The sequence below is a fragment of the Weissella confusa genome (assembly GCA_041871065.1).
GTDB classification, from domain to species: Bacteria; Bacillota; Bacilli; order Lactobacillales; family Lactobacillaceae; genus Weissella; species Weissella confusa_A.
The window spans coordinates 92,501-150,171 of the sequence record CP168942.1 but is presented as its reverse complement, the minus strand read 5'-3'; the positions used below and the strand labels follow the sequence as shown (position 1 = coordinate 150,171).

At 47.7% G+C, this 57,671-nt stretch carries 35 protein-coding genes, 2 tRNA genes, 1 rRNA gene, 2 pseudogenes, 1 riboswitch and 1 other annotated feature (2 of these 42 running past the window's edge); of the genes and pseudogenes, 5 read left to right on the top strand and 35 right to left on the bottom strand.

Going from position 1 to position 57,671, the window contains the following annotated elements:
* The 5 genes from ACAW68_00575 to ACAW68_00555 form a co-directional block, all read right to left on the bottom strand.
* Nucleotides 1-11,467 carry the 5' portion of a KxYKxGKxW signal peptide domain-containing protein gene (locus ACAW68_00575; protein XGA16108.1) on the bottom strand. 701 nt of this gene lie to the left of the window's left edge, so 11,467 of the gene's 12,168 nt are visible here — the first part of the coding sequence; the start codon lies at nt 11,465-11,467; its stop codon lies off the left edge, out of view.
* A gap of 269 nt (nt 11,468-11,736) precedes the next feature.
* Entirely contained in the window at nt 11,737-13,251 is a 1,515-nt protein-coding gene (locus tag ACAW68_00570) for a glycosyltransferase (GenBank protein XGA16107.1), read from the bottom strand.
* Nucleotides 13,252-13,262: 11 nt separating this feature from the next.
* The gene (locus ACAW68_00565) at nt 13,263-14,864 is read right to left on the bottom strand and encodes a glycosyltransferase family 4 protein (protein XGA16106.1); all 1,602 of its coding nucleotides are present in this window, start codon (nt 14,862-14,864) and stop codon (nt 13,263-13,265) included.
* A gap of 143 nt (nt 14,865-15,007) precedes the next feature.
* Entirely contained in the window at nt 15,008-15,877 is an 870-nt protein-coding gene (locus ACAW68_00560) for an NAD(P)-dependent oxidoreductase (protein XGA16105.1), read from the bottom strand.
* A 94-nt stretch (nt 15,878-15,971) separates the two neighbouring features.
* Nucleotides 15,972-17,471, bottom strand: coding sequence for a helix-turn-helix domain-containing protein (locus ACAW68_00555; protein ID XGA16104.1), 1,500 nt, complete (start codon nt 17,469-17,471; stop codon nt 15,972-15,974).
* 193 nt (nt 17,472-17,664) lie between these two features.
* Between ACAW68_00555 and ACAW68_00550 the strand changes: the two are divergent.
* A pseudogene (locus ACAW68_00550) lies at nt 17,665-19,280 on the top strand (L-lactate permease).
* A 242-nt stretch (nt 19,281-19,522) separates the two neighbouring features.
* On the opposite strand, the gene ACAW68_00545 reads toward ACAW68_00550, so the two are convergent.
* From ACAW68_00545 to ACAW68_00535, 3 genes are all read right to left on the bottom strand, one after another.
* A complete protein-coding gene (locus ACAW68_00545; GenBank protein ID XGA16103.1) occupies nt 19,523-20,476 on the bottom strand; it encodes an aldo/keto reductase family oxidoreductase in 954 nt (317 codons plus the stop codon).
* 85 nt (nt 20,477-20,561) lie between these two features.
* Nucleotides 20,562-21,134 (bottom strand): xanthine phosphoribosyltransferase, encoded by a 573-nt coding sequence (locus ACAW68_00540; protein ID XGA16102.1) that lies wholly within the window; start codon nt 21,132-21,134, stop codon nt 20,562-20,564.
* On the bottom strand, nt 21,134-22,453 hold the full coding sequence (locus ACAW68_00535; GenBank protein XGA16101.1) for a nucleobase:cation symporter-2 family protein: 1,320 nt from the start codon (nt 22,451-22,453) through the stop codon (nt 21,134-21,136). The genes ACAW68_00540 and ACAW68_00535 overlap by 1 nt, the downstream gene beginning before the upstream one ends.
* A 114-nt stretch (nt 22,454-22,567) precedes the next feature.
* A riboswitch (purine riboswitch) is annotated at nt 22,568-22,666 on the bottom strand.
* Nucleotides 22,667-22,824: 158 nt separating this feature from the next.
* Between ACAW68_00535 and ACAW68_00530 the strand changes: the two genes are divergently transcribed.
* Entirely contained in the window at nt 22,825-23,223 is a 399-nt protein-coding gene (locus ACAW68_00530; GenBank protein ID XGA16100.1) for a hypothetical protein, read from the top strand.
* 43 nt (nt 23,224-23,266) lie between these two features.
* On the opposite strand, the gene ACAW68_00525 is transcribed toward ACAW68_00530, so the two are convergent.
* From ACAW68_00525 to ACAW68_00505, 5 genes are all read right to left on the bottom strand, one after another.
* Entirely contained in the window at nt 23,267-24,607 is a 1,341-nt protein-coding gene (locus tag ACAW68_00525) for an NAD(P)/FAD-dependent oxidoreductase (GenBank protein ID XGA16099.1), read from the bottom strand.
* Nucleotides 24,608-24,672: 65 nt separating this feature from the next.
* Nucleotides 24,673-25,173 carry a GAF domain-containing protein gene (locus ACAW68_00520; protein XGA16098.1) on the bottom strand — a complete coding sequence of 167 codons (501 nt, stop codon included), beginning with the start codon at nt 25,171-25,173 and terminating at the stop codon, nt 24,673-24,675.
* A 95-nt stretch (nt 25,174-25,268) separates the two neighbouring features.
* Nucleotides 25,269-25,508 (bottom strand) — a binding site (T-box leader).
* Between the two features lie 74 nt (nt 25,509-25,582).
* Nucleotides 25,583-25,921, bottom strand: coding sequence for a thioredoxin family protein (locus tag ACAW68_00515; GenBank protein XGA16097.1), 339 nt, complete (start codon nt 25,919-25,921; stop codon nt 25,583-25,585).
* 74 nt (nt 25,922-25,995) lie between these two features.
* Complete coding sequence (locus ACAW68_00510) at nt 25,996-26,745, bottom strand: glycosyltransferase family 2 protein (protein ID XGA16096.1); 750 nt, start codon at nt 26,743-26,745, stop codon at nt 25,996-25,998.
* A gap of 112 nt (nt 26,746-26,857) precedes the next feature.
* Complete coding sequence (locus ACAW68_00505; GenBank protein XGA16095.1) at nt 26,858-27,802, bottom strand: NADP-dependent oxidoreductase; 945 nt, start codon at nt 27,800-27,802, stop codon at nt 26,858-26,860.
* 181 nt (nt 27,803-27,983) lie between these two features.
* Between ACAW68_00505 and ACAW68_00500 the strand changes: the two genes are divergently transcribed.
* Nucleotides 27,984-29,186, top strand: coding sequence for a VanZ family protein (locus ACAW68_00500; GenBank protein ID XGA16094.1), 1,203 nt, complete (start codon nt 27,984-27,986; stop codon nt 29,184-29,186).
* A 60-nt stretch (nt 29,187-29,246) separates the two neighbouring features.
* Here ACAW68_00500 and tyrS read toward each other — a convergent pair whose 3' ends face one another.
* The 15 genes and pseudogenes from tyrS to gnd all read right to left on the bottom strand — a co-directional run bounded on the left by tyrS (nt 29,247) and on the right by gnd (nt 53,613).
* Nucleotides 29,247-30,506 carry a tyrosine--tRNA ligase gene (gene tyrS / locus ACAW68_00495; protein XGA16093.1) on the bottom strand — a complete coding sequence of 420 codons (1,260 nt, stop codon included), beginning with the start codon at nt 30,504-30,506 and terminating at the stop codon, nt 29,247-29,249.
* A gap of 289 nt (nt 30,507-30,795) precedes the next feature.
* Nucleotides 30,796-31,710, bottom strand: coding sequence for a TSUP family transporter (locus ACAW68_00490; protein ID XGA16092.1), 915 nt, complete (start codon nt 31,708-31,710; stop codon nt 30,796-30,798).
* An 88-nt stretch (nt 31,711-31,798) separates the two neighbouring features.
* On the bottom strand, nt 31,799-32,500 hold the full coding sequence (locus ACAW68_00485; protein ID XGA16091.1) for a PucR family transcriptional regulator: 702 nt from the start codon (nt 32,498-32,500) through the stop codon (nt 31,799-31,801).
* Nucleotides 32,501-32,610: 110 nt separating this feature from the next.
* Complete coding sequence (arcC, locus tag ACAW68_00480) at nt 32,611-33,552, bottom strand: carbamate kinase (protein XGA16090.1); 942 nt, start codon at nt 33,550-33,552, stop codon at nt 32,611-32,613.
* A gap of 19 nt (nt 33,553-33,571) precedes the next feature.
* Nucleotides 33,572-35,005: a basic amino acid/polyamine antiporter gene (locus ACAW68_00475; protein ID XGA16089.1), complete on the bottom strand. Its 1,434-nt coding sequence runs from the start codon at nt 35,003-35,005 to the stop codon at nt 33,572-33,574.
* Nucleotides 35,006-35,007: 2 nt separating this feature from the next.
* Nucleotides 35,008-36,054 (bottom strand): annotated as a pseudogene (gene argF, locus ACAW68_00470) (ornithine carbamoyltransferase).
* 31 nt (nt 36,055-36,085) lie between these two features.
* Nucleotides 36,086-37,324, bottom strand: coding sequence for an arginine deiminase (arcA, locus tag ACAW68_00465; GenBank protein XGA16088.1), 1,239 nt, complete (start codon nt 37,322-37,324; stop codon nt 36,086-36,088).
* Between the two features lie 196 nt (nt 37,325-37,520).
* The gene (locus ACAW68_00460) at nt 37,521-38,156 is read right to left on the bottom strand and encodes an NAD(P)H-binding protein (GenBank protein XGA16087.1); all 636 of its coding nucleotides are present in this window, start codon (nt 38,154-38,156) and stop codon (nt 37,521-37,523) included.
* Between the two features lie 53 nt (nt 38,157-38,209).
* Entirely contained in the window at nt 38,210-38,578 is a 369-nt protein-coding gene (locus tag ACAW68_00455; protein ID XGA16086.1) for a hypothetical protein, read from the bottom strand.
* Nucleotides 38,579-38,696: 118 nt separating this feature from the next.
* Nucleotides 38,697-42,671, bottom strand: coding sequence for an LPXTG cell wall anchor domain-containing protein (locus ACAW68_00450; GenBank protein XGA16085.1), 3,975 nt, complete (start codon nt 42,669-42,671; stop codon nt 38,697-38,699).
* A gap of 3 nt (nt 42,672-42,674) precedes the next feature.
* Nucleotides 42,675-45,578 carry a hypothetical protein gene (locus tag ACAW68_00445; protein XGA16084.1) on the bottom strand — a complete coding sequence of 968 codons (2,904 nt, stop codon included), beginning with the start codon at nt 45,576-45,578 and terminating at the stop codon, nt 42,675-42,677.
* Nucleotides 45,579-48,890: a beta strand repeat-containing protein gene (locus ACAW68_00440; protein XGA16083.1), complete on the bottom strand. Its 3,312-nt coding sequence runs from the start codon at nt 48,888-48,890 to the stop codon at nt 45,579-45,581.
* Nucleotides 48,887-51,130: a KxYKxGKxW signal peptide domain-containing protein gene (locus ACAW68_00435; protein XGA16082.1), complete on the bottom strand. Its 2,244-nt coding sequence runs from the start codon at nt 51,128-51,130 to the stop codon at nt 48,887-48,889. The genes ACAW68_00440 and ACAW68_00435 overlap by 4 nt, the downstream gene beginning before the upstream one ends.
* Nucleotides 51,131-51,682: 552 nt before the next feature.
* Complete coding sequence (locus ACAW68_00430; protein ID XGA16081.1) at nt 51,683-52,390, bottom strand: FGGY family carbohydrate kinase; 708 nt, start codon at nt 52,388-52,390, stop codon at nt 51,683-51,685.
* 314 nt (nt 52,391-52,704) lie between these two features.
* A complete protein-coding gene (gene gnd / locus ACAW68_00425; GenBank protein XGA16080.1) occupies nt 52,705-53,613 on the bottom strand; it encodes a phosphogluconate dehydrogenase (NAD(+)-dependent, decarboxylating) in 909 nt (302 codons plus the stop codon).
* 180 nt (nt 53,614-53,793) lie between these two features.
* On the opposite strand from gnd, the gene ACAW68_00420 reads away from it, so the two are divergent.
* The gene (locus tag ACAW68_00420; GenBank protein XGA16079.1) at nt 53,794-54,636 is read left to right on the top strand and encodes a MurR/RpiR family transcriptional regulator; all 843 of its coding nucleotides are present in this window, start codon (nt 53,794-53,796) and stop codon (nt 54,634-54,636) included.
* Between the two features lie 39 nt (nt 54,637-54,675).
* Here ACAW68_00420 and ACAW68_00415 read toward each other — a convergent pair whose 3' ends face one another.
* From ACAW68_00415 to ACAW68_00405, 3 genes are all read right to left on the bottom strand, one after another.
* Complete coding sequence (locus ACAW68_00415; protein ID XGA16078.1) at nt 54,676-55,335, bottom strand: hypothetical protein; 660 nt, start codon at nt 55,333-55,335, stop codon at nt 54,676-54,678.
* A gap of 6 nt (nt 55,336-55,341) precedes the next feature.
* Nucleotides 55,342-56,166, bottom strand: coding sequence for an aldo/keto reductase (locus ACAW68_00410; GenBank protein XGA16077.1), 825 nt, complete (start codon nt 56,164-56,166; stop codon nt 55,342-55,344).
* 161 nt (nt 56,167-56,327) lie between these two features.
* Complete coding sequence (locus ACAW68_00405) at nt 56,328-56,579, bottom strand: GlsB/YeaQ/YmgE family stress response membrane protein (protein XGA16076.1); 252 nt, start codon at nt 56,577-56,579, stop codon at nt 56,328-56,330.
* Nucleotides 56,580-56,730: 151 nt separating this feature from the next.
* On the opposite strand from ACAW68_00405, the gene ACAW68_00400 reads away from it, so the two are divergent.
* Nucleotides 56,731-57,081, top strand: a complete 351-nt coding sequence (locus tag ACAW68_00400; protein ID XGA16075.1) for an iron-sulfur cluster biosynthesis family protein — start codon at nt 56,731-56,733, stop codon at nt 57,079-57,081.
* A gap of 36 nt (nt 57,082-57,117) precedes the next feature.
* Here the strand turns inward: ACAW68_00400 and ACAW68_00395 are convergent, their stop codons facing one another.
* The 4 genes from ACAW68_00395 to rrf all read right to left on the bottom strand — a co-directional run.
* Nucleotides 57,118-57,423: a hypothetical protein gene (locus ACAW68_00395; GenBank protein ID XGA16074.1), complete on the bottom strand. Its 306-nt coding sequence runs from the start codon at nt 57,421-57,423 to the stop codon at nt 57,118-57,120.
* Nucleotides 57,424-57,492: 69 nt separating this feature from the next.
* A tRNA-Thr gene (locus tag ACAW68_00390) sits at nt 57,493-57,565 on the bottom strand.
* 4 nt (nt 57,566-57,569) lie between these two features.
* Nucleotides 57,570-57,642: transfer RNA gene (locus ACAW68_00385), tRNA-Asn, on the bottom strand.
* Between the two features lie 9 nt (nt 57,643-57,651).
* Nucleotides 57,652-57,671 (bottom strand): 5S ribosomal RNA (gene rrf, locus ACAW68_00380) (it continues 97 nt past the right edge of the window).

Below are 57,671 nucleotides of genomic sequence, written 5' to 3'. Positions count from 1 at the left end.
CAACGCCAGCATCACTAGCAGCATTACTTGCGGCTGCGGCAGCTGACTTCGCGTTGTTATCCGCCGTCTCGGCGCCAATTGCTTGATCCGTTGCAGCAGCGGCCGTACTTGCCGTTGTTGCGGCGCTCGAGGCTGCTGATTCTGCTGCGGTTGCAATTTCTGCTTGTGATGACGCGATAGCTTCAGCACTTGAAGCTAAGCTAGCCATCGAACTAGCAACAGCTGATGCACTCGAGGCTGTCGACAAGGCACTGGCAGCTGCTTCTGATTGCTCAGCAGCTTCGTTTGCAGCACTCGTTGCCTTGTCCAAATCACCGGCCTGAGCTGCTTCGCTCGCGACGCTGGCGGCTGAACTTGCCAAACTAGCAGCGTTACTTGCAGCTGTTGCAGCTGATGAAGCAGCCGTTGCAACTGAATCTGCTGTTGCGGCAGCACTTGAAGCAATCGAGGCAGCCACACTGGCAGCTTCATTTGCGTTCGATGCTGTTGTCGCAGCCGAATTCACATCATCAATCGCCTTATTCAAAGCGGCGTTTTGCGCATATGCTGAAGAATCTAGCAACGCATTCGCAGCTGAAGAGTCTGCTTGCGCATTTGAATTAGCTGTCGAAGCTGTTACTGCGGCACTTGAAGCATTGTCAGCCGACGCATTCGCATCAGCCGTTTGCTTACCAGCATCACTGGCAGCCTGACCGGCATTTTCAGCATCAGCATTCGCTGAGTTTGCATCCTCAGTTGCACGGTTAGCCTCGTCTTGGGCTTGGGCTGCCGTTTGAGCATCCGCCAACGCTGACTTAGCCTTTTCAGCTGCCAAACTAGCCGTCGTAGCAGCCGATGAGGCAGTTGTTGCAGCACTTGAAGCCGTTTCGTTAGCTGTTGTTGCAACAGCCATCTCAGATGCCGCCGCTGATGACGCTACCGAAGCAGCTTGGGCGGCTGTTGATGCCGCCGTTGAGGCTGCTTCAGCATTTGATTGATCACCAGCTTGAGCATATGAGCTTGCGGCGCTTGCCTGATCAGCGGCAATCTTTGCTTGCGATGCTGCTGTTGAAGCGTACTCACTTGCTGCCGTTGCGGCACTATTAGCATCTAGAACCGCTTGACTAGCTGTTGCATTGGCTGCTATTGCCGTTGACTCTACATCACTAGCTACCGCCGCAGCTGACTGAGCCGTGCTATTTGCCGTTGAAACGGCAGTGTTATCTGGATAACTTGACGCAATGTCTGCCGCTGCTGAAGCGGCTGATTGGGCGACAGAATTGTAATTAGTTGCTGACTCAGTTGCTGTATTCGTCGCATCGGCATTTGAGGTAGCATCTGACGCGGCAACGGTCGCATTGTCCGCATCGCTACCAGCTTGCTTAGCCTGGTCGTTAGCGGTTGTTGCATCACTTCCTGCCGTTCCGGCAGCATCCGCTGCTGCAGTTGCTTGGTCACCGGCTTGGGCGTATGAACTTGCATCAGCTGTCGCATCGCTCGCTTGTGCCGCTGCTGTAGCCGCTTCACTTTGAGCTGATTGGGCAGCAATCAAAGCATCACTAGCAGCATTCGCAGCTGAACTTGCCACCTTGGCGGCTGATTGGGCTTCAGACAATGCTTGTGCTGCTGCGGCCGAGTTCGTTGCGGCAGCTGATGAATTACCAACTTGCGCTGCTTCACTGGCGGCCTTAGCATACGCATCGGCTGCAGCTGCGGCCGAACTTGCGACTGAAGCAGCTGAACTTGCGATTGCATTTTGGACTGTCGCAGTTGCCAACTGTTCATCCGCGACACTTGCGGCTGATTGCGCCGTACTGTTAGCAACCGACGCTGTCATCGCTGCTGATTCAGCAGCAACAGCAGCTGATTGCACAGCACTATTATTTGCGTAAGCAGACTCTGTGGCCTTAGCGCTTGCTGAAGACGCTACTTGATCAGCCGTTGACTTTTGAGTCGCAGCTGAACTTGCCGCGTCATTAGCTTGTGAGGTCACATTCGCGACATCACTCGCTGTTTGTGACACATTATTTGCCGTGTCGCCAGCTGATGAGGCCGTCGTACCAGCCGTCTTCGCATCCGACGCTGCACTGTCGGCATCATCTTGGGCTTGGGCGGCTGTTTGCGCATCTGCTAACGCTGACTGAGCCACGGCAGCTGCCGAACTAACAACACCGGCGGCTGAACTTGCCACAGTGGCAGCGCTATTAGCCAACGAAGCAGCGCTTTCAGCTGCTAGCAATTCAGATGCAGCTTGTGACGCTGCAGTTGATGCGGCAGCCGATGCTGAACTTGCTGCTGATGAGGCCAATGATGCATTAGCCAAATCACCCGCTTGGGCATATGAACTGGCTGCACTAGCTTGATCAGTTGCAATTTGCGCTTGCTTATTAGCTTCGCTAGCAGCCGATGTTGCGTTCGACGCAGCATCATTAGCTGCACTGGCTGCTGATTGGGCAACGGCATTAGCTGATGACACAACTTGTGCAGCTGAGTCAGCGATGCTTGCTGCACTTGATGCTGTGCTATTTGCCGTCGCAATCGCACTATTAGCTGGATACTTCGTTGCGATGCTTTGTGCTTCGTCAGCGGCTGATTGCGCAATTGCATTATCAGCAGCGGCGTTCTCAACACTGACATTCGCTGTATCCGCTGCTGTATTGGCACCAGTTGCTGCTGACGTTGCATTCGTTGCATCGTCCGTTGCTTCTGAAGCCGATGAACCAGCGGTTACCGCATCGCTACCGGCCGTTCCGGCGGCATCGGCTGCTGCAGTGGCATCACTACCAGCCGAAGCATGAGAAGTTGCATCAGATTGCGCACTCGATGCTGCGGCTGCAGCTGAACTTGCCAACGAATTGGCTGAGCTTGCTGTATCCGCTGCTGTTTGTGCGTCTGCTTGGGCACTTGCCGCTGTTGAGGCTGCTGAACTTGCCAACGCAGCATATGATGAAGCAGCTGAACTTGCCGCTTGGGCTGCGCTTAGATCACACGCTTGGGCAGCTTCACTCGCTTGAGAAGCTGCCTTGCTTGCTGCTTCGGCTGCCGATGAGGCAACCGTCGCGGCTGAATTAGCGGTGTCCGTTGCTTCACTTGCCGCATTTTGGGCATTTGAGGCGACTGTGGCCGCTGATTGCGCAATACTGTTCGCTTCGCTCGCTTGAGAAGCAGCTGTTGATGCCGCACTGGCGTTAGATTGCACGGCACTGTTGTTTGCATAGGCTGAATCGGCAGCCATAGAAGCTGCCTCGCTTGCAGCAGTTGATGCAGTTTCAGTTGCAATCGCGGCTGAACTTGCCGTTGATTGTGCTGCATTATTTGATGCAGCCGTCTCCGAACTTGTCGATGCTGTTTCAGAGGCAACATCACCGGCCGTAGCGGCTGAACTTTGTGCATCAGTTGCACTGTTCAAAGCACTGTCGGCGGCATCCTGGGCTTGAGCAGCCGTCTTCGCTTCAGCTAGTGCCTGTTGTGCTTCAGACAATGCTTCACTAGCTACGGCGTCCGCACTTGCAGCGGCGCTGGCAGCTTCACTAGCCTTTATCATTTCTGCATTAGCCGTCGAAGCTGCACTGGCTGCTGCTTCACTAGCGGCACTAGCGGCTGCTGCAGCTGAACTTGCGGCCGAACTAGCATTAGTTGCCGCACTCAAATCACCTGCTTGCGCATATGAGGCAGCTAATGATGATTGTTCAGCAGCTGTTGACGCAGCTGCATCCGCAATGTCCGCTTGCTCATCAGTCTCTGATGCCGCTGCAATCGCTGCATCTTGTGCTGTTTTAGCATCCGATGCGGCTTGAATTGCATCAGCCTTGGCTGAATTTGCCTTATCGGCTGCCGACTGAGCCGTCGATGCAGCCGTTGAAACCGCCACATTATCCTTGTATGCACTCGAAGCCAAAATATCAGCTGCTGATTGGGCAGTTGTATCAGCATTCGACGCTGTTGACGTGGCTTGTTCAGCTGAAGATTGCGCATTATCAGCATAGCTAGCAGCTGAATCAGCATCATCTACGGCTTGATCAGCGCTGGCGGCAGCACTATCTGCCGAAACAGATGCTGCAATGCCATCTGTCGCTGCTCCCGCTGCATTATCCGCAGCGCTGACAGCCGTTGCCGTTTCAGACAAGGCCGTACTTGCTGCCGTGGCGGCGCTATCAGCGGCAGCTGCGGCACTGGCAGCATCAGATGCAGCCGTAGCAGCACTATTTGCCGTTGTAAGGGCGTCGTTCGCTGCCGCAGCGGCACTAGTAGCCGCCGTAATTGCACTTTGTACTGCGCTGTTGTGCGCATAGGCTGAGTCGTTTGCCAAGTCGCTAGCCTGTGAGGCATACGATGAGGCAATTGCGGCTGTTGAAGCCGTCACTTGTGCCGTTGATCCAGCTGCACTAGCGGCGTTTTGAGCATCTGTTACTGATGAACCAGCTGTGTTAGCTGCTTCTCCAGCAGATGCCGCATTTTCAGAAGCCAATGTCGCTGCGTCGTTCGCATTGTTTGCTAAATCAGTTGCGGCTGCGGCATCAGTTGCCTGTGATTGAGCAACCACTGCCTGATCAGCGGCTGATTGCGCTGTCGCTTCGGCATTATTAGCCAAATCAGTTGCTGATTGCGCGGCTGATGCAGCTGCGGCGCCTTCTGATGCGGCTGTTGATGCAGCTGCCGATTGATTTGCAGCGACTGTTGCAGCTGAACTTGCGGCTGATGCAGCTGAACTTGCCGTCACGGCATCACCCGCATTATCTGCCGAACTCGCAACTGACGCTAATGAAGCAGCTTCTGATGCGGCCGTTGAAGCAGCCGTTACTGCAGAAGCCACCTTATCTGACGCTTCACTAGCAATTGATTGTTGCGTGGCAGCTTCTGATGCAGCTGACTGGGCAACTGCATTCGCGCTATCCGCCGTTTGTTGCGCAGCACTAGCCACTGATGCAGCTGACTTCACGGCGTCGTTGTCAGCATAAGAATCAGTCGCAGCAATACTTTGCGCAACACTATTTGCTGAACTTGCCGTTGACGCTGCCGAATTAGTGATATCAGCAGTTGACGTTGTATTCGTCACCGCATCATTTGCCGTACTCGTCGCATCCCCCGCCATACTTGTCGCGGTTCCCATATCAGCAACCGTGTCATTTGCGGCACTAGCTGCTGAACTTGCGTTAGTCGCATCTGCTACTGCCGACGCAACTGTTTGTGCATTTGCCAAAGCTGTTGCCGCAGCCGTTGAAGCTGCTGTTGCTTCTGACATTGCTTCAGAGGCCATTGTCGCTGCACTATCTGCCGTTGACTGATAACCATCCGCAGCGGTACTTGCCACTACTGCGGCGCTCGACATATCAGTCGCTGTTTGCGCAGCCGTTGACGCAGCGTCGGCCGCTGAACTAGCGGTCACTAAATCACCGGCTTGCGCTGCAGAACTTGCAACTGACGCCAATGATGCTGCTGTTGATGTGGCATAAGCAGCCGTCTTAGCCATCGAAGTTGCATTCGATGTTGCTTGTGATGCCAAACTATCAGCGTATTCAGCATACGAATTTGCATCGGCTGCTTTTTGTCCTGCCGCCGTAGCATCAGTCGCAGCAGTAGCCGCATCTGATGCTGCTGAAGCCATCGCCGAGTTACCGGCATAGGCAGAGTCAGCTGCCAATGATTTAGCTGCACTGGCTGCTGCTGATGCGTTTGAGGCTGTCGTTGTTGCTGTTTGTGCTGTCTGACTTGTGGCAGTACTTTGTGCGGCAATCGCACTTGAAGTTGCATTCACTTGATCAGCGGTTGAATCAGTTGTCGTTGCAGCTGAACTTGCTTGATCAGCTGAGCTTTGCGCCAAAGCTGCTTGTTCAGAAGCTTCTGCAGCTGTTTCAGCAGTGGTCAATGCATCGTTAGCTGTTTGCAAGGCACTTTCGGCAGTGAACTTCGCTGAATCAGCTACTGCAGCAGCTGAGCTCGCTGCACTGGCAGCGGCCGTAACATCTGTCATTGCGGTCGCAACATCTGTTTGTGCCGATTCAGCAATTGCTTGTTGTGCAATCGCTTCTGATGCGGCCGAACTAGCAATATCATAACGACCTTCTTGGGCAGCTGAACTAGCGACTGCATAAGCTGACTGCGCAGCATCATTAGCTGCTTCAGCAATCGCCGTTGCGCTATCAACAACCTTTTGTGCATCAGCCAAAGATGCTTGGGCAGCACTAGCTGCTGAAGCGGCTGATTGGGCCGTTGACGTTGCAGTAGATGCAACCGTCGCGGCTGATACAGCAACATCGTTAGCTGATTGAATCGTTGCATTGCTTGCGTAAGCCGAATTAGTAATTAGTGATCCGATTGCATCTGCAACTGAACTTGCTGCCGTTGCGTTTGACGTGGCATCCGCAGCTGAACTAGTTGCGTTCGTTACATCCACCGTAGCGTCAGACATTGCAGCCGTCGTTTCAGCTTGACTATCCGTCGCAGTCGTCGCAGCTTCATCTGCTGCTGACGCGGCTGAACTTGCCTTCGCTGCTTCATCAGCAGCCGAGGCAGCCGTCATCACTTGATCGGCTGCTGACGCCAAATCATCACGAGCCGCGTCTGCATCAGCTGCATAGCTCGATGCTTGCGCAGCTTGACTTTGAGCGACCGCGACCGCACCAGACGCAACTGTTGCGGCACTCTCCGCAGCTTCACGGGCGCTATTTACCAAGGCAGCTTGTGAAACCGCTGCATCAGACATCGCCATTGCTTCACTGTAATTACCAGCTGACAACAGTGAGTCTGCAGCCGTAAACATTGAAGATGCTAACACGGCTTCGGAAGCCGCTACTGACGCTGCTGAAGACGCAACAACCGCAGCTGATGATGCACGGTTGTATTGTGCCGTCGCATTTGAGGCAGCCACACTAGCACTAGCGTTCGCAACACTAACTGCCGTGGCAGCACTTGAGGCGTCAGCAAAGGCTGATGTCATCGCTGAGTTAGATGCGTAACTTGAGGCCGTTGCTACACTAGCCAATGAAGCAAGACTGTCAGTTGCGTTGCTATTCATATTAGATGTCACTAACGCATCAGAAGTGGCTGCCGTGGCAGCTGAACTTGCGTCAACGACGGCCTGACTTGCATTCACGTTAGCCGTTGAAGCAGCTGCTGAATCAATATCAACCGCGATTCCCGTGTCACCAGTCTTACCATCAACCCCGGCGGCAGCTGAAGCGGCTGTTTCAGCTGATTGCGCAACAGATGCGGCATTTGAAGCAACGACCGCCAAACTAGCGGCGTTAGATGACGCCACTTCCGCGTGCGCCATAGCTGAATTGGCGACATCCGCAGCGCTTGAAGCCGTAGATGCAGCTTCACTCGCAGCACTAGCCAACGTTTGCGCGTCAGCGGCGGCTGATGTCGCTTGCGTAATATCCCCAGCAGCCATGTATGAATCAGCAGTCGAAGCGGCTACTGATGCGGCTGTTGCGGCTGAACTTGCCTGCGTTGCAGCATTACTTGCCGCAATTGCAGCTGAACTAGCTTCACTCGCAGCAACATTTGCGGCACTTGAGGCCTTAGCTGCCACACTGGCAGCATTTGCAGCTGTAGCAGCTGCACTATCAGCATCCAAAGCAGCCTTGGCGACTGCTGAGTTACCAGCCTCAGATCCAACCTTGGCATAATCCAACGCGGCTGATGCATTGCTTGCAGCACTATTTGCAGCGTCCGTTGCACTAGTCGTGTTCGTTTGGGCATCACTAGCCATTGAAGCTGCTGATTGGGCATCACTAGCGGCCAAATCAGCATTTGCGCTAGCGGCTGATGCTGAATCCATCGCCACGCTCGCGGCACTTGAGGCGGCGTTAACGACATCAATCGCTGACATCAACGCAGTCAATGAATCAGCTTCTGCATTCGCACTAGAAAGTTGCGTCGTTGCGACTGTTGCCAATGAGCTAGCGGTTGACGCAGCCGTCGATCCAGCAGAAGCTGCTGAACTAGCTTGAATAGCGGCTGCACTTGCTGCCGCTGATGCTGATGAAGCCATTGAAGCTAGTGTTGAAATTTGGCTCATCAACGATTGTTGTGAGCTCAATGCTGCTGAAGAAGTTAATGACGCGTTAGCTGAAATACCAGCTGCTACCGTCGCCAAACTTGAGGCTGCCAATGCGGCAGAACTTGCCACACCAGCTGCACTCGCGACGACTGAGGCAGCACTTGAAGCCGTTGCGTTCTGTGCAGAGGCAACGCTTGCTTGCAAACCGGCTGCCGCGTTAGCTGAGGTTACCAAACTCATCGCCGTTGATGCGGCCTCAGCTGCGCTTGAAACGGCTGCATTTGATGCATATGAGCTGCCAGCGGCCTTCGAAGTCACGTCAGCGGCTGAACTCGTTGCTAGCAGTGCTGAATCAGCTGTACTGTCTGCAGTGATTGCGCTGGTGTTGGCCGTTGAAGCAACCTTAGCAGCATTAGAAGCCGTAATTGAATCGGTCGACATGTTCGTCGCTGCTGTTTGTGCGGCACTGTTTGACGCGGCTGCGGTCGACATCGTGATGCTAGTTGCAACAGAGAACGCACTGCTAGTAGCTGTACTTGCCATTGAAATGAATACGTCAGCGCCATCTGTCGCATCAGACACATAACTGTCAATATTAGTCAGGTAACTATTGTTCAAATCCTTCACAAGACTAGAAACAAGCACACTCTGTTTATTGAAGGCTGAGTTGTAAGCCAAGCTAGCTGAATTCATAAGTACTGTGTATGAATCAACCGCACTTGCATTGCCGTTCGTGTTAGCTGAAGCAGCCAATGCAGCATAACTACTATATGCATTTGCCGCGCTTTCCATCGAATCAACGCCAGCATCAACCATAGATAGCAACGCTGCACTTGAAGCAACGTTAGCTGCCGCCGTGGAAGACGTCATCACAAATCCCTTGGTTGCGCCAGAGGCCCAATTGCTTGCCGTTGATGCGCTCTTATTAGCTAGAATCATTGATTGGTCACTCGAGTAAGCACTTTGAGCAGCCAACGATGAGACCACCTTTGAATATGAAGCTACAACCGATTCACCCGATTGTGCATATGAAACCGCGGCTGATAATGAACTTTGCAACTGTGCAATTGAACTAAGCGCAGTTGCCAATGACGTTCCAGGATCTGCTACTGAAAGTGCAGGTGAGTATTCGACATTAGGTGCATAATTTTGTGACTGGAAAGTACCATTAACCGCCGTGCGATTCATGATATAACCTGACACTGACGCTACAGAATATGAATAGCTAGCACCGTTTACACCACTAATAGTTACCGCTGAAGAAGACGTTGTAATACCTTGCGAATCTAGGTACAAAATTTGAATCGTCAATGATCGTTCAGCAATTGTGTTATACAAGCTCGTCGTTGCTGATTGGGCGCTCAATGTCTGCAATTGCGCAGCTGAAACCGCTGCAATCGCTGAACTTGTCACGACCATCAAACTCTTAGCTGCACTGGCATAACTTTGGGCAAATGACACTTGTTGACTGTATGATGCGGAAGCCAAACTAAATGATGCAATCGCATCAGCCGCTGATGACACTTGTCCTGCTGCGGCCATGCTTGAAGCGGCAGCTAAATAAGATGACGCTGAGGCTGACGTAATTGCCACCGCAGATTCAACTGAAGACGTTTGGGTATACATGTTTGAAGCCGCTGAGGCAGCCGACTTGGCAATCGATGTATTCGTTGATGCCACAACATTTGCACTACTTGCAATAGCTGCAATCGAACCGATGCTTGATGCAACAGAAGCGACTGATGAGTTGCTTCTGTACTTTGATGCAAGTGAGCTGGCTGATGACGCCGTTTGACTAGCTGATGAGGCTTCAACGCTTGCTGAAGAAGACTTCGCTGCACTCGTTGCTGACGAAATCATTGAACTTGCTGATGATGCATCTGATGACGCTGAACTAGCAACACTTGAAACCGCACTAACCGACTTTGGCAAAACCGTTACCGTCGCCATTGAATTTGTGGCATTACCAGCCGCATCAGTTGCTGTAATTTGAACTTGATAAGTCCCAGCCGAAGCCGTGTTAATACTTCCGCTGGTCAAACTTGTCGTCACCGCCTTTGGTGAGTTGTCTCCCAAAGACGTCACAAGGCGGGTCACCATGTCCGAACTATTAATCGTCTCGTTTTGTTGGTAAGTAACCGTATTAGTCAATGACATCTTTGGTGCTTCAATATCCTTATATTGAATTTGAATATTGTTGTTTGCCGTCGCTGATGTCACCAACAAATTAGTCGTCGATGCGACTGGTCCACCACTATTTGTATTAGCCGCATATGAAACGGCCACGGCTGAATAACCGGAAATGCTTGGTGCGGCAAAGGTTGTCTTAGCGTTCGTGGCTACGGGCGTCGTTGCGCCTGTGATTCCGACAGCTGTCCAGTTATCCGCTGTAAAACTCGTTGCTGATAGCAATGCTGATCCGGCCCCATCGACATACGTCACATTAACCGGCGTGCGGGCCGCAGTAGCTGATACACCCGCCAAAGAACCTGTAACCGTTGCCGGCGTTGATGTTCCACCATTGTTTCCAACCAACTCCATGACAACGTTACTTGGTAGCGCAATCGTTTGGGTAACCGTCTTTGCTCCCTGACCACCGTTCATCGTAATCGTCATACTTCCAGTCACAAAGGCACCCGAAACTGAAACTGGTGTCCAACTAACAGCATATGAAATAGTGGCTGAATAAGAAGTTGCTGAATTAAAGTTCGTCATACCAGAGAACAACGATTGAACTGAACTGGCATTCGTATTTGCGATAAATGAACCAGCTGAATTCGTTTGACGGATACCAACCTGGTTAATTTGACCAGTTCCATTATTTGCAATGACGAAGGCCGTACTTGGATCAACACCGCTGTCGTACCACAAATCGACACCGACCGTTGTGGCATTGGCAATACCATTAATACCGACATTGCCTCCATTCGCGCCATACGAATTACCTGCTGCGTAGGTAGGTGCAAACATCAACCCAATAAAGTTTCCGGCTGCATAGTTGGTCGTTGAAAATGCCCCACTCATCGCAAAAGCACTTGTAGCAGCAATGGTGGTGTTATATTGCACGGCACCACTAGAACCATTCATAATTCGGTAACCCGAACCGCTTGCGGCTGCCGTCCCGCCGGCAATGCGCATATTTGCATTTGCTGACGCTCCAGTCAACGTGCCGTACGTGGCTGCGCTCGTCACTGATGCAACCCCGGAATCGGTCACTGTTACCGCAGTCGTCGTATTAACTGCAGCGCTTGCGGCCGAGGCAGCATACGCCACCCCGCCATCAAACACTTCCTCCGCGGTTTGGTACACATCCGACATTAACGTCGTGACCTCTTCGGGCGCCATCGCCGTGGCACCACCAACGGCCAAGGCAGTCATACCGGCGATAACCCAGCGCTTTTTAGACTTATACATCTTTTTGTGTGTCTGCGGTTGTACACGCGCTTCGTCGGCCAACTTTTGTTGATAATCTTCTCGACTCATATCTTCATCCCCTCTATATAATCGATTTCATGATGAAAATTCACTTTTCCACCCTGCATCGCCAGTTTCTCAAAAAGATATGGTCGTTATGCCATCATTCGCCCCAAGATTTTATGAATAACTCGCGATTAAACACGTTAATCAACATTCCGATTAATCGTACTTTGTTCAATTTTAGTTGATAGTTATGAATAAAGCGCTTACAAAGTTTCAGGAATGACAGCAATAAAAAAAGATTCAAACCCGCAGGTCTGAATCTTTCATCGTCATTATTGTAATGCGGCTTGCCAAAGTGGCATCATCTCATCAGCTGAGAAGGTTTGCGCCTTGCGGTAAGCACCTTCAGAAAGGGCTGCCCACAAACCAGTATCTGACAAAATTGCCGTTAAGCGATCCGCCATATCACCATGCGCACCAGCTGGTACGACATAACCGTTCATGCCGTCATCAACCAGTTCCTTCGTACCGTACGTAATATCATAAGACACCACCGGTACACCGTAACTCATTGCCTCAACCAAGTTCATACCGAAGCCTTCAGCAACTGACGTTTGGACAATTGCTTGTGCCTCAGTGTAGGCCTTGGCTAAGTTTTCACCAGTCACATAGTCACCGAAGATAACATTTTGCTCAACATCCAATTGCTTGGCCAATGCCTTCAATTCGTTCAAAATGTCGACGTTCGATGGATAACCGTGGAATGCCAACGTTGCGTCTGGAATTGACTTGACCACGCGAGCCAATGCACGAATCGCTTGATCAGGACGCTTCTCAGGTGAGAGACGGCCGACATAAGCAATGCGGTGTGAAATACGCTCTGGCAACTTCACGTGCTCGGCAGCCAAGTGGGCATCATCTACAAAGGTATCTGGCGCAACACGGAACGTCACACCTGGGTAACGCTTTTGCAAATCTTGTTGTTGTTCAACAGTTGGGACCAAGATAGCATCAAAATCCTTTACGCGACGTTCCAAAACGTTCAAGTAGGCATCGTAAAGCTTACCGCGCACTGGGTTCTTGATGTCAGGTGTGTGAATGTCGTGCAAAACAGCAAACTTCTTTGCCGCAAATTGCACATCCGCTACCACGTGATCCAAACTGCGACGGTCTGAGACCAAGACAGAACCCGGGTTTTCATTCGTTAGCTCATTCAAGAAGAACAAGAACATTTGGTCTTCCGTATTGAAGCGCCAATCACGACCCTTGTAGTTCAACAACTTGTACATCGTTGGCAAAATGTTGCCATTCACGTTCATGTGCATCACTTCAATCACTGGCACACCATCTTGGTTCAAGAACTTTTGAACCGCCAGGGCCCCATTTGGATGGAAGTAATCAACAGATGACTTAAAGCCACGCCAATCATAGTTTTCTCGCGCCGTCGTGTTACCAAAGCGGTCGTAGTAGAGAATATCATTCACCAAACCAACCGTTGCTGGCATGACATTAACGCGGGCCAATTCACGACCAGCATGATTAATTGTTGAGTAATTTGGGCCGTGCCCCTCAATGTGATACTCATCCAATGGAATTTGGTCCAACAAACGCAAAGGTTGTTCCTTGCGTTCAACGGCCGTCGTCCCTTGGAAGAAATCATACATGTTAAGCACTTCATCTTGGTTCAAACCAATTGACGCCGCATCACGCGCCAAAAAGCGATTGTAATTACGCGTCACATATAGTGCCGGTTGTCCTTGGGCATTAAACAACTTCACTCGCTTTACTTGTGAGTGCTCAGTCCCTGAATTAAATGTAAAAACATTTTCACTAATAAAATAATTCATTGTTCACACTCCTACTTTGCATCATGGGCATGTGCTGGCATGGCTGCCAACTTAGCCGGCCAAACGCGCTCAGCATCATCCAACAAACCACGCCATGCTTGCCAGACATTTTCTTCTGAATAACGTTCTGACGAATCATATGCACCGGTTGAATATTGTTGCGCCAACTCAGGGTCGCGCAACACCTTCAACATTGCCTCGGCCATCGCTTGATAGTCTTCGTATGGGACAACGTTTCCGTTAACACCATCTTCAACGATTTCGTTTGGTCCGTAATTCACATCATATGAAAAGGCAATCAAACCGTGTGAAATAGCTTCCATGATCGCCAAGTTAAATCCTTCCATGCGTGACGTCAAACCGTACATCATGGCATTGTTTTCAACAGCATCGATATCCGTCGTGTAACCCTTCATCGTTACAACGCCATCCAAGTTGTACTCGCGAATTGCTTCTTCAACCGCAGTACGGGCCTTGTAGTTATCAGTTGGATCAGCATAACCGTACAAGTCCAACGTGACTTGTGGGAATTCCTTGTGCACGATACCAACGGCACGTACCAAGTCATCCAAGTGCTTTTCCCAGGCGATACGGGCAAAGGCGATGACCTTACCGAATTCACGTTGTGCAACTGGCACGCGTGGTGCGTTCAACAATTCATCAGGTACAACCCCGACCGGAATCGTGAAGAGCTTCGTCTTAGGTTGGAAACGCTCATTCACATCATGCGTTTGCTTGTGCGTCGCTGAAACAACGGCATCATATTCATTCAATGCATTCATCGCAAACTCATAGTGGTTGTTCAAAATTGAATGCATTGGGTCTTGCGCATCCCCAGCGTGAGAATTGTGCAAGTGCATGGCGATATAAGCCGGCTTACGCAAGCGCAAAAGTCCCCAATCACCCAAGTGTGAACGGTCCAAGACAAACACGTTTGGCTTCTCATCTCGCCAGAAGTCATCATTCAAACGGTCAAAGAAGTGCTTCGTCAATCCTTCAATTGTATCGAATTGCAAAACATGGCCATCATGTTCAATCAAACGCCAACCAGACTTAACAAACTCACCAGCCATCGTGTTCTTGTTGAACGTCTCGATAACCGTGCGTCCTTCAGGCGTCACCCAAGTTTCTGTCCCAATCTTGTTGTCCGGTGTGTACCATTGCAACAATGAGGCGAAACCACGTGAGTCATAGTGATCAACACGGAACAAGTTGTTGTAGCCGTCGAATAGTTCAGTTGAACGTACACGACGATCGGCGGTCGCGTCATAATTAACGCGCGCCACCAATTGACCGTTTTGTGCATTCACCAAGTAACGGTTATTCTCTGGTTCATCAACCAACACCGTTCCTGGCACACCAAAATCAAGGTCTTCAGCGTGCAACGTCTTAGGCGTTACAGCCATCGCCTCTTGGAAATAATCAAACATGTTGATGAGTTGTTCGTCAGGAATCCCAGCTGCATTCGCATTAATGTGAGCGACTGGATCCCAATCGCGCAAAACGACACGTGAATCTTCATGATGATTATTAAATAATTCAAAACGCTTTAATTGCGCGTGCTCAATACCAGACTTCTGGTTTGGCATCGTCGCATTAACGAAGAAATTCATAGTACTGCCCTCTCATGAGCTTTTTATTAGTAATTAAATATTATTATCCCTATTGTAACAGTTATCATATTAAACAAACCGTATTATCTTGTTGCGTATTTTGTATGAAAAAAAGGCGACCTTTCAGTCGCCTTTCTTCGTTTCTATGCATATTGTGCCCAAAGCTTTACCAACGCTTGGGTTCCCTCGTCTCCAAGGTTCTTTTGTTCAACCAACTTTGTATACAAAGCTTCGGCCAAATCAGTGGCTGGCAAAGACAAATTCATCTTAGCTGCTTCATCCAACGCGATACGCAAATCCTTCAACAAGTGCTTTGCGTAGAAACCAGGTTCAAAGTCACCCGCCAAAACACGTGGACCATAATTATCCAATGACCAGTTTTGGGCGCCACCAGCGGCCAACGTTTCCATCACCTTGGCAACATCCAAATCAGCAGCCTTGGCGTAAACCATCATTTCTGACATTCCCAACATCGTGGCAGCAATCATAATTTGGTTCGCCATCTTGGTGTGTTGTCCACGGCCAGCCACACCAAAGCGGTTAGCAGCCTTTGAAATGACATCAAAAATTGGTTGCAAACTGTCATAAGCCGCTTGATCACCACCAGCCATAATCGTCAACGTACCATTCTTGGCACCAACATCACCACCAGAAACTGGGGCGTCCAAGACCTTAACGCCATACTTCTCACCATCAACGGCCAATTGCTCAGCCAAAGTTGGTGTTGACGTTGTCATATCAACGAAAATTTGTCCTGCATGTGCGCCGGCAAATAGCCCATTGTCACCATAATATTGTTCTTCAACATCCTTTGGGTAACCAACCATCGTGATGACCAAGTCGGCTGCTTCTGCAATCGCCTTTGGACCATCAGCCCATGTTGCGCCGTTATCCAACACGGATTGGGCGTGGGCCTTCGTACGGTTGTACACAACCACGTCGTAATTTGCTTTCAACAAGTTGTTGATGATGCCTCGGCCCATCACACCCGTTCCGATAAATCCAATCTTCATCTCGCGTTACCTCACTTCTATTCGTACTGTCTATTGTACACTGCCAGCAAAAAAGACCAAGAACTTATGCCCTTGGTCTAATTAATAACTATTTTTATTCTGCTTGTTCATTACGCCAAGCCGAGAACTTTTTCATCTTTACGCGATTAATTTCATCACGGAGTTGTTTAACTTCATTTGGTGTTCCCATACCGTGCCAGATAAATACCGTGCAATCCAAATCAATCGGTTGCGGTGTATCCGTCAGTAAAATATCCGTGTGCTCCGTCAATAGATGGTTAATCTGCACCTTGTAGCCCGGGAACATCTGCAACGACTGTGCCACAACCTTTTCAAGGCTTTGGTGCGCCCCGAAATCAATCGTCAAATTAACAATTGGCAAGCGATCGTAAAAGTCCGCTGACATCATAATAACTGCCATCAAATCAGGCAGTAAGAAGTTCTTGTAGTCCACATCATTATCGCCCGTCGCCACCGCAAAGCGTTCCAACACATCTTCAGAAAACTCATATGCCATTGGGAACTCAGGCGCCAACTGCTCACGATCCATCATGTAATCGAAGTCGTCATCCCCTGTGTATGGGTAAACCAAGTAGCGCAACAACATGGGTTGCATCGAACGTGTCACCGCGCGAATTGATTCTTGGCGACCACGATTCTTAAACAAGCACAAGTAGGCTTCGTGGAGTGCCTTTTCAAACAGACGCCAGTGCGCAATTGATTCCTCGCTCGCGTCTTCAAATTCCGTTTCGTGTGGGAAAATCGATAGCGTGTGCAACACCAAAATGATAAATCGCGCTTCTGCCTGCACTTGTTCTTCCGTGATATCTGGCAACTTACGCAACTCGCCACTCAAAGCCAAAATGAGTCGTTGGCTACTTGAAGAAAGTTGATCCGTTGGCTTCAAAAAACGATCTGCCAAAGCTGCATCCACATAGTGTTGCCCCTTCAGGCGTAACCACCAAATCGCATGTAAATGTCGCAAACTAACTAATTGCGTCTCGCGTAAGTAGGGACATTCCGGCTCAATCAACTGCTTAATTGATTCATGCGCTTGTTCACGCACTTCTTCTGGGAACGGCGATTCACGGCGACCATTGTAATAAGACAATAGTTGCAACTTAAATAGACGAATGTGCGCTTCGTTCCCGACTAATTGATAGTCCTTAGAAATTTCGATTCCTTCACGCGCCAGTTCTTCGATAACGGCCGCGCGTTCTTTGTACATCTTTGGTACTGAGACATCAACCTTAAAAGCAAAGTCTTCCCAAGATGTAATTCGTTCATGGAACAAATCATTAATCATCTGACCACGAATTGATATTTGCAGGTAGTGTAAGCCCAAAGCTTCCCAATCCAATAATTGAATCGGTAACTTGAAAATAACATCTGAGCCATCTTCAATCACAATGCTATCGGGCACACCCGTGAGAATCTCAATATCAACCACTAATTGCTCAACCGTCGTCGTCACCAAATAACGCGACAAATCCAAATCTGTCATGATTTGTGTAATTGGCGCTTCCCCGATTTCCTTAAGGTAGCGAAACATCTTCAACTTATTACGGTCTTGCTTTTCATGCATCCATTTCATTTTTTCTCACCACAACCCACATTAACCAAACGTTCTCTCAATGAGAAGATACTAACATTTATACTAAATTTCTGCATTATTTAAATCCTGACAAGTCATTAAATATCGTATAAAAACCGGACAGCTATCCAATTCGGTTGTGATTTACTGTACAATTAGGAGGACTGAAAAAATGAGTTTTCTTGGGGGTTACATGCTACTTATTGCACTTCTGGCAGTTGTTCTGCCATTAATTTTGTTGGCGGTTTTCAATATGCCAGCTATGAAAGGAATGGCTATTAGCGCCGCGGTCGTTTCATTGGCCGGCTGGTTCTTCTGGCACATTCCAACTAACGTCATGTTGGCGTCAATTCTGCAAGGGATTCACAAAACATAATTCTATGGATTTTGTTTGGGGCGTTGATGGTCTTGCACGTCTTGCGTCACACCGGTGCTATTACACGTATTAATGCTGGTTTCGAATCATTATCAGCTGACATGCGTATCCTGGCTGTTTTGATTGCCTACCTATTCGGTGGTTTGATTGAGGGTGTTTCTGGGTTTGGGACACCAGCCATGGTGACAGCACCATTGTTGATTGCCTTAGGGTTCACACCAATGGCCGCCGTTACGTTGGCCTTGGTTGCTGACTCAACTTCAGCTGCTTACGGCGCTGTGGGAACGCCGCTAACCGTTGGGTTGAGTAACGTGGCACCGTCAAACGCCACTGATTTTATGAATGAAATTGCTCGTTCAATGACCACGATTGATTTGTTCGGTGGTACATTCATGCCACTTATGTTGGTTATTCTATTGGTTACATTCTTCAATCGTGGCAAGAAATCAGCCCGCGACTGGTTGGAGATGACGCCATGGGCTTTGTTCATCGGTATCGCATACAATGGTTTTGCTTGGGTGTACGCGCACCTAATTGGTTATGAGTTCGTGTCAATTTTGACGCCACTAACATTGCTAATCATTGCCGTCATCACACTTAAGACACGTTTCTTGTTGCCAAAGACATCGTTCACGAACCCTTGGAAGGGTGCGAACTTTGCTGGCGATGGTGTCCAAAACGACGAAGAAGTTAATCAACACGCGTCAGGAAACATGTCGTTGTTGACGGCCTGGTCACCTTACCTCATCGTGGTGGCGCTCTTGTTGCTATCACGAACAATTGGCTGGTTGAAGGATTTCATGAACCACGCCATTGATTTGGGTTGGGTAAACATTCTTGGTATCAAGGGTATCAGCTCAGATTGGCCAGTTTTGTATTCACCAGGATTTATCCTAACATTGGCTGCTTTGATTGCCTTGATCGTCCAAGCACGTACAATCAAGCCATTCGTGCCAGCCGCAAAGACTGTGTCTGCCTCAATGGTCAGCACGGGAATCACATTGATGGTGACATTGATTATGGTGCAAGTCTCCTCTAACTCAGGGATGAACACCATCGACATGCCATCAATGCCAACTTACATTGCCAAGACCGTGTCTGAACACATGGCTGGCGTTTGGGTGTTCGTTGCCCCATTCTTGGGTGAACTTGGTGCTTTCATTACTGGAAGTGCCACGGTTTCAACATTGACGTTCTCACCTATCCAAGCCGACGTTGCGGCAACTGCTCACTTGTCAGCGCCAATCATCTTGGCCTTGCAAGTTATCGGGGCCGCTGCTGGTAACATGATTTGTGTTCACAACATCGTCGCTGCTAGTGCCGTTGTTGGTTTGGCTGGTAAGGAAGGCGCAATCTTGCGTAAGACAGCCATTCCGGCCGTCGTTTACGGTCTATTGATCGGAATCGCTGGTGCTGTGATGCTAGTATTCTAATTATCATTCAAAGTCCGCTGAATTTGCAGCGGGCTTTTTTATATTGCCAAAATAAAAAGCAACGCCGAATCTGTTGATTCATCGTTGCTCTATGCTCTTATTAAACGCCTGGCGCAACTTCAGGCATCTCTCCGATAAGCAAACAAATTTTGGCACGCTTACAGCGCACCAAGAATTTATTCACTTATCTCCGGATACCTGATTTTTGGCTTTCAGCCAAAAACCGTTGCTCTATGCTCTTTTTATGGCAAATCGTTTCCAGCTGCAAAGTAGATGTCGTACCACTCTTGGTTCGTCAACGTTACCTTGTCGCCGTCCATCATTTCGTCCAAACGGTTCACGTTCATTGAACCCAAAACAACTTGCATCTTAGCTGGGTGGTGCAAGATGAAGGCCACAGCAATCGTGTTCTTCGTTACACCATACTTGTCAGCCAATTCTTGCAACTTTGCGTTCAATACTGGGAACTTATCGTTGTCGATAAATGGTCCCTCAAAGAAGCCGTATTGGAATGGTGACCATGCTTGAATTGTCATGTTCTTCAAGCGTGAGTAGGCCAAGATGCCACCGTCGTGGTCAAATGAACGCTCATCTGACATGTTCACGTGAATGTCAGCATCGATCATTCCCGTGTGCATGATACCGAATTGCAATTGGTTGGCAACCAACTTTTGCTTCAATGAAGCTTGGACCAACTCAACTTGCCATGGGTTCATGTTTGATGTTCCAAAGTGCTTAACCTTACCAGATGCTTGCAACTCATCAAAAGCTTCAGCAACTTGTTCAGGGTCCATCAACGTGTCTGGACGGTGCAACAAGAAAACATCCAAGTAATCCGTTTGAAGACGCTTCAATTCTTCGTCAACAGCTGAGATCAAGTGTGACTTTGAGAAGTCATAACGAGGTCCCTTCCAGCCGTCACCTGAAATTTGGCCGTCTTCAAGGATGATGCCACCCTTTGATTGCAAGAAGATGTCCTCACGGTTTACACCGGCATCCTTCAAAGCTTGTCCCAAAACAACTGAACTCTTACCTGCGGCGTAAATGTCAGCTGTGTCGAAGAAGTTCACATCCTTTTCCAAAGCCTTCTCAACCAAAGCTTGTGCTTCAGCAGCAGACTTATCAGCAATACGCATTACCCCCAAGGCAACGTCAGGAACGATTAGTCCTGAGCCACCCAAATCAATTTTTGCCATTGATACTCACCTCCATGTGTATGCCCTCAGTCTACTCTTCTTCTTTAAAAAAGACCATGAACATCTGGTGAATATTCGTTATGAATTAATCCGCGAACACCACTTCGCCATTGTCAAAGGCAGCAATGCGAGCCAATGATTCAACACGAACGTCACGCTCGTCCAACAAGGCACGGCCCTTTTGGAACGTCTTTTCAATCACGATGCCGACACCGACAACTTCGGCACCAGCTGCCTTAGCAATTTGCATCATGCCTTCAACCGCTTGACCGTTTGCCAAGAAATCATCAATCAACAACAAACGTTCACCTGGTTGAATGAAGCGCTTGTCAACAATAACGTGGTTTGTTTCTTGCTTGGTAAATGAGTACACATCCGCCGTGTAGTGGTCCTCAGATAGCGTGAGTGACTTCTTCTTACGTGCAAACACCATTGGGACGTTCAATGCTAATGCTGTAAAGACAGCCGGCGCAATCCCTGATGACTCAACTGTCAGCACCTTATCTACCTTGGCATCCGCGAACAAACGGGCGAATTCATCCCCCATCGCCTTCATCAAAGCCGGATCAACTTGGTGATTTAAGAAGTTATCAACCTTCAAAACTTCTGTTCCAATGACACGTCCGTCTTGCTTAATTCGTTCCTCTAGCAACTTCATTATTCATCCCCTGTTTCTTTTTCACGTCCTGGCAAAACAATGTTTAAGAACACTGCTAATACTGACGTTACAACCACTGCATTTTCGATAACCAATCGAACCAACTCTGGTAAGTGTTGGAAAATTTGTGGGTAAACCGTCACCCCAATACCAGCCCCAATCGAGATTGCGGCAATCATCAAATTACGTTCCTTGGCAAAATCCACCTTGCGCAAGATCGTCGTTCCTTGTACACCAATCGTGCCGAACAAAATCACCATTGCACCACCCAACACTGATGTTGGGATGATTGTTGCTAAAGCACCAAACTTTGGCAACAAGCCAATCAACAACAGAATGCCGGCAGCATAGTAAATCGGCGCCTTTGATTTCACACCAGACAAACGCACCACCCCAACGTTTTGTGAAAATGTTGAGTATGGAAAGGTGTTAAACAAACCTGACAAAATAACGGCCAACCCTTCAGCACGATATCCCTTTGCCATATCATTATTCGTTAACTTGCGACCAGTTAGGTCAGCCAAGGCGAAGTACACACCAGTTGACTCAATCATCGACGTTAACGCAATTATAATCATTGTGACGATAGCCGATGAGTGGAAAGTTGGCGTTCCCAAGAAAAATGGCGTTGGTAAGTGGAACCAAGATGCTTCCGCAACCGGTGCCAATGAAACCATACCGAGTAATCCAGCAAAAATTGTGCCTAGGATAATACCGAGCAGAATCGAAATAGCTTTCGTAAAGCCCTTCGCTAACAAGCTAACCAGAACAATGACAGCCATGGTGAACACACCAACCGATAAATTCGCGGCGCTTCCAAATGATTTTGCTGCAACATCACCACCACCAAGGTTTTGAATGCCGACTGGAATCAACGTAAATCCAATGACCGTAATTAATGATCCCGTCACAACTGGCGGGAAATACTCACGCAGGCGCGCAAACAAACCCGCAATCAAGAACACAAAGATACCTGCTGAAATCGTCGCACCGTACATGGCACCAACACCCAACGTGCCACCGATATTAATCAATGGTGTCACCGATTGAATTGCAGACCCTAGCACGACTGGCATGGCGATTCCCGTCAATCGTGTGCTCTTAAGTTGCAGTAATGTTCCGATTCCCGTCATAAAAATGTCCGCTGAAATCAGATACGCCATTTGTTGTGGCGAAAAATGTAAAGCCGTTCCAATCAACAGTGGCACCAAAATACCACCTGAATACATCGCTAAGACGTGTTGTAATCCCAAAACTGCCTCCTGCAATTTGGATGTCTTAGTGTGCGTTGTAACCCCAACTTCTGTGACGGCTTCCATGATAAACAAATCCCTCCATCTCTTCTGTGTAACCACTACCCCAATTAGGTGATTCGATAGAACTAAAAAGCACCCATTCACACGCAAAAAAGCATGCAGAATGGGTGCAATTAGATATCTCAAAACACTATCGGTAGTCCGTCTCTTGGGAAACGGGTAGGAACTCGCCGGCCATTCTCCAGCAATTATACCGATAGTGATTACGTTCTCATTTGTTTCATCAAATATACCAAAAGTGTACGAATTTGCAAGCGTTTTTCAGAAAATCGCTATTCAAAGTTCGTGTTTACATGTCATTTCTGGCATGAATCCCCAACTTTTTGCGGGTATAGTTAATCATATTAAGTATTAACAATTTAGGAGAAAGTTGTATGCGTCCTATTGAACCCCACAAACGAACAAACCGGTTACCTGCTGTAGTTATCTTTTGCCTCGTCTTAATGATGGGCGCAATTATCACAGCAGCTTATTTTCTCGGGCATTCAAACGGTTATCAACGTGGGGTGTTGCACGGCGCTGAGGAGGCTTTGACGGTGCAATCATCTGGGACAAAAAAGTCAGATAGTAGCGCCATGTTGGAGAAAGCCTTAAAGACCGCTGCAACGGCTGCCAAGGTGAATCCAGACTCAGTTTCCGCAACGAATGAGGTTTATAACCCAACTGATCGAACAGTTGAAGTGACATTTGAAGACGGCGAATTAACGCACACGGTTGTGGTTAGCCGTGATTGCAAGACCGTGCTGTCACACACCAGCGCACCAGTACAGTAAATAAAGAAAACGGCCAGGAAACAAATTCCTGGCCGTTATTTTGTTAGAAGAAGTATTCCAAATCTGATGCTGGCGTTGGGTACGCGTACAAACGATCACGGATCGCTTGGTAGCCATCCTTGTTGTTAATTGCTTCAGTGAAGTAATTAATCAACTCATCAGCATGCGCACTCAAAACCGTTGCGCCTACCAACTTCTTGTCGGCATCTAAGACAACCTTGGCACGGGCCGCTGGCTCACCAGTACGGTAATACGTGAACCAGTTCGTCATGTCGATATCGCGGACTGAATAGCCGTTTTCTTCAGCATATTGCGTTGGCACACCAACCGCTGCCAACTTAGGCGTACCGTAAACCACAACCGGCACCGCTGGGTATTCGATTGGTTGGTCATGACCTAGGATAACTGACGCTGCATAACGCGCCTCGTAGTAACCAACCGTCGTGATACGTGGCTTGCTTGTGTTGGCCACGTCACCCGCTGCATAAATGTGTGGGTTTGACGTACGCAAGAATTCATCAACGTTAATACCGTGGATGTCATCTTCAACACCGGCGTTCTCCAATTGTAGCGTGTCGTTGTTTCCAACACGGCCAACCGCGCGGACAACCACACCGGCTGGAATCGTGCTACCAAAACTCAACGTTGCTGAGTAGCCGTCATCCGTCTTCGCCACTTCCGTAACTTCTGTGTTGAAGTAAATACGAATGCCACGGTCATCCAATTGATCGAATAGCGTATCAACAAATGCTTCGTCAAATTCTGACAACAACTCACTACCACGGACAACCAAGTGAACTTGTGCCCCTGCACCAGCTGCGATTGAGGCGAACTCAACGGCAATGTAGCCACCACCAATAATCACAATGTCTTCAGGCATCTCAGCCAAGCTCAAGAATTGCTCAGAGTTGATTGTGTATTCAGCCCCAGGAATTTCCAATTCAGCTGGTCGTTGACCAACCGTCAAAATCCAGTCAGTTGCTTGCACTTCAACATCTTCATCACCGTGCACAATCACTGTATCTTCATTGATAAAGTGAGCTGCCCCGTAAATGTGACCAATGCCGTTAGCGTCCAATGAGTGAACCGTCTTGTCAGGAATTGCTTCCGTGAAGCGCATCTTACGGCCCATCAAGTCTTCCCAGTTAATATCAACCTTACCGTCAACACCATCCCCACGTAGGAAGTCCACGTGTTCCTTGGCTTCAACAGCGGCCAACAAAATCTTCTTAGGATCGCAACCATAATTTGGGCATGTTCCACCCCATAGGTACTTTTCAATCAAAACGACTGACTTACCTGCAGCCTTCACATCTTCCGCAGCGGCCAAACCGGCTGGTCCAGCACCAATAATTGCCACGTCATAGTGTAATGTCTCTGCCATGTCTTACTCCTCGTTAACTTTAATTTTGTAACTCTATTCTATCAGGATTGTCTAGTGACTTCTGATTAGATGTATTGCAACAAAGTCTTAACGAAGTGCTCAAGCTCAGCCTTTTCCTTGGCACCGAAACGGTTGAAGGCCGTTGAGTCGATATCCAAGACACCCAAGCGCTTACCATCGGCCGTCGTCAATGGTACCACGATTTCAGCGTTTGATGCTGGGTCGCACGCGATGTGACCGTCAAAGACGTGCACGTCAGCAACCGTAATCGTTTCTTGCTTTGTGAATGACTCACCAACTACACCTGAACCAGGCTTGATGCGGACAACCGCTGGCTTACCCAAGAAAGGTCCAAGAATCAACTCATCAACCTTCTCGTCGTACAAGTAGAAACCAGCCCAGTTAACTTGCTTCAAGTTTTCAAACAAGATGGCTGAGGCGTTAGCCAAGTTGGCTAGCGGGAACTTTTCTGATTCTTCCCCCTTGATCCATTCAATCAACAACTTTGAAATCAATGGTGTCTTCAACAATGTGTCTGCTTCTGCGCGTGTAATCTCAATTGCCATAATCTATATACCTCGTTTATTAAATACTCTCTCTATTTTCGTCATGAATGCGGTGACTAAAAAGAAAAAGCCGCCCCTAGCCAGAATAATCTCTAGCTAGGGACGACTTTATCGTGTTACCACCCTAATTTATGTACTTGTCACCAAATACACCTCTACAGTTCGCCGCACTAAAGCGGATAAACCAGGGAAGATAACGGTTCCTACCGTGACATCAGCTTGCACCGACGTCATTTCTCCGAGCTCATCTTCATGCCTTGAACGAAACGATTTCACATCAACCAATCGCTTTCTGGGTTCATTCGTAACACTACTCTTCTCATCACCGAATTCATGTCTTAACTTTATGTGCTTTATCATACACACTAAAAATTAGAATGTCAACAACTAATATGAGAGTTCTTTCATATTAGCCAACATATTCATTAATCCAATTTTGAACGTCCTTCGGATTCAAACGTTCACCATTTCCAATGTGTGCGACTTGTTGACCATCTTCAAACAAGACAAATGCTGGAATACCCATCAGGCCTTGTTCTTGGGCGACAGCTAAATTCGCGTCACGATCAGCATCCACCCAATTTGCTCCGCGGTCGATTACCGTATCTTTGAATTGTTGCACAAACGGCTTAATCGCTTTGCAGTCACCACACCAGTCCGCTTGCAAAAACATTAATTGCTTCCCTGGTTGCTTAATAACTGCCTCAATCGTCGCATCATCATTTGCGGTTGGTTCATAAAATTGCATGTTTCTTTCCCCCATTCTTTAAGGAGAAGCATAACAAAAACGCTGACCAATGAAAAGTGGCCAGCGTTTTCTCATTAAATGATGTCATCACCGATGCGGGCGATTTGTTGATCGATTTCACGCTCACGTTCACGCAAGGCGTGTGATGCGGTGTGAATGATACTCGTTGAACGAGACACCTTGTTATAAAGGACATCTGTCGCAAACAACGAGTACTCTGACATCGCCCTTGACGCAACCACTTGGGCAATCCACAAGTGGTCTTCAGCCAATTCAAGCGTTTCATCGAAACGGACCTTACTATCCAACAAATCTGCTGAACGGTAAATCTTGTTCCAGACCATACCTGAAATAACGTGACCACGGTGCGTCACACCTTCAAACATGCCAGCGCGATCAATTTTGCGGAAGGTCACTTCATGTGCCTTCTTTGGGGCACCACTAGCTCCCCAACTAAAACCAACACTCGCAATGCTAATGTCAGGATTTTCTTCCAAAGCACCGACCAGCGTTTCAACAAATGATGGCGCCAATTGGTCATCCCCATCCACGAAGATAAAATACTTACCGAGAATTTGGTCTAGCGCCTGATTGCGAACAGCCGCAACACCTTTACGCTTGTTATTCTTAATAACACGCATACGGTCATCACGAGCTGCCCAGTGGTTAATTTCTGACATCGTGTCATCTGTTGACGCATCATCCAAAATCACAATGTCCATGTTCTTATACGTTTGCTTATTTACGGTTTTTAGGCTGTGGCCAATGTATCCCTCAAGATTGTGACTCAACACAGCAACCGTCACGAGTGGTTCCTTATACATTGTATTTTCCTCTTTTGTTTAATTTCAAGACCACTATAAACTAAAATCCGCACGACCGGTGGAAAAAGGTCGTGCGGATTTTCTGATGTGCGTTTAATTGTGGTTGGTCAAATTAGAAAGTCAAAACAACCTTACCGTGAACGGCTTGTGACTCAACAATCTTGTGACCTTCCTTCAAGTTCTCCAAGTTGAATGGCTTTACTTCAGCAACAGCAACCTTGTAGTCACCGTTTCCCAAGTGCTCCATCAACTTCGTCAAAACTTCAGTCGTTGATTGCATCACGTAGTAGTCACCCTTGATGTTCTTGGCATCACGGGCAGCCTTAACGTCGTCGCCCAAAGGAACAGTAGACACGATGCGTCCACCTTCCTTCAAAACTTGCATTGAACCCAAAGCGTTGTTACCACCGATGATTTCAACAACAGTATCAACTGATGACTCTGGAATCACGTCAGTAAACTTTTGCGTCGTGAAGTCGATCGTCTCGATGTCGGCGTTCAACTCGTGTAGGTAGGCAATGTCAGTAGGCAATGATGTCGTGTAGATCTTTGATGCGCCACGGTACAAAGCAGTTTGCAAAGCAGCGTAACCAACAGCACCGGCACCACCGTGGATCAAGATTAACTCACCTTCTTGCAAGTTCAATGCATCAACAACGGCTTGGTAACCAGTTTGACCACCCAAGGCCAAAGCGGCTGCATCTTCAAATGAAACTGAATCTGGCAAGTGACCAGCAGTGTCAGCATCAACAACAGCATACTCTGCGTATCCGTGCTCGTGTGGTACAGCAACAACGCGCTCACCAACCTTGAACTCAGTTACGTCAGCGGCAACTGCTTCAACAACACCGGCAATCGTTGATCCACCGATCATGTTTTCCTTTGCAGGCACACCAAAGGCACCGGCACGGAACTTAACGTCGTATGGGTCCATTGCGATAGCAGCTTGCTTGATCAAGATGCTACCCTTCGTCAAAACTGGTACTTCTACTTCAGCTTCGTGGAAGACATCAACGTCTCCAAATTCGTCAAATACAACGGCCTTCATCGTAGTCATATCCTAAGTCCTTCTTTCGCTTCAAAAAATCTCAAATAAAAATCTATCAATATCTAATCAATATTTATGCAACTAATTCTACACTTACGAAAAGTAAATGCAACAGAAAATGCCAACTTTGTGAAATTTAGTGGTCTAGACTGTATACTCTTAGTATGACAGAAAAGCGGAGGAAAGTGTTGTGGGAGGCTTTGGCGTACCTATCAAAGACGCAATTATTGCGTTTCCAATCATACTAATTGTTTTATTCGTACCATTTTTGTTTTTACAATATCGTCGCTTCGGATCCGTGACCTTTTGGCATACGGTGATGACGTTTAGTTTCGTTTTTTACTTTAAGACCGCCTACTTCATGGTTATTTTGCCGTTGCCAACGGAAGCAACCTTGGAGCATTTGCAGGCGATTCACGCACAGACTATGAACTTAGATCCACTCCAAGTCGTCCGTACCTTCTTTAACGACAACCCCTACTTCCACGGTGGCGGGTTGAAGGCCGGCTTGTTGGATCCATCATTTACGCAGGCAGCCTTTAACGTGTTGCTAACCGTACCATTCGGTATGTATTTGCACTTTTACTTTAATCGCGGTTTCTTCACAACGTTAATTCTAACGATGATGCTAACAGCGTTTTACGAAACGACGCAATATACCGCGTTGTATCACATCTACTGGCGCCCATACCGCTTGTTCGACGTTGACGACCTCATTTTGAACACCATGGGTGGCGTGATCGGTTGGATTTTCGCCCCACTACTTGGGTTGATTTTCCCATCCCGTGACCGCATGGATGAACGTGCACGCAGCCTTGGCCACCGTGTCACGCTGGTACGTCGTCTACTATCATTCGGCGTGGATTTCGTTATCGCATCAATTATCGGCTTCATTCTTAATCAAGTCGTGTCAAACCAAACAGCAACTGACCTTGTATCATACCTCATCGTTTGGGGGATTGTGCCATTCTTGATTGGTGCAACGCCTGGTCAACTGATTGTCCGCACCCGTTATGATGTGGCTAAGTCACAACGTTGGCGCATTTTCATTCGAAATGGTTTGATGGTCGGCTTTACAATTTGCTTCTTCCCATTCTGGTTGCAACTCATTGGTTCAACTGGAACGGTATCAGCTGAATTGTTGAACCGAACATACACGTTCATTCTCTTGTTTGCGGCCCCAGCCGTTGTGTTGGTCCTAGATTGGTTAATCACAATCTTCCGTCCGCAACACAAGCTACTATATGAAAAGATCAGTGGCGTTGGTTCAGAAGCGATCGTCAAGCAAACGACAATGGCCGACGCGCCAATTATGCAAGAACAACCAAAAACACCCGCTACACCTGAGGTTGCGCCTAAGCAACCAACCACGCGCAGCGAGCGTCATCAATAGTCAAAAGGGCACTGCAAAAATATGCAGTGCCCTTTACTTATTTATATAGTAGTTAGTTCATTAACGAACAACCGCAACGGCCCACTTCTTCTTACCGCGCTTTACGATGACGTACTTACCATCGTACTTTGCAGCTGGGTTGATAACCGCTTCTTCGTCAGTGATTTGCTCACCGTTGATACGGATAGCACCGTCCTTAACAGACTTACGTGCGGCCGTCTTTGACTTTTCCAAGCCAGCGGCAACAACCAAATCCAACAAGCCGATTTCAGCGTTGTCGATTTCGAACGTTGGCACGTTTCCAGCCAAGATTGCGACTTCATCGGTCGTCAATTCTGACACGTCAGCGTTACCGAACAAGACCTTCGTCATCGTCTCAGCCGTCTTAACAGCATCAGCACCGTGAACGAACGTTGTGACTTCTTGAGCCAAACGACGTTGTGCGTTACGAGCAGCTGCGTTCTCTTGCAAGTCAGCAACCAATCCAGCGATTTCGTCTTGTGACAAGAACGTGAAGTACTTCAACATCTTCTCAACGTCTGAATCAGCCGTGTTCAACCAGAATTGGTAGAATTCGAATGGCGTCGTCTTTTCAGGGTCAAGCCAAACAGCTCCACCTTCAGTCTTACCAAACTTTGTACCGTCGGCCTTCAACAACAAAGGCACCGTCAAACCAAAGGCTGGTGCTTCACCACCTTCAAGCTTGTGGATCAAATCGATACCACCAGTAATGTTACCCCATTGGTCCGATCCACCAACTTGCAAACGCACGTTTTCGCGCTTCCACAACTCGTGGAAGTCGATTGATTGCAAGATTTGGTACGTGAACTCAGTAAATGAGATTCCTGCTTCCAAACGTGATGCAACCACGTCCTTAGCCAACATCGTGTTGATTGAGAACAACTTACCGTACTCACGCAACATGTCTAGCAATGACAACTTTCCCAACCAGTCAAAGTTGTTAACAATCGTGAAACCATCTTCACCAAACAACTTAACCATTTGGGCACGAATCTTTTCAACGTTAGCGGCTACGTCTTCTTGTGACAACAACTTACGCTCTGACTTCTTACCTGATGGGTCACCGATTGAACCAGTGGCACCACCCACAACGATAACTGGCTTTTGACCAGCCAATTGGAATCGCTTCAAAATCATAAATGGAATCAAGTGACCGATGTGCATTGAGTCACCAGTTGGGTCAATACCAACGTATACCCCAATTTGTTCCTTAGCCATTTGATCACGCAAACCAGCTTCGTCAGTGGTTTGGTTGATGGCACCACGCCATTCAAGTTCTTGCAAAATATCTTCTGCCATAACTATTCTCCTCTAAAAATGATGTAATCGCCGCTGGTCGGGTACAAAAAAAGCGCCCCAACCAGCTATAACACTGATTAGGGCGCTGTTAAACGCGGTACCACCTAATTTGCCACAGTATGCTGTGACCACTCATCTTCCCAGTAACGTTGGGGCAACGCACATGAGGTTTATGCGGGTGTAATTCGAGCTTCGGAATTGGTTAGTTCACAACGACCACTAACTCTCTGATTGTCCACCGATTATCTACTGAAACCGCTCATGCGATAGGTAGATTGTAGCACGTTTACTAGTTGTTTGCCATATCATTATTGATAACATCAGCCGGTTCTGGCTTGCGTGAATCGCGATACAAGTTGAACGCTGTATATGCTGCCAATGCCACGATGAAGTAGCTTAGCACTGTGATGTTAATACCCGTCACCACGGTTGCGGCAACAATAACACCGAGTACACCACCAACGATGATTCCGGTGAAACCACGCCACTCAATTCGACCTGTGCGGACGAAGCCGATAGCTGACGTCATCATAATCATCGCCGCATCCATCATCATCACTGGGAAAGCGACCAATGGGTTAACCCCAACCAATGAGAAGAAAATCAACTCAGGTGTGTAGTTACCCAACCCGATAGTCATCAAAACACCCAAGGTGAAGTTCACGACCAAACCAAGTACTAGCAACCAGCCGTGCAAACCGTGAACGGCCATTGAATCAGCATGACCTGGGTTTGCAATAAGCTTAATCAGCATCGCAATGGCTGCCAATGCCAAACCAATCGACAACCCACGTTGCATTTTACGTACCGGCCAGTTAGCCGTGATACGCGTTCCAAACGCAGCGCCGGTGATGGCTGCTAGTGTCATTGGCACCAAAGTTGTCACTTCGATTTTAACTGCTGACAGGAAGAACAATGCTTCAACGAACACCGGAATGGCGTGCGCTGCGTTCATCGTTCCTGGTAGCTTACGGTCATCATCCAACCACTTCGTCCCCTTGAACAAAGCCGTTGTCGTTGCAAACGATCCGATACCCAATGTATCGCCAAAATCTGTGATAAATCCAATCAGGAATCCCGGGACAAACTTACGGAGTGGATTAATCTTATTTCGACGCATTGAAACGGTATACAAAATCGCCATACCGATTAACGCAATGATTAATATCGCCTGCAAGGCCCGTAATACTAGTTGTTCTGTCATAATAAATCTCCTGATTAAAAAAAGTTTGTCCGAGTACTTAGTTTACCAAAAATCAGTGAACCCGGCATCTTTTTTGCATCAGTTGCAATTAATGCGCTTGCTTATCACGCGGTAACATGCGATCAGAGATGCTCTGCAACTCACCAACTAAAATGTCGTAATCCTGCGTTTTACCTTGGATATAACTCACAATCAAAGGCACTAAATCCACACCCACCTTGGGATCCAACCCCGTCGTTGCCATCACTTTATTCAAACGATAACGCACTGTTTTCGGGTGCACGTGCAATTGTTCTGCCGTTTCTGTAATGGCGCCATTATTGGCATAAATCCACAAAGTTAACTGTGCCTCTTCGTCTAAACGGGTAAAGTACGCAACGATATTTTTATCTGCCGACTGAGTCTTGGCGATATTAATCAGATAAGCAAACTTGTCATACCGCAATACACGGTTAATATCATCCGTCAAAAGATTGATATACAAAGCTTCCTTAATACTGGCCGAAATATCAAAATGCGCCGTGCCAATGCCGGCACTAAAAGAATCAGCTAAAGCACTTGTAAAACTTGGGACGCATTCGTCCGTCATAATGTAGCATCGCCGATATTGATCTAAATCCAGCGCTAGATTATATTCCGGCATAGTTGCTGTCTCCCCCTTAACAACAACCGCCACATACTGTTTTGCTAAATCAACACCATGAATATTAGCTTCTCCGACAAACTCGCGACTGACCGGCGTATCGTAGTCAGAAATATACAGCCATTCCGTCATAAATTTCTGTAGCATGCTAATCCCCTTCTGTTCATTGTGAAAACTCTTCTTTTGATAAGTATACGCTTTCACAAATGAAAAAACAGACGGTGTCCTTTATACGGAAACCGTCTGTTTCGTTGAGATTACGCGGTAATTACCGTTCCATCCCCATTTTCAAGATATGCTGCAATATTATCCAATGATGTAATGACTGCATTACGACCAGTGGCAGTAACAAAGCTCATTGCTGCCTCAACCTTTGGCTTCATTGAACCAGCCGGGAATTGACCTTCATCAACCAACGCTTGCATTTGGGCAACCGTTGCTTGTTTGATGTCTTCCTGAGTTGGCTTCTTGAAGTCTTTCGTGACGTATTGCACGGCCGTTAGAATGACTAGTTCATCAGCTTCGACCAATTCGGCCAACTTAGCTGCAGTAAGGTCCTTATCAATAACCGCTTCAACACCCGTAATGTCATTGTCCTTGCGAACAACTGGGACACCACCACCACCGGCTGCAATTAGCGTGACACCTTCTTGCGCAAGCGTTCGAATCGCATCCGCCTCCATAATACTGATTGGCTTTGGAGAAGGCACAACACGGCGGTAGCCGCGACCCGCGTCCTCAACGATTGTCCAATCTGGGTGTTCATCACGAACAGTTTTTGCTTCTTCGGCTGTGTAGAATGGCCCAATTGGCTTAGTTGGTTGCTCGAAGGCTGCATCGTTTGCATCGACCACCGTACGGGTCAAAACAGTTGCTACCTTTTGATCCAACCCGCGACTAATGATTTCTTCATTCAAGGCATCCGCCAACCACAACCCAATCTCACCTTGGGTCATTGCCCCAACGGTATCCAATGGCATGGCTGGGTTCTTCGCTGAACTACCATCCAATTGTTGCAAAACAAGGTTACCAACTTGTGGCCCGTTTCCGTGCGTCAAAACAAGTTGAACATCCCCCATTTCCAAAAAGTTAACCAAGTACTTTGCCGTTTGTTGCAAGGCTGCTTGTTGCGCTTCTGCACTCGGATCATCCGTCAAAATTGCATTTCCACCAAGTGCAACAACAATTCGCTTTGTCATATTACATTTCTCCAATCTCTTAAATCTTTAAGCTGCCTGTGGCTAAGGCAACGATTGCTGCTACTGCGAGCAACAAGACAATTCCCATCATCACGTACTCTGACTTGGTCACTTGCTTACCGTCTTCCTTGCGTGCCCGGTAGTACAACACAAATCCCAAAACATAAAGAATTGTGCACAACCACAAGTACTGCAAACCTGAGAAGACAATCGCAGCGACTTCAAAGACAACCGTAATCAAACCTGGTAAGATAACGGACCACTTCTTTGAGCCGATACCAAGCTTTAATTCGTAAGCCTCAACTAATACGTAGCAGACAACAATTGATGCAGTACACAATGAGTATGCAAAGTTGTAGGCCTGATCAGTAAAGAGCAACGTAATAAGGAAAATTTGAATCAAAATTTGCGTCAACAACAATGAGTGTTGTGGGGCACGGTACTTGTTTAATGAACCGAACCACTTTGGTAGCAAACGTTGTTCTGCCATCAATGACGTTGCTTCAACTGGCAACATCGTCCATGGCAACCAAGCTCCCAAAATCGAAATAATCAAACCAACACTGATGAACGCACCACCCAAACGACCCGTCATGCTTTCAAACAGGTACAGTAGCGCTGGGTGTTGCATCCCGCGCAATTGTTCTAGTGACAAATAACCATAAGGCAAAATCGAAACAACCATGTAGATAATCAGCAAAGAAACCAAGCCGATAATCGTGGCCTTTCCTGCATCGGACTTCTTCTTGGCACGTGACGCCATCATCGTAGCGCCTTCAATTCCAACGAAGACCCACATCATGGCCATGACACAACCCTTAACTTGCGCAAAGATCCCCGCACCCGTTGCGTTTGAAAAGACCAGTTGGCCTTGCACATTAGTGGTCATGTTTTGCCAGAAGTGTGCCGTAAAGACCCCCGCCTTCATACTCAAGAAAGCGATGACAACAAAGGCGAAGATCGGTACTAACTTAGTCACCGTCACAATCGTATTGATGGCTGCAGCCGATTCGATACCATGCGTGACAAGCAACGTTAGTGCCCATGACACAATTGACGCGACAATAATGGCGCTGACACTGTTTCCAGATTTAAGTGGCGGAAAGAAGTAACCTAACGCTGACATCAGCATCGTTGCGAAGGCAACGTTACCTAGCCAAGCTGACAACCAGTATCCCCAGCCGGAAATAAATCCAGCAAAATCACCAAACCCGGCACGCGCATAGTCAGAAACACCAGTTAGTTCAGGCTTCGTCAGCACCAAGTGATTAAGACTCAATGCCAACATCAAGATACCAAATCCCGTAATTACCCAGGCAAGGATGGCCGCTCCAGGCGTTGCACCTTGGGCCAAAGTTGCTGGCAAATCAAAGATTCCAGCACCGATAGCAGAACTAACGACCAGCGCTACTAAGGCAGGTAAAGCAATTCCTTTATCCTTAGTATCTGCCATAATTACTTACCGGCTTCTTCAAGCGCAGGTACGTCTGGGATGAACAAGTTACCCAACGTTGCAGCCATGATGGCCTTGATTGAGTGCTTGCGGTTTTCAGCCTCGTCCCAGTGACGTGCGTACTTGCTACGGAATACCTCATCAGTGACTTCCATTTCAGTGATGCCGTATTGCTCCTTAACATCTTCACCGTACTTAGTGTTCGTGTCGTGGAAGGCTGGCAAGCAGTGCATGAAGATCAATTCGTCATCAGGCGTACCCGTCTTACGCATCATGTCCATGTTGACTTGGTATGGCGTCAACAACTTAACACGTGTCTCCCAATCTGACTCACCCATTGATACCCAAACGTCGGTGTAGATGACGTTAGCACCCTTAACACCTTCATCGATATCAGCGGTAACCTTTAGCTCTGCACCAGTCTTGGTGGCAAATCCGTTTGCCAAGTCAACGACTTCTTGCGTTGGGTGCAACTCTTCAGGCGCAACAATGCGAATGTTAACCCCCAACATAGCACCGGTAACCAGCAATGAGTTCGCCATGTTGTTACGGCCATCACCAACGAAGGCCAACGTCAAACCGCGCAAGTGGCCAAAGTTTTCCTTGATTGTCATGAAGTCAGCAATCATTTGTGTTGGGTGCCATTGGTCAGTCAAACCGTTCCAAACTGGCACACCTGAGTACTTCGCCAATCCTTCAACATCAGATTGCTTGAAGCCACGGAATTCAATGGCGTCAAACATACGTCCTAGAACAATCGCAGTGTCTTCAACAGACTCCTTCTTACCCAATTGGATGTCATTTGAGCCAAGGTATTCTGGGTGAGCACCTAGTTCAATGGCAGCTGTGGTGAAGGCTGAACGGGTACGCGTTGATGTCTTTTCAAACAATAAAGCGATGTTCTTTCCTTCCAAGTAACGGTGTGGAATGTGATTGTGTTACAACTCCTTCAAGTGCAAACCGAAATCAACCAAATATTGAATTTCTGCTGAGGTAAAATCCTTTTCAGCCAAAAGTGAACGACCTTGGAATACTGAGTTAATTGCCATGATTCTTCTTTTTCTCCTTTATTTGTCTGTTTTACAAATCTTCACGCCAAATTGGTTGAGACATGCAACGTGGACCACCACGACCGCGTGGCAACTCACTTGAAATGACTTCGTGAACCAAAATTCCGTGACGACGCAACAATTCGTTACTTACGTAGTTACGGTTGTAGGTCACAACTTCTCCTGGTGCGATGGTCAATGTGTTTGAACCGTCGTTCCATTGCTCACGAGGTGCGACAATCGCATCACCGCTTCCAGTCTCAATCAAATCCAACTCAGAAAGTCCCAACACTTCCTTCAACGTTGCACCAAGATCAGTGCGGTGAGCCAACTTGACCGTACCATCTGGGCCTGGCGTCATGATAAAGATGTTCATCTTACCGCCTTCATCCATGATTCCTGGGAAGACCGTAAATTGATCCTTGTTAACCATCGTAAAGACAGTATCAAGGTGCATCATGGCGTGGTTGTGTGGAATTTCAACGGCAACGACAGTGTCAAAGTGACTATCTGGGTTGGCGAACAATTCCTTAGCCAACGCTTCGATTGACTTTGAAGACGTACGTTGTGAAACAACAATGGCAAGAACGTGGTCGTTAAGGACAAGTTCGTCTCCACCTTCAATTCGTGTGTTGTGGTTGCGGTCGCGCCAGATATCAACATGACCAGCAAAGCGTGGGTGGTGAGCCATCACGAATTCCGTGAACAATGACTCTGGTTGACGAGCCTTAAACGTCATGTGGTTAATGGTCATACCATTTCCAATTGATGCTTGTGGGTCACGGGTGAAGTAGGCGTTTGGCAATGGATCCAACAAGAATGGATTTGCCGCATCACGACCAGCCAAGTCGTGCAATGAATCGTTTTCGAAATCAAATTCATTACGACGAACACCGGCATACAACTTGGTAACCAAGTCGCGCGTGTTAAACGTCTTCAAGTAATCGTTCAGTGCATCGTGAGTCGTACCGATACCGTAACCAGCTTCATCCAAGTATTGTTGAACGAAGGCTTCACGGACCTTTTCATCAGTGTCCAAAGCTTCAACAGCTAGGTCATTGATATAAAGAGTTTCGACACCGTTCTCACGCAAAGTGTTGGCAAAGAAGTCGTGTTCTTGTTGGGCGATTTCCAAGAATGGAATATCGTCAAACAACAAACGTTCCATTGTGTCTGGTGTGATGTTTTCAACTTCGGCACCAGGTCGCTTTAGCAACACGGACTTCAACTTACCAATCTCTGAGTTAACATTAATCGCAGGATTGTTCATGGTTCCCCTCCTTATGAACTTTAACAAGCGCTTATGTAAGCGCTTCCTTTGCTGCGAGTTTTATTATGTCACTCAGTAAAACGTTGCAAAACGGCCCAATGACCAAAGGTTTTTATCTATTTAGCTAATGACAACCACCAATTTTAGGTATAAAAAAAGACCCACATTGCTGTGGATCTTTAAGTAAAAATCTATCTTACAAATCTGAAACCGTGAAGCGCTCACGGACGTGCTTTGGTGTTTCGATTTCATCCAAAATACCAACCGCCATGTTACCTGCCGTCACGTGTGACTTGCCGTCTTCAGCCAACAACAAGTCATCCTTAGCCGTACGGTGAGCCGTAGCTGGACCTGGCACGAAGTTTTGTTGTGGTGAAACAGCCGTCCAGAAGACATCTGGTGTTGCACGCAAAATTTCTAGTTCAAGAACACCATAACGAGGCTCGTCGATCCAAGCTTCGTTACCAGGCAATTCCTTCAAGAAGTCAAACAAACGTGTGCCGTTTGCTTGGACAAGCGATGCGGCACCTAGGATGAAAATGATGCGCGTTTGCAAACGACGGAACTCGTGTAGCAAATGCGTCAACGCATCCAAGTTCAAGTAGGCATCCTTGTGGTTGGCAAACGCATTAACCACCACATCGAATTCCTCGAACACGTCAGCATGCATCTCGAACAAATCACCTACCAAAATCGTCGCATCTGCCCCTAGCTTTTCGCGTGCCTTATCAGCATCACGGACAATCGCTGTGACAGCATGTCCGCGCTTTGTTGCCTCTTCAAAAACTGCTTGACCGGCCATTCCGGTTGCCCCAATTACTGCAATCTTCATAATCATTACACTCCCGCGCTTATTTTTCGTTAATTACATTGTACCAAAGCAGCTTAATCATTTGCGCGGATTATTTGACGAACCTGGTTATCAAGCACCTTCAATTTCGTATCATCCGACTTTGTGATGATATAGCTGCCATCGTCTTGCTTGACGATAGCCTTAACGGTCTCAGCGTTCTTAGCGACCGTTTGCGTTCCTGGCAAAATATAGACGTCACCATTGGTGATATCAATCTCAACCACGTGATTTGACTTGCTCGTTGCTGACTTACTTGCTGATTTCTTAGCTGATGTTGGCTCATTTTGCACAAACGCACTGCGCGCTGCCCAAAAGACACCAAACAACATTAAGAACAACATGAAAATAGCCGCAAGTCGCTTCACCCATTTTCCAGCTGTGTTTTTCTTTTTCTTAGCCATTGTGTCGTACCTCTCCCATTTAACTCTTTAGTAAAAGATACCATAAAAAGGGGACAAACCCGTGCTACTGAGTTTGTCCCCTTCATCGTGTTATTCAAATGTCGTGTGTTCGATCGTTTTAGTCTTCTTCATCCTTCTTACGACGCTTTGCTGCGAGCAACAAAAGGGTTGATGAGAACAAGAAGATTCCCAAAGTCATCAAACGCCAATCATCCTTATAACCCGTGTTTGGTAACGTACCAATACGCGTTGGTTCAGTTGCATAAGCCAATGAGTAAACCGTTGGCGTTTGCGCACGAACCGCTGCTGGCTGAGTCACGTATACCGTTTCGACAGTTGGTACTGGTACCGCCTGCGTTTGTACTTCTGTAACTGTTTCCGTCTTCGTCTCAGTAACCGTTTCAACGGCTGGGGCCGGCGTTGGTGCTGACTGGTTCGTTGGGTGTTGAACCGGTGGCACAACCACATTGCGCGCCTCAGCTTCAGCAACTGCTGCTTGCAAGGCCTTAATTGCAGCCTCAATATCAGCCGTCAAGTTGCTTGAACTGTCCTTAGCTGCCGCTTCCAAGATAGCTTGCAAACGATCCAAAGCCTTTTGTACAGCTGGATCACCAGCGACAGACGACTTCTTTGCAGATGTAATCGCCTTATCGGCCGATTGGTTTGCATCCGTTCGCTTTGCCTTTGCGTCATCAAGTGCTGTCTGCAAAGCCTTTGTCGCTGCTGTAATTTGCTCAGCTGATGCATTTGGATCGTCCAATACCTTCTTCAAAGCAGTAATCGCATTTGCGACTTCAGCTTCGTGTGATACCGGTGCTGTCTTTCCAAGCAAATCATTGGCTGCATTACGAGCTGCTTCAATGGCGTTGTTAGCCGTTGCTACGGCAGTCTCCAAAGCCTTTGTGGCCGCTTCGATATCGGCCGTCAATGCATCAGCGTTATCGCCAGCTGCTCGGTTCATGATATCTTGCAACTTCTTCAAAGCTTCTTGGACTGCTGGTACTTGGCCAGCTGCTGACGGCTTCACAATATCAATCAATGACTTTGCTGTCTCGTTGGCTTGCGTACGCGCAGCACCAACTGGTTGCAAAGCATCACGCAAGGCCGCCGTTGCATTTTCGATGTCCGCTGTTATTGACGTTGGATCATCCAGCAACTTTTGCAAGGCATCCTTGGCCGTCGCAACCTTGGCTTCGTGTGAAACCGGTGCTGTCTTACCCATCAACTCGTTAGCCGCATCTCGGGCAGCCTCACGACTAGTGTTAGCTGTCGCAATTGCATCTTGCAACGCCTTCGTGGCTGCTTCAATATCCTTGGTCAAGTTACCATCCTGGTCAGCTGCGGCTTGCTTTTGAATCTCATCCAAAGCATCCAAGTCTGCTTGCACAGTTGGCTCCTTAGCCAAATCAGTTGGTACAGCTGCTGTCGCTGCATCCGCTGCTTCGTTGACCGCATCACGCAAAGGTTGCGCAGTTGCAACTGCATCGCGCAGTGCTTGTGTAGCATCAGCAATTGATTTCGTTGTCGACGTTGGATCATCCAACAACTTCTGCAAGCTGCTAATCGCATCCGCTACGGCTGGCTCGTGTGAAACCGGTGCCGTCTTTGACAAGGCATCTTGTGCATCATCACGGGCAGCTTGTTGGTTACTAGCCGCCGTTGTTTGCGCCGTTTGCAACGCATCGATGGCTGCTTCAATATCCTTAGTCAAAGCAGAATCCGTGTCAGTAGCTGCTGTCGCCATCACATCCTTCAAATTATTGATGGCTGCTTGGACAGAAGGCTCAGCTGATTGATCTGACCCTTGCGCGTCGGCAATCGCTTGTGTACCAGCCGTATTAGCAGCATCACGATCAGTCTTATCCGCACCACTTGCAGCATTCAAATTCTTAGTGGCTTCTTGAATTTCAGCCGTCGTTGAATTTGGATCTGTCAGGATAGCTTCGATTGAACTAATCGCTTGTGCCGTACCCAATTCGTGTGAAACCGGGTTAGCCGAAGCAATCGCCACCGCAGCGTCCTTGCGTGCTTGCTCTTGGGCAGCCTTTGCATCTGCTACCGCCTGCTTCAAAGCATTACGCGCGGCATCGATGTCAGCCGTCAATGCATCACTGTCATCGTTAGCAGCTTGCTTCATCACATCTTGCAACTTCGCAATCGCATCTTGCACAGCTGGTTCATCAGCTTGAGGTGTGTTTGATGCATCCGTAATCGCGTTTTGTGCGTTGGTATTAGCTGTCGTACGCGTAACCTTGTCATCACTCGTCGCATTCATCAAGTTCTGCGTGGCATTCTTGATGTCTTCCGTCGTTGCTGCCGGATCATCCAATACCTTGTTCAAAGCAGAGATGGCATCAGCCACCGCCTTTTCATTTGAAACCGGCGCTGTTCTAGCCAAGGCGTCCGCCGCGTTATCACGCGCTTCAGCTTGTTCCTTAGCCGCTTGTACCACAGCCGTTTGCAAAGCATCCAAAGCTGCCGCGATATCGGCCGTCAATGCATCTGGCGTATCTGTGGCCGCTTCTTCTTGAATCTCGTTCAACGCATCCAAAGCCGCTTGAACAGTTGGTTCGTTTTGCGTGCTTGAGGCTTCAACCTTGTCTTCGTACTTGTCCGCCTCATCGTTAATCGCATCACGCTTGGCTTGTTCAGCTTGGTTAGCTTCCGTTAACGCCTTCGTTGCCTTCTCGATATCAGCCGTTGATGATGCTGGGTTGTCCAACAGCTTCTGCAAAGCATCATGCGCCTTAAGAACCGTTGCTTCATTTGATACCGGCTTAGTAGCCTCGATAGCATCGGCGGCTGCAGCGGCCTGCGTGTCTTGCAACTTCTTGATGGCTGCAATTACTTCTGGCTCAGTGGCTTGATCAGACGTCTTCGCCGCTGTTACCGCATCATCTGCTTGACGGTTCGTCTCGTCACGACTCGCCTTATCGCTCGCCGTTGCCTCAGTCAACGCATCCGTAGCTTGCTTAATCTCTTCCGCCGTTGAATTCGTATCATTCAATACATCTTGCAACTTTGAAATAGCATCCGCCGTCGCTGCTTCATTTGAAACTGGTGACGTGGCTTGCAAAGCAGCCTCCGCAGCTTGACGTGCATCAGCTTGATTATCAGCCGCTTGTGAAACGGCATCTTGCAAGTTCTTGATGGCTTGTTGAATATCAGCCGTCAAAGCATCCGACGTATCAGTCTTGGCTTGATCAACCAAATCTTGCAATGCCTTTTCAGCTGCCTGAACAGCTGGTTCATCCGCTTGGTTAGAACCATTGGCAGCATTAATGGCTGCCTTGGCATCGTCATCAGCGGCGTTACGTTGATTAATCGCTGTCTCAGTCGCTGAACGCAATGCCTCGGTTGCATCATTAATTTGATCAGCCGTTGAAGCTGGGTCGTCCAACAACTTTTGCAAGTCATCAATCTTACTTTGGACACCTGGTTCGTAACTAACTGGTGATGTTTCGTTCAACGCCTTTGCTGCATCAGCACGGGCGGCTTCTTGCGCGCCACCGGCAGCTGCCACAGCATCCTTCAAGGCTTGCGTTGCCTTCTCAATGTCATCCGTTAACGCACCAGTTTCACCCGTCTTAGCCTTCTCAATCAAATCTTGCAAATTCTTCGTTGCGTCGATAACTGATTGGTCATTAGCTTGGTGTGAATTTCCGGCCGTGGAGATTTCATCGTTCGCAGCATCGTTTACGGCATCACGATCAACCTTCGCTTGTTCAACAGCGTCATTGTAATCGTTTGTCGCCTTCACAATCTGGTCTGGCGTACTGTCCGGATTATTCAACACATCTTCAAGCGCTTGCTTCTTATCGATAACAGACGCTTCGTTTTGAACTGGTGTTGCATCTTGTGCAAGTGCCGTCTCACCTGCATCCTTAACGGCATCAATCACCGCTTGGCGTGCATCTTCAATGGCTTGCGTTGTGCCAACATTGTTAGCAGCATCCTTTTGGGCAGCTTCCAAATCAGCAACTGCTTGCTTAACGGCGTCATCCTTTGAATCAGTTACCTGACTAGCAGTTGTATTCGCATCGTCGTTCGCCTTATCACGTTCTGACTTTGCGTCCGCAACTGCATCTTGCAATGCTTACTTAGCTTGGTCAATGGCTTCCGTTGTAGCATTTGGATCATTCAAAACATCATTCAATGCTGACTGTGCTTCTTGCACACCTGGCTCCTGTGAAACTGGTGCCGTATCAACAGCCTTGGCTTCTGCACGAGCAACCGCATTTTCAAGCGCATCCGTCGCGTCCTTAATTGCCTGCGTCGTGCCTTGATCGTTATCAGCGTCAGTCATCGCCTTATCCAACTTTGCCATCGCATCCGCAACCGCATCATCGGTCGCTACTGCTGTGGTATCAGGTGAATTCAACACGTCATCACCAGCCGTTTCGGCGTCTTCACGATCACTCATTGCTTGGTCAATTGCGTCTTGCAAAGCCTCTTCAGCCGCCGTTTGTTGGTCAGCCGTCGTGTTAGGATCCTTGGCCAAGTCATCCAAAGCCTTTTGGGCATCCTTAACCGCTTGCTCTTGTGAAACCGGTGCCGTATCAATGAGACTCAATGTCACCGTCTTGGTCGTCTTGTTACCAGTCGCATCAGTAACCGTAATCGTCACATCACGTGACTGACCATCCCCAGCTACCAAAGCAGCAATCGTTTCATAGTCCGTCTTAATCGTGCTGTCACCGTGTTGTTGGTTATCAGTCGTGCTGAAGCCAACATCAGCCAAGAAGGTTGCCTCATCAGCTGGCATGCCGGCCTTTGAAGTCGTCAATGCGGTCTTGGTTGTCGTAACCGTTGGCGCCTGCACATCTCGGTAAACATAACGAACCTTTTGGTCCACTGCTGTATCGTCATCAAAGTTGACGTTATCAGCCGTATTATCAACTACCTTACTGTATCCGGCAATTTGTTCATCCTTCACCAAATCAGCATCTTGGTAATTAACCGTTTCGTTTGTCACACCATTCAACGTGTGGCTGGTTACACCCGTGTCTGATGTCAACGGACGACCAACTTCATCAAAGAACTTAACGTCAACCGTTTGTGGCAATGGCGTGTATGTGATAACCGTTGCCTGTGAAGACTTGTCGGTATCTGCCGTTGCATCATAAACAACCGTGTAAGTTGCGGTCTGCTTGTCATCTGACAATGACCACGTCATGCCATCAGCTGCCGTAATATTCGAAATTTCGTAACCAGCCGGTGCTGTGATTGTACCTGACGTTTGTTGATCAGTCTTACCATTCAACGTTTCATCAGCTTGTGGGAAGGCTGGCGTATTGGTTGCGCCATCCGCATATTGTTGCGTAATCGTGGCCGTTTGGTCATCAGCAACATGCGTAATCACAAACTTTTGTACGTCAGAATCCTCACCAGAACCATTGTTAGTGTTATCGAAGTTTGACGTTGCAGCCAACGCTTCAGCCATCGTGTCGTACTTTGAGCCATCATGACCAGTTACCGTGTACGTATATCCTGGCGTTGCCCCATCAGCATCCGTGTAACCAGTTGGGGCATTAATCGCGTCCCCAGTCAAACCATCAACTGCTTCGCTCTTGGCACTTACTGACGTTGCCCCATCTGGCACGTTAATTTCAAATTGGGCTTGTTGCTTTGATTGCGTCAACGTAATATCCGTGTTCTGTGGCGCCGTATCAGTACCATCAGTTCCCGTGTTCGTTGAATCATCAAAGTTTCCATCCAATGAAACTGTCTTACCATCCGTCGCAATGTCAGCCGTAATACCTGAAGCTGTCGACACCGCACCACTAGCAACGTAGTAACCTGCCGGTGCCGTGTACGTGTAACCGTACGACTCAGCCGTCTTACCGTTCTGCGTATCCGTTACCGTCGTTGTGCCATCTGGCATGTGTTGGGTAACCGTTGCCGTTTGGTTCGTTGGTGCCAATGTGATGACCAAATTTTGTGGCTTCTTATCAGTCGTTTCATTACCGTTGTCAGTATCGTCCATAATCAACCCGTACGTCACCGTATCGTGTTGGTCGTTGGCATATGTCACGCTATACGTGTCACCAGCGATTGCGACAATATAGTAACCAGAAGGCGCCTTAATCGTGCCTTCACGGGTATCGCCAGTGACACCAGCAACTGCAATTGGATCAGGTGTTGTTGGTGAGCCGATTGCACCTGAGTAAACAAAGCTAATTTGACCAGATTGACTAGCCGGAGCCAATTGCAACGTAAAGTCTTGCGCAGCACTATCTGAAGCGCTGGCGTTATTCGTGTTGTCATACGTAAACGTGAACGTTGCCGTACGGCCATCCGCCGCAACACTGGCGCCAGATGGCTGACCAGTCGCTTCAAAGTAGTATCCTTCAGGTGCCGTGTACGTTGATGTGTAAACACCACTCGTCACACCGGCTGCTGCAATTGACGACATTGGGGCACCGTCAAAGCTAATGTTGGCTGATTGATAATCGGCCTTGTAACTCACAATGAATGATTGTGCTGATGAATCTGATTGACCATCCCCGTTGTTAGTATTGTCATAAGCCGCCTCAGCTGCAACCGCCGCTGACAAGTTTGCATACGCTTGTGTTGTACCATCACGTCGTACAGTCGACACATTGTATTGATAACCATCAACAGCCAAATCAGCATCGGTTGTCGCATATGAGATTGGTGCTTTGGTTACACCGCTAGTCGTTTCAACCGCTGATCCGGCTGAAATTGGTGAATCGCTACTTACGACCAATTGACTCTCTTGGTATGAAGGCGTTGGGTTAATGACGAAACGCTTAATTCCCGTATCAACCGCATCAAAACTATTGTTGTCCGCAACCGCTTCATCCAATGTCGCATAGACCTTTGGTGAACCAGTTTCATCTGTCACCCAAGTACCATCGGCGTTTTGCACTGTCACGTTATACGTGTAACCATGCGTCATTTCCATGCCATGCAACGACTCATCGGTCGTCTTCAATCCAAGCGCTGCCCCGGTATCACCGGTCACTTCTTCAAGCACTCAACCTGAATACTCATCGCCAGTCTCACCAACGACAACTTCAGCCGTTTGCGTAATAGCTGAATACTCAACCGTATAAGTTTGTGGTGCTGCATCGGAATCTGTGGCGTTGTTCGTGTTGTCATGCAAACCGGTGTTTCCAGTCAAAGCTGATGCCAACGTGTTATACGTGTTGCCATTTGGCGCCTTCACAATGTAACGGTAACCATCGATATCCAATGCTGAATCGTTCGTTGCAAACGATACCTGACCACTCGTCACACCAGCAGCAGAGTCAAGCGTGACACCACTACTGATTTGCGTTGCGCCACCAATCACCAAGTTAGCTGATTGGTAATCAGCGATATATGACACCGTAAAGGCTTGTGGTGCTGCATCAGAAGAACCCGTGTTATTCGTGTTGTCATAAACCGTGTTTGCTGCCATAGCTGCTGACAAAGTGCTGTACGTCGTCGCACTGTCAGAACCCATGTAGACCACATAGCGATAACCACTACGAGCCAGCGTTGCATCGGTGTTTGAGAAGGCAATTGCACTACCAGTCAAACCAGATGCGCTTTCAATTGTCTTTCCCTTTTGAATTGGTGAGTTAGCAGCCCCGACAATCGTTGCTGCTTGGCTCATTGGCGCATAACTAATCATGAAGTTTTGCGTCTCAGTATCTGAGTCATCCGCATTACTTGTGTTGTCGAACGTTGTATTTGCTGATTGTGCTGCAGCCAACGTTGCATACCACTCGCCATCTGGTCCCATAACACGGTATGTGTATCCAGAAACCGCCAATGACGCATCAGCAATCGAGAATGGCATCTGCGTCGCCGTACCACCTGAAATTGAAGCCAACCAACTACCAGCGCTGACTGGTGAATCTGATGTCACACCCAATGATGCGCGTTGCATGTCAGCCGTGTAGTTAACCGTAAACGTTTGTGGCTTACTGTCAGTCGATCCGGTGTTATCCGTGTTGTCATAAGCGCTGTTTGCAGCAATCGCTTGAGATAGCGTGCTGTATGACGTGCCATCCGGGCCGCTAACTGTGTAGTGGTATCCCTGCGTGTACAAGTAACTATCCGTCACCGTGCCAAACGCAATCGCGCCACTCGTCGGACCAGCTGCTGAATCAATCACTGATCCAGCGCTGATTGGTGATTCCAAACCAACTGTAACCTTAGCTTGTTGTGAATCTGCCTTATATGACACGCGGAATACTTGCGCTGATCCATCAGACGTTGCCGTACCATTGTCAGTATCGTCAAACGTACCGTTGGCAGCCATTGCGGCCGTCAATGTTGCATAACTTGAACCATTAGCCGCATAAACCACATACGTGTATCCTGGCACCGCTAGTTGACTATCCGTCTTGGCGAATGAAACAGCACCCTTCGTCACACCAGCAGCTGAAGCCAATGATGAATTGGCACTGATTGGTGAATCGGCATCCACAACCAACGCAGCTGATTGGTAAGCCGCCTTATATGACACCGTGAAGCTTTGGATTGCTGAATCGGTGCTACCTGTGTTCGTCGTATTGTCAAAGATTGAGTTTGCAGCAACGGCTGATGACAACGTTGTGTACGTCTTGCCATCAGGTCCCGTGACCGTGTACGTGTATCCAGCAACCGCCAAACTTGCATCAGAAGTTGCAAAACTCAACGCCCCTGACGTCACGCCAGTAGCTGAATCGACCTTTGAGTTAGCCTTAATTGGTGACGTACCAGCCACATTGACCACGGCTGATTGACTAGCCGCCTTATAACTAACCGTGAACATATCAGGGTTAGCATCAGATGTGCCTGATGCCGTGTTGTTCGCGTTGTAGTATGAGTGCGCTGACAAAGCTGATGACAACGTTGTGTAGGCCGTTGAATCACTACCATACTTAACAGTGTACGTATAACCGCTCTTGGCTAGTTGTGAGTCCAATGTTGCGTATGACGAATCAGCTGTAAATGAGATAGCCGATCCCGTTGAACCATTAGCTGACAAGGCCGTTGAACCCGCACTAATTGGTGAATTTGCATCCACCACAACTGACGCCGCCTGACTCATTGGTGCATACAAGACAACGAAACGTTGGGCCGCCGCATCGGTTGTACCTGTGTTATCCGTGTTATCGAACGTGCTGTTGGCTGCCAAAGCTTGTGACAGCGTTGAATACCAAACCGTGTTGTTCACGTCATAACCGTATCCAACCGTGTATGTGTAACCAGACGTAGCCAAATCAGCATCCGTGACCCCAAATGACATCGCTTGGCTAGTCACACCTGTAATATTCGCAACTGAATACCCCGCCTTAACTGGCGAATTCTGTTGGACACGAATATAAGCTGATTGGGCATCGGCTGTATATGACACACGGAAAGTTTGTGCTGAAGAGTCAGCTGATGTCGAACCGTTTTCAGTGTTGTCATACAAGCTATTAGCCTTCACTGCTGCCGTCAACGTTGCGTATGAATCACCCTTCGGACCGTAAACCACGTATGTGTATCCAGACTTCGTAAGTTGTGAGTCAGCCGTACTAAAGGCCAATGATCCACTCGTCACACCCGAAGCAGATTCAACTGCTGAGTTAGCTGAAATTGGTGACGCACTGTCGACCACCAAATTAGCTGCTTGATATTGTGGCTTATAAACGTATGTGATGACCGAATCCAAGTCAGCATCGAACAAACCATCAGCATCTGAATTATTATCTGGTCCTACCAATGTATAACCAGCAATCGTCATTGACCCATCTGGAATCTTTGAGCCGACATAACCATTGGTTGATCGAGCCGTGCTAATCACCTTACCGGATTGATCAACGTAGTTATACGTGACCTTCGCCGTCATCGGTGCATAGACAACCTTGAAACGTTGCACCTGCGCATCAGTCGTTGCATTGGCTGCATTTGACGTGTTGTCATACTTGTTAGCCGCCGCGGCTGATGTCAAAGTCGTATATGAATTAATAACACTACCAGCTGAATTCAATACATTAACAACATACGAGTACCCGCTCTTGGCCAACTGTGAGTCAGTCGTTTTGAATGAAATAGCTGAGCTAGCAGGCCCGTTAGTCGTTTCGTTAACAGCTGAGTAGCTCAAAACTGAGTTACCTGAATTGTCGGCTGAATCCGTAAACAATGAGGCATATTGATTTGTCTTATACGTCACCACAAAGGCTTGTGATGATGTATCTGAATTACCTGAATTTGATGTGCTGTCATAACGTGGGTGCGCTGCCACAGCTGATGACAACGTTGTGTACGCCGTTGAGTCTGGCGCATCCGTACCGGTGTACTTAACCGTGTACGTGTAGCCCGCCTTCACCAAACTTGTATCGTTGGTTGCGAAGCTAATCGTGCCACCCGTTGTGCCACTTGCTGACGTAAGTGTTGAACCAGCTGAAATTGGGCCATTTGGATCATACTTAACTGCCGCTGCTTGGTAAGCGCCGACATAACTAACCGTGAATACTTGGGCTGATGAATCAGTTGTTCCCGTATTGTTAGTTGCGTCGTAGATTGCGTTGCAGCCACGGCTGATGACAACGTGGCATACGTTGACCCGTTTGGTCCCTTTACCACATATGAGTAACCAGCCGTCGTCAAATTAGCGTCGGTGTATGGCAATGACAACGTGGCGCTCGTAGCACCCAATGATGATGCCAAAACTGAGCCAGCCTTCACTGGTGAATTAGAATCGACCACCAAGCTCGTTGTTTGCGTCGCTGGTGTGTAATTAACCGTGAAATATTGGTATGACGCATCTGATGAAGATTGAACGCCATTCACCTTGTTATCCGTATTGTCGAAAGAATTAGCTGCAACAGCTGAATCCAAAGTTGAATATGTCACGTTGTCTGGACCAGTAACGGTGTATGTGTAACCTGACTTAGGCAAGTTACTGTCCTTAGTTGCAAAGTTAATCGCATTACCAGTTCGGCCACCAGCGGCGTCCTTGTATGCTGATGTACCAGCTACATATGAACCATTCGCGTATGAATAATCACGCGTGTACAAATAAGCGCCTTGATAATCTGGCACATACTTAACCGTCCACGTTTGTGGTGTCCCGTCAGATTGCACACCGGCAGAATTTGACGTACTATCCCACGCATTCGTGCCGGCTGCATACGCAGATGACATCGTTGAATAGTTGCTACCGTTTGGATCAGTGATGTAGTAGCTATAACCTGAACGAATCAATGAAGCGTCCACAATACTTTGCGCAACTGTCGCGCTACTTCCCAATGGATTGTCTTGATCAACGCTCCAGTATGACGTAATCACATTTGAACCACTCCACAAAGCTGGCGTGTCAGTTTGAATGATTGACTCTTGATATGGCAAAGCCGTGTACGTGATTGTAATCGTGTTGTTGGCCGCCGTTTGTGACACATTCACATCGGTTGCTGATGAAACCTTGTAGCCACGAATCGTTGGTGCAGCAAATGCATAGTCTGCCGTACCAGCTTTAGCTTTTGGTGAAAGGCCCGTAATACCAATCGTGTCGTTAACGGCTGCGATAAAGCTCGTCGATGGCTTAATCGTGTTACCGTTTGTATCCACATACTTAACCGTCGTGGTTCCAGTAGCAAACGTACCCGACAAATTATCAATTGAGGCAAAGTTATCGGCAGCCTTCTGTCCATTGGCAGCATTAACACCGATTGAAAAGGCCTTTGGCGCAACCAATGTAATGTTAGATTGGTTAGTATTAATCGTCCATGACTTTCCAGACGTATCCTTCAAGGAAGCCGTAATATACGGACCGCCACCAGGTCCGCCTGTTGGCCACCAAGTCATCTGGTACTTAACGGTTGTTTTCCATTGCGTCAAATTTTGACCATTGGTATACATGGCAGCTGGTACGGACGTCAAATTACCTGAGCTATCTGTCGCACGCAAGGCACCAAACGGACCAGCTGCTGGATCACCTGAATTCTGATAAAAGTCCAACCCCAAGACATAGGCATTTTTAAATCCTTGAATTCCAAGTCCACCACCACCGTAAGACATGTTATAGTCCGAAGCCATCTTACCTGGATCCGTTGGTGTCAATACCAATCCAACCCAGTCAGACCAATTACCATTAGACGCTAGATTATTGTTTCCTGTACTTGTATCAGGGTGGAAATAACCATCAAACGTAAACTTTTGTGACGCGTCAAATTGACGATTGATATAGTAATATCCAATTGTATTTGAGCCATTGGCCGTCAATTTTGCATAATTTTGACCGCCCGGATCTGCGACCGAACTACTTTCAGCAGACCAAGCCGTTCCGTTATACGTTCCTTTTCCTGCATACTCATCGTGATCTGTAATGCCGGAAGGCCCCCATACAACATAGCGACTTGCGCCCGAATCCGTATCCGCGTCCGTCACGGTATCGATCGTCATCGTTGACGTTGTTTGTGCAGCTGACGCCTTGGTCATCTCTTCTCCCAGACGCGTTAACATCTTAGGCGATGAGGAAACCACTCCCACTGAAAGCGCAGTTAGTCCTGCAGCCACCCAGAACTTACCGCTTTTATACATCTTCTTTCTTGTTTTTGTTTCACCCATAGTAAATACCCATTTAACTTTCCTAAAGTGAGAGATTGTTACATTTTTGTGACAATCTACATTTATAGTGCAAGTTTAACAAGTTAATTACGCTTTTGCTGGGTTAACGATTTGAACAAATTTTCACTAAATAGTTTCTTAAAAACCTTTTATATCGACATTGTTAGCGCTTTCTTATTTTTAGAAAGAGTTCGGTTTCATTTCGCATATTTATGATATAGAAAACTATTGAAGCACAAAAAAGAGACCTCTCTCACTAAATGAGTGCAGGTCTCTTTCTGTTTAAGCGGACCACCACGTACCGCTTAAACTCCTTCACCGTATCATGTTAACAGGCACCACCCCGTTAACAATCCCCATACATCGAGGTGTCCAAGCCTCGATGCGTTTTCCTCCGATCACATGTGGGTCCTTCACCTCCCACATGCGACCATTACCGGACAGCAGGGCATCGCACCCTCCGTAAACGGCAGTCCTAGGACATCACTCCTCGACTAACTGCATCCCCGGCAACATTTCAATTATAGCATATCGCGACCGGCTACTTCCGTCTTAACGGAGGTAGAAAATCGTGTCAGCACTCAATCCTGTCTTGGTCATCACTTCAGGCAAAAGTGGCGCCTTAATTTCAGTATCGGCCACAATTTCAGGTAATTGTTCAGCCGTTAAACCGGTCACGGCCAACGCTTGCACATCCCACGTCTTGTGGGCGACATTGTAGTAGCCAGTACGAGCTGCCAGCGCTTCATCAACAATGTTCAAACCGAACAAACGGTATGTCACATATTCAAGCACACCCATGAAGTGCGCTGCATTAGTGTAAGCGTCAGGACGCTCGTTCTTCATCCACAACGTCAACACAAGTGGTTCTGTTGCCGTCATTGGCAAGCCCGTCTTGCGTTGCAATTGACCACCGATACCGTTAATCATCAAGGCGTCAACGTACTTCGCCGCGCGGTTATCGCCACCTGACACAACGTCAGTTAGCGGCGTGAAGTTTTCATCCAATGCCATCCAGCCGTTCGCAATGCCTGTTGCAAAGCGGACTTCAACAATCTCATCATACTCACCTGGCAAATCAGCACGCATTGCAGCTAGTGAATCAACCAAGGTGTTCACGATATTATCGGGAGTCACTGGGTCAGTTGAAAATGCCATCCCCTCATATGGGAAGTGCATGACCTTTTGATTTTTATTTTCATCGATCAACGTTGCCACAATATCAATTGCAGCCATATCAATCATCACTGTATATTTCATCGGCCTACATCCTCTAAGTTAATACCCAAAATTATACACTAAAACAAAAGCACCCGACAGTTTCCTGTCGGGTGCGCTCTCACAATCTCATCTCATGTAGCACAAGATGACAACACTCAAGAATCTCACAACTTAAGCATTGGAACCACGCATATAGTCATCAAAAATGGCTATTAGTTCCTGCCATGGGTCCTCCCCGGTGGCAGACGCAGCGCCAAAGGTCGATAGGGCGACCAACAGCGGCGATTAAACTTGTGGTTTATTTTTTTATTTTGTGGGTCTCACAAAGTAATTAAGCGGGGGAAGCCGTTTTATTACTTAGCAGCGTCCATTGCGTGTCCACCGAAGCCGTTACGCAAAGCTGAAACAACCTTACCAGTAAACGTGTCTTCTTGTAGTGAACGGTAACGCATCATCAATGACAATGCGATAACTGGTGCTGGAACTTCCAAGTCCAATGACTCTTCGATCGTCCACTTACCTTCACCAGATGAGTGCATACGACCTGAGATAGCTGACAACTTAGGGTCCTTAGCAAATTGCTCTTCGGCCAATTCCATCAACCATGAACGAACAACTGAACCGTGGTTCCACAACTTAGCAACGGCTTCGTAGTCGTAGTCGAATTGTGATGCTTCCAAAACTTCGAAACCTTCGGCGATGGCTTGCATCATACCGTATTCGATTCCGTTGTGAACCATCTTCAAGTAGTGACCTGATCCCAAACGACCAGTGTATAGGTAACCGTCTTCCAAGGCGATTGACTTGAACAAAGGCTCCAAAGTCTTCCAAGCTTCAGCGTCGTCTCCACCGATCATGAAGTTTCCACCGTTACGTGCACCTGACATACCGCCTGAAGTACCAGCATCGAAGAACTTGATACCAGCAGCAGTCGTGCGCTTGTTTTGCTCCAAGTTATCCTTGTAGTTTGAGTTACCACCGTCGATGATGATGTCGCCTTCGTCCAACTTCTCGATCAAAGTATCGATAGTTGAGTTCGTAGGAACACCGGCTGGAACCATGACCCAAACAACCTTTGGTGATGGCAATTGTGCCAACATGTCATCCATATCAGTAGCTGGTGATACCAAATCTGAGTATGCGTCAGCTTCCTTAACAAAGTCTGCGTTCAAGTCAAAAGCAACAACTTCGTGACCGTTATCTGCAGCATTCTTTACCAAGTTCAAGCCCATCTTACCAAGGCCGATCATAGCGAACTTCATTTGAGTTACCTCTTTTTTTCTTGTGCTTTTTTTCTACATGATTATTATAATGCAAAAGTTTTTCACTTTGCAACCCTTTTGTTGTAAAATGTTTTCATATCCAAAATACGGTACAATAGAAAATAGACAGAACGTTGTTATGTCAACGTTTCCCGATTCTAAAAATAAAAGGAGTTTGACATGGCACAATCAGGTTTTGCGCGTATTCGTTCAATGCGTGATCAATTATCTGGATCAGATGAAAAAATCGCTGGCTTTATCCTAGCCAACCCAGAAGAAATTCGTTCCTTAACAATCCAAGGGCTCGCGAATGCGGTCGGACTTTCAACCGCTACGATTTCCCGTTTTGTTAAGCGTGTCGGCTTCGGTTCATTCCGTGAGTTTTCACTCAGCTTAGCCGTTGCCACGCAATCAGACGATACGTTCTTTGGTGAAATCGACGAAGAAGACGATACAACTGAAATTGTTCAAAAGGTATTCAGTGGTGCAACTAACGCCTTGGAAGGTACCCTATCAATGATTAACAGTGACGATTGGGCAACGGCTACTAAGTGGTTAGTCGAAGCTCGTCGCGTTGGTCTATTTGGTATTGGTGGTTCATCAATCGTCGCCTTGAATGGTTATCACAAGTTGTTGCGTACGCCTTTGGATGTCGAACAACACCCTGACTACGACGTGCAACTGATGCAAGCCGTTCGCATGAGCGCTACTGATGTTGCCATCGTGGTATCACACTCAGGTCGTAACCACGACACGCTAACGATTGCACGCCAACTTAAGAACAACGGCGTCAAAATTATTGCCATTACTGCTTATAAGCAATCTGAATTGGCCAAAACAGCTGATCTAGTTTTGGCCAGTGCCGCTGAAGAAGTCAATATCCGAAGTGAATCAATGTCATCATTGATTGCTCAAATCACAATTATGGATAGCTTGTTCACCCTTGTCGGGGTGCAACTTGGTGATAAGACCCAACAAGTGGTTGATCACATCCGTACCGCCATTGAAGGTACGCGTGAATAGTAAAAATCGTCCAGCGCAGCATTGCGTTGGACGATTTTTTTAATGTAATTGTTCAATTGTTAATGCCTGTAAGTCAGTCAACCAAGTCTTTGTTGCCTCATCGACATCATCAGGCATGATAAATGGCGTCGTCGAATACACTGTCACAACATTGGCCCAATTAATGGCACCATCCTGCAAGAATGATCGCTTTGTGTCAGCAACCTGTTGTTCAGTCACGGCTGCCAAACGTTCAGGCATCGTGGCAAACATCATCAAAAACCAATTAATGGCCAGTTGCTGGGCAATCTTTTCAGGTACATCAGTCACATCATCAGTAACTATGATGCGCTCATTCAACGGCACAGCAGGAACTTCTTTGTTCAAGAACTTTTGTGTACGTGGCCATTCCGTTGCCAACAAGGCATAGAATTGCCAAGGTACCTGATTCGCAATTTGGCCAAGCGTCGTCACAAACAATTTGTCTAGTGACCACGTTGTGCCAGTTGCATTATCAAGCAAGGTCATCAATACGCGTTGCATCGTCTCCTTCATCAAAGGTGCCAAACGTGCATTTTGCGTTAAGTGATAACGAACAAGTAAAAACTCTCCCACCTTCTCGGGTGTGATTGCTTTTGCTTCTGTCGCCTTAGCTTGTTGCTTAAAATTCTTCAAACGCTTTGCTGAACTAACGCCCGCAAATTGTCCCTGCTTCACCATGTTTTTTTACCACAAATCTTCCGTATAGTTTTGGTCTGGTGCACCCATGATACGCTCACCACGTTGCAAAGCATCAATACGAGCCATATCAGTCGTCGTCAATTGGAAGTCCAAGGCTAAGTTTTGAGCCATACGCGCTGGGTTACCTGACTTAGGAATTACCGCAACGTTGTGTTGGATTTGCCAACGCAAAATAACTTGCGCGATGCTGACACCGTAACGCTCAGCAATGCCTGCCAAAACAGGGTCTTGCAAAACGGCACCACGGCCAAGTGGGCTCCATGCTTGATGTTGAATCCCCAACTCTTCCAAGTATCCGTGTAGGACATGTTGGTTAAAGTATGGGTGCGTTTCAATTTGATCAACTGCTGGCATAACCGTTGCCTTCGTCAACAAACGATCCAAGTGGTGGGCTTCAAAGTTTGAAACACCGATAGCACGTACGTAGCCTTCCTTGTATAGGTGCTCAAGGGCACGCCATGTTTCAAAGAATGGATCAAACTTTGGCCAGTGTACCAAGTACAAATCCAAGTGATCCGTTTGCAAAGCAGCCGTCGTGTTCTTGAAGGCTTGCAACGTGTTCTCATAGCCTTGTTCCTTTTGAGCAACCTTACTCGTCAAGAAATAGTCATCACGCTTCAAACCAGAACCTGCCAAAAAGTCCCCAAGTTCGTTTTGGTTGCCGTACATCGCTGCCGTATCAAACAAACGGTAACCAGCTTGCACAGCCGCATCCATCACTTCACCATATGATAGTGCATCGTTGGCTGCATCCGTACCGAATCCAACCATTGGCATTTCAACGCCGTTATTAAGTGTCACAAATTCCATTGTGTCGTCCCCAATTTCCATAAGAATGCTTACATTTTAGCACTCATTTATGACGTTTTTGCGAAACATCGCGACACCAGACAATTAATCTTAAAATTATGCTACTCATTAGTCAATGAAAGAGGAAACGGGAGTCAGCAATTCGCCAACTCCCGTCTACTTTATTTCTTATTCGCTTTTACGAAGATCCATGACACCACTAACACAACGATAATGGCACCAATAATTGATGGTATCAACGCCATACCTGCTAGTGATGGACCCCAGTCACCTAGAATCATTTGTCCTAGCCATGATCCAACTAGTCCAGCCACAATGTTGGCAATCCAGCCCATTGATGCGCCACGGCTTGTAATCGCTCCGGCAATTGCACCAATAATAGCTCCCACAATCAAAGTCCAAATTAAATGCATAATTAAATCCCTCCTATGTCCTATAACTTACTTTAACTCTATCAACAATAAATTGCCTGTACAACGACTTGGCGGACTGTTCACGCTTTTGTGCAAACGCTTTTGTACGCTACCGTTCATCATGGTACTATGGGGACAGGAGGTGGAAACTATGTTTTTAACAATTTCAGATGCAGCCAAGGATAAGCTTGCTGCTAAGCTAACACCAACAACCAAAATCGTCTTGGATTTTGATGACGGTGTTGGGCCGTTTTCAGATGCTGGGATGTGTACACTAGACGTCGCTTTTAACGTTGTCTTGTGTGAGGCTAAGGATTTAACTAACGATTTTGACACGGTCATCGACAGCGACTTGGGCCCTGTTTACATTAAGGGATATACGAAGGCGCAAATGGACAGCGACATGCGTTTAGATGTTGATAAGTATCTTCGTTATAGCTTGTCAGGTCCGTCAGGGACGCTTGATTCTAACGTCGGATTGCGTGACATTCAAATGGCATAGCAAAAATGGGTACCAGAAATATTCTGGTACCCATTTTTAACGTTCATTTAGTTGTGCTTGTAGTTGCTTAATCTTATTGATTAAGGCATCTTGAATGATTGCCGCATTTTGATCAGCAACCATTGGCTGTGGCGTCATAACAACTGTTTCTGATGTTTGTTGCTTCAATTGTTGGTTCTCAAGTGCTAGTCGATCAATTTCAGCTGCCATTTCTTGTAAGGCACCTTGCAAATCGCCCACTTGTGCTTCGTAAATTTCAGCGCCGGTACGCCACTTGTCTACTTCAACTTCTGTAGCCTTTAGCGCCGTCTCCAACTCGATAATGCGTTCTTGTTCATTCATGACAACTCCCCCTTCAACTGTGACTAAGTGTACAAAAAAACCATCCTCAAGCGAGGATGGTTTTAACTATGCCGACTGGGGGATTCGAACCCTCGACCTACGGTTTACGATACCGTTGCTCTACCAACTGAGCTAAGTCGGCATAACTCCGAATGTCGGGCTCGAACCGACGACAACACGATTAACAGTCGTGTGCTCTACCAACTGAGCTAATTCGGAATAATAAATGCATCGCGACGTCCTATCCT

Excerpts from the sequence above, each read along its gene's own strand:
- ACAW68_00570 (XGA16107.1), bottom strand. The coding sequence starts at position 13,251 with ATGAATTATTTTATTAGTGAAAATGTTTTTACATTTAATTCAGGGACT.
- ACAW68_00565 (XGA16106.1), bottom strand. The coding sequence starts at position 14,864 with ATGAATTTCTTCGTTAATGCGACGATGCCAAACCAGAAGTCTGGTATT.
- ACAW68_00560 (XGA16105.1), bottom strand. The coding sequence starts at position 15,877 with ATGAAGATTGGATTTATCGGAACGGGTGTGATGGGCCGAGGCATCATC.
- ACAW68_00555 (XGA16104.1), bottom strand. The coding sequence starts at position 17,471 with ATGAAATGGATGCATGAAAAGCAAGACCGTAATAAGTTGAAGATGTTT.
- ACAW68_00545 (XGA16103.1), bottom strand. The coding sequence starts at position 20,476 with ATGGCAAAAATTGATTTGGGTGGCTCAGGACTAATCGTTCCTGACGTT.
- ACAW68_00540 (XGA16102.1), bottom strand. The coding sequence starts at position 21,134 with ATGAAGTTGCTAGAGGAACGAATTAAGCAAGACGGACGTGTCATTGGA.
- ACAW68_00535 (XGA16101.1), bottom strand. The coding sequence starts at position 22,453 with ATGGAAGCCGTCACAGAAGTTGGGGTTACAACGCACACTAAGACATCC.
- ACAW68_00530 (XGA16100.1), top strand. The coding sequence starts at position 22,825 with ATGCGTCCTATTGAACCCCACAAACGAACAAACCGGTTACCTGCTGTA.
- ACAW68_00525 (XGA16099.1), bottom strand. The coding sequence starts at position 24,607 with ATGGCAGAGACATTACACTATGACGTGGCAATTATTGGTGCTGGACCA.
- ACAW68_00520 (XGA16098.1), bottom strand. The coding sequence starts at position 25,173 with ATGGCAATTGAGATTACACGCGCAGAAGCAGACACATTGTTGAAGACA.
- ACAW68_00515 (XGA16097.1), bottom strand. The coding sequence starts at position 25,921 with ATGCAATTTTATGAACCAACCGCAAATGATGATGCGACGATTGAGGCA.
- ACAW68_00510 (XGA16096.1), bottom strand. The coding sequence starts at position 26,745 with ATGTATAAGGAACCACTCGTGACGGTTGCTGTGTTGAGTCACAATCTT.
- ACAW68_00505 (XGA16095.1), bottom strand. The coding sequence starts at position 27,802 with ATGACTACGATGAAGGCCGTTGTATTTGACGAATTTGGAGACGTTGAT.
- tyrS (XGA16093.1), bottom strand. The coding sequence starts at position 30,506 with ATGGCAGAAGATATTTTGCAAGAACTTGAATGGCGTGGTGCCATCAAC.
- ACAW68_00490 (XGA16092.1), bottom strand. The coding sequence starts at position 31,710 with ATGACAGAACAACTAGTATTACGGGCCTTGCAGGCGATATTAATCATT.
- ACAW68_00485 (XGA16091.1), bottom strand. The coding sequence starts at position 32,500 with ATGCTACAGAAATTTATGACGGAATGGCTGTATATTTCTGACTACGAT.
- arcC (XGA16090.1), bottom strand. The coding sequence starts at position 33,552 with ATGACAAAGCGAATTGTTGTTGCACTTGGTGGAAATGCAATTTTGACG.
- ACAW68_00475 (XGA16089.1), bottom strand. The coding sequence starts at position 35,005 with ATGGCAGATACTAAGGATAAAGGAATTGCTTTACCTGCCTTAGTAGCG.
- arcA (XGA16088.1), bottom strand. The coding sequence starts at position 37,324 with ATGAACAATCCTGCGATTAATGTTAACTCAGAGATTGGTAAGTTGAAG.
- ACAW68_00460 (XGA16087.1), bottom strand. The coding sequence starts at position 38,156 with ATGAAGATTGCAGTAATTGGGGCAACCGGAATGGCCGGTCAAGCAGTT.
- ACAW68_00455 (XGA16086.1), bottom strand. The coding sequence starts at position 38,578 with ATGGCTAAGAAAAAGAAAAACACAGCTGGAAAATGGGTGAAGCGACTT.
- ACAW68_00435 (XGA16082.1), bottom strand. The coding sequence starts at position 51,130 with ATGGGTGAAACAAAAACAAGAAAGAAGATGTATAAAAGCGGTAAGTTC.
- ACAW68_00430 (XGA16081.1), bottom strand. The coding sequence starts at position 52,390 with ATGAAATATACAGTGATGATTGATATGGCTGCAATTGATATTGTGGCA.
- gnd (XGA16080.1), bottom strand. The coding sequence starts at position 53,613 with ATGAAGTTCGCTATGATCGGCCTTGGTAAGATGGGCTTGAACTTGGTA.
- ACAW68_00420 (XGA16079.1), top strand. The coding sequence starts at position 53,794 with ATGGCACAATCAGGTTTTGCGCGTATTCGTTCAATGCGTGATCAATTA.
- ACAW68_00415 (XGA16078.1), bottom strand. The coding sequence starts at position 55,335 with ATGGTGAAGCAGGGACAATTTGCGGGCGTTAGTTCAGCAAAGCGTTTG.
- ACAW68_00410 (XGA16077.1), bottom strand. The coding sequence starts at position 56,166 with ATGGAATTTGTGACACTTAATAACGGCGTTGAAATGCCAATGGTTGGA.
- ACAW68_00405 (XGA16076.1), bottom strand. The coding sequence starts at position 56,579 with ATGCATTTAATTTGGACTTTGATTGTGGGAGCTATTATTGGTGCAATT.
- ACAW68_00400 (XGA16075.1), top strand. The coding sequence starts at position 56,731 with ATGTTTTTAACAATTTCAGATGCAGCCAAGGATAAGCTTGCTGCTAAG.
- ACAW68_00395 (XGA16074.1), bottom strand. The coding sequence starts at position 57,423 with ATGAATGAACAAGAACGCATTATCGAGTTGGAGACGGCGCTAAAGGCT.